Raw genomic sequence first — 57,671 nt, 5'->3', positions numbered from 1 at the left:
AACGCATCAAACGAAGCCAAAAGCTTTTTAATGTCGTGGAAATGCAAACCGGTTGTTGGTTCGTCAAATACGAATAACGCTTTTTCTTTGGTTACGCCTTTTACTAGGAATGAAGCCAGTTTGATACGTTGCGCTTCTCCGCCTGAAAGTGTAGAAGACGATTGTCCTAATTGTACATAACCCAAACCAACATCTTGTAACGGTTGTAGTTTTTGAGTGATTTTAGTCTGTTTGTTTTCCGAAAAAAACATAATCGCATCATCAATGGTCATTGTTAAAATGTCATCAATATTTTTGCCTTCAAAAGCGACTTCCAACACTTCTTTTTTAAAACGTTTTCCGCCACAAGTATCACAAGGCAAAGAAACATCTGCCATAAATACCATTTCTACATTGATAGAGCCTTCGCCTTTACAGGTTTCACATCTTCCGCCGTCAACATTGAAAGAAAAATGTTTGGCTTGATAACCGCGCACTTTTGATAGTTTTTCTTTGGCATACAAATCACGGATATCGTCGTAAGCTTTGATATAAGTCACCGGATTCGAACGCGAACTTCTACCGATAGGGTTTTGGTCAACGTATTCGATGTGTTTTATATGTGAAAAGCTTCCGGTCATTTCGGTAAATTGTCCGGCTTTATCTCCAATGCCTTCTAATTTCTTTTGCATCGCCGGAAACAATATTTTCTTCACTAACGTACTTTTTCCGCTGCCGGAAACTCCGGTGATTACCGTTAGGCTTTCTAAGGGGAAAGTGACGTCAACATTTTGCAAGTTGTTTTCTCTTGCGCCTTTGATTTCAATAAAGTTGTTCGATTTTCTGCGTTTTTTTGGTACTGAAATTTCCAATTGTCCATTTAAATATTTAGCTGTCAAAGAATCCGCTTGTAATATTTCATCAAATGTTCCTTCGGCAACCAATTCACCACCAAAAGTTCCGGCTTCCGGACCAATATCGATAATTCTGTCTGCAGCTTTCATAATATCTTCATCATGTTCGACAACGATTACGGTATTGCCTAAATCACGAAGATTTTTCAACACTTTGATTAATCTCTCAGTGTCTTTCGGGTGTAAACCAATACTGGGTTCATCCAAAATATACATAGAACCTACCAAACTACTCCCTAATGAAGTCGCAAGATTGATGCGTTGTGATTCACCGCCGGAAAGTGAAGCAGAGTTTCTGTTTAGCGTCAGGTAATCCAAACCAACATCGCTCAAGAAAGCCAATCGGTTATTGATTTCTATTAAAAGGCGTTTAGCGACTTTGGCATCATATTCTGAAAGATTTAATTCGTTAAAGAAAGGAATCAATCTTTTAATCGACATATCGACCAATTCTGATATGGTTTTGCCGCCAACAGTGATGTAATTAGCTTCTTTTCTTAATCTTTTTCCTTTACAAGTGTTGCACTTGGTTTTACCGCGGTAACGAGATAGCATCACACGGTTTTGGATTTTATAATTTTTCTCTTCGAGTTCTTTAAAGAAATCATCTAAACCCGTAAAGAGTTTGTTGCCTTTCCAAATCAAGTCTTTTTGTTCTTCTGTTAACTCGAAGTAAGGATTGTGGATCGGGAAATCAAATTTATAAGCATTGTTGACCAATTGATCGCGATACCAACTCATACTTTCGCCACGCCAAGGATAAACAGCATTTTCATAAACAGAAAGTGAGGTATTCGGAATCACCAATTCTTCATCTATTCCAATGATATTGCCGTAACCTTCACAAGTTGGGCAAGCGCCATAAGGATTGTTGAAACTGAATAAATGAATATTAGGCTCTAAAAAAGTAATGCCGTCTAATTCAAAATTGGCACTAAATTCCAATCGTTTTTTGGTGTCCAATTCTTGTAGGTAACAAATGCCTTTGCCTTCAAAGAAAGCGGTTTGTACAGCATCTGCCAAGCGATTGTAGAAGTCTTCATCTGCTGCAGTTTCGGAATTGAATACAATTCGGTCAATGATCAGTAAAATGTCTTTATTGTCTAGCGAATGTTGGTCGATTTCATCCAAACGCACCATTTCGTTATTGACTAAAATACGAGCAAAACCTTGTTGAAGTAAAACTTTTAATTTGTCTTCCAATTGTCTTCCTTCTTCTAAATGAATAGGGGAAAGAAGCAACCATTTGGTGTCTAAATCAAATTCTTTAACCGCGATAACGACATCAGAAACAGTATCTTTCTTTACTTCATTGCCTGAAATTGGGGAGAATGTCTTCCCGATTCGAGCAAAAAGTAATTTTAAGTAATCATAGATTTCAGTAGAAGTGCCAACGGTTGAACGTGCATTAGTTGTATTTACTTTTTGTTCAATAGCAATAGCCGGAGCAATGCCTTTGATATATTCAACTTTAGGTTTGTCTAAACGACCCAAAAATTGACGTGCGTAGGAAGATAAACTTTCTACATAGCGACGTTGTCCTTCGGCGTATAAGGTGTCAAAAGCCAAACTTGATTTTCCTGACCCGGAGAGTCCGGTGATGACGACCAATTCATTGCGCGGAATGACCACATCCAAATTCTTTAGATTATGGATTTGTGCGCCTTTAATCAGGATATTTTTCTTTGGTTCTAACGTAGCAATTTCTGTACTTTTCATGGCTAAAAAGGAATGTTTGCAAAGGTAATCATTTCTCATCTTGGAAATGATACCAATGGAATTACATTTTTTTGTTTTTTTATATTGATGAATTAAAAATGAAACGATATTTTTACCTATTCATAACAACCAAACTAAGTTTATGCGTTTTTTCCAATCGTTTTTTAATGCCATTTTAATTGTATTGTTGTTCATTTCACAACTTACAGCTCAAGAATTACCACCCATTGTAAAATATGGCTCAACGGTTTATGGTGCAGGAAATCAAAACTGGATGGTTACGCAGGATAATAATCAGTTTGTTTATTTTGCCAACAATGAAGGTTTGTTAGAATTCAATGGTTCAAACTGGTCGCTATATCCATCTCCTAACGAAACAATTATACGTTCTGTAAAAGTGGTTGGGGATAAAATTTACAGCGGTTGTTATATGGAGTTTGGTTTTTGGAAACGACAAGCTAACGGTACTTTAAAATACAATTCATTAAGTCAAAAAATTAAAAGTAAACTCATAGAAGATGAGCATTTTTGGAACATTATCAACTTAGATCATTGGGTTTTATTTCAATCTTTTAACCGTATTTATGTTTACAATTCAAAAGACGGTAGTTTTCAGTTTATAGACAATCATCCTTATATTTTCAGATGTTATAAAATCAATAATTCTATTTATTTTCAGGCTGTAGGAGAAGGTTTTTATGAGGTAGTCAATGGCAAAAGTGTCTTGGTTTGTGATGATGACAGAATTAAAACCAACAGGATTGTTGAAGTTTACAAGCATAAAGACGGATTGTTGTTTCAAACAGAAAGAGCAGGCGTTTTTAAATTGGAAGATAAGATTCTGACACCTTTTTACTTTGAATCTGAGAGCGAGTTAAAACCAAATTCTATTTTTTGTGCCAAAATGTTGTCTGATGGTGGTTTTGCTTTGGGGACGATTTCAAACGGAATTTTCATACTTGATAAGCAAGGAAAAACTCGCTATCACATCACGCAGAACAGTGGTTTGAGTAACAATACTATTTTATCGATTAATGAAGATGATGATAATAATTTATGGTTAGGATTAGACAATGGAATTGATTGTATCAACTTGCAATCTCCTATCAAAAGCTACAAAGACGACTCGGGATTCTTAGGAACTGTTTATGCTTCAATTAAATTTAAAGATAAAATTTATGTTGGAACCAATCAAGGGTTGTTTTCCAAAAGTGCTTTAACCAATGAAGGTTTCAGTCTAGTTAATGGAACTAAAGGTCAGGTTTGGACGCTATTTGAGTATGATAATCAATTGTTTTGCGGACATGATTTAGGAACATTCTTAATTGGTCAGACCGGTATAAGTTTAATTTACAAGCAATCAGGAACATGGAAATTCAATAGTTTACCCAATCGGCCAAATATAATGTTGCAAGGGAATTATAATGGGATTTCTGTTTTAGAGAAGAAAAACGGCAGTTGGGCTTTTCGCAATAAAATTGAAGGTTTTGATATTTCCTCACGCTATTTCGAAGTAGACAATAAAAACGAGATTTACGTTGGACACGAATATAAAGGCATCATAAAAGTTACCGCCAATGCAGATTTTTCAAAAGCCAAGAAATTTGAGGTGTTAAAATCACCGAGTAAAGGCAAGCACATCAGTTTGGCCAAATATAATGGGACTATATATTATGCAGGAAGAAGCGGTATTTTTAGACTTAACGCTAAAACCGGTTCCTTTGAAAAGGATCATAATTTGAGTAGTATCCTTAAGAATAACGAGTATATTTCCGGAAAGTTAAATGTTGATAAGTCTAACAAAATGTGGTTTTTTACTAAAAATTACATTTATTATTTCACTTCAGGAAATTTTGACAAAGGCTTAAAAAAGCATAAAATCTCTATTCCTTTTTCTATAACTAATCCGATGATTGGTTATGAAAACATCACTCAAATATCTGATAATGAATATTTTGTTGGTAAAACGGACGGTTATTTTATCATTAACCTTTCGGATTTCAGAGTCAAAACGCACAATATTATACTGACTGAGGTAAGTGTAAATAAATTGAGCCAACCTCTTGTAAACTTGTCCATTTCAGAAGTTGGTGAATTATCGCATGATGAAAACAACCTCATTTTTAATTACACTGTTCCGCAATACAACCGTTTTATTGATGTTGAATATCAATATATGTTAGAAGGACAGCAAGGACAATGGAGTGAATGGAGCGCCAAGTCTAGCATCAATTTTAAAAATTTAGAACCTGGAGATTATACTTTTAAAGTAAGGGCCAAGATAGCCAATTCTTTACCCGGAAATATCGTTGAATATAAGTTTACTATTTTAAAGCCTTGGTATGCGACCAATTTGGCTTGGTTAGTTTATTTATTACTGTTTATCACTATGGCATATTACATCAACAAAGCCTATAGAAATTACTACCGTAAACAAGAAGAAAAATTAATTGAGGAAAACAATTTATTGTTGGAAATAGCCGCTTTAGAAAATGAGCAACAGTTAATGAAACTCAGAAATGAGCAACTTTCACAGGATGTTGATGCTAAAAATAGGGAACTGGCTGTATCTACTATGAGTTTAATCAAGAAAAATGAGTTATTGAATATCATCAAAGAAGATTTGAAAAAATCATCAGAAGAAAATAGCGGCAGAAATATAAAGTCAGTGATATCAACGATTAACAGAAATATTACTGAGGATGATTCTTGGAATGTTTTCAAAGAAGCGTTTGATAATGCAGATAAAGACTTCCTTAAAAAGATAAAAGCCGCTCATCCGAGCTTGACACCTAGTGATTTGAAATTATGTGCTTATTTAAGGCTCAATTTATCCTCAAAAGAGATTGCGCCAATGTTAAATATTTCGATTCGAAGTGTCGAGATAAAACGATATCGTTTGCGTAAAAAACTCAATTTATTACATGACGATGGGTTGGCGAACTACATTTTAAGTGTATAACTATACAAGTTTTAGTTAAAACACCACAACATTACCTTTACAACAACCTTTTCGTAAACTACTTTCAATCTTTTTTTTGGAACTATTTTGTATAGTTACCTTTTTGTTTTATTCGGTTTTATTGACTGTTTTGTCAAATTCATAATTATGATTGCTTTAAATTTCATTATGTATATTTTTTGTTGTGGTTGATAATGCATATCGTATTTTTTAAATAAATAATTTAACAACATCTTAACAAGGCATAAAAAGTGTCTTAAAAAATTAACCAAAACCAATATAATATTAATCGCTTATGAATTTAAAGCTATTTTCTGAAAGAACTAGGAAAAATCTTTTCCTATTTTCTATGTTTTTTGTCTTTATTGTATCAGCCCAGGCTCAAAAAACAGTCACCGGAAGTGTTAATTCCGGAGGCTTCCCTTTACCGGGAGCCAATGTCGCAGCTAAAGGAACAACGGTAGAAACTTCTACAGATATTGATGGTAAATTTTCCATTAATGTCCCTGCTAATGTTACAAAACTAGTTGTGTCATTTATAGGCTATGCAACTAAAGAAGTTACCATAACTGATGGTGACATGAAAGTTGAACTTACCGAAGAAAGCAACAACTTAGATGAAGTTGTGATCAACGTTGGGTATGGTACACAAAAGAAAAGTGTTGTTACAGGCGCTATCTCCAAAGTAACAGCTAAAGATTTGGAAAAAGTACCTAATGGAAGGATTGAACAATCGCTTCAAGGAAGAACAGCCGGTGTAACTATTGCTATGAATGCAGGTCAACCAGGAGCAGGATCTACGGTTCGAGTTAGAGGTATTACTACTTTGAATGGAGGAAACAATCCTATTTGGGTAGTAGACGGTGTAATTGTTGATCCGGGAGCTTTAGGGGCAATCAATCAATCCGACATCGAGTCGATTGAGGTATTAAAAGATGCCGCTTCTGCTATTTATGGAGCCAGATCTGCAGCGGGAGTAATTTTGGTTACCACTAAAAAAGGAAAATCCGGAAAAATGACAGTATCTTATAATGGATTCGAAGGTATTTCTTCTCCTGAAAGAACTTTAAGTTTGTTAAATGCGACCCAATATGGCGCTATTATGAATGAGCGTTATTTAAATGGTGGCGGAACAGGAAATGTTCCTTACCCGGATTTAGGTTCGCTTGGGAAAGGAACTGATTGGCAAAAAGCTATTTTTAATGATAATGCGAGACGTTATTCACACGAGTTAAGTTTGAGTGGAGGCGGTGAAGTGTCAAATTATTACTTTTCTTTTGGAACTCAAAATCAGGAAGGAATTGTGATGCCGGAAATTTCTAGTTATCAAAAGAAAAACATCCGTTTAAATACTACTCATAAAGTTAAAGACTGGCTTACTGTTGGTCAGACTATTGCTTATACTCATCAAAAATCAGTTGGAATTGGAAATACGAATAGTGAATACGGAGGACCTTTGAGTTCAGCTATTCACTTAGATCCAACCACACCTATTATTGAAACAGATCCAATTTTAGCTAATGGAATAGCCTATACTAATCCATACGTAATCAGAGATGCAGATGGGAATCCTTATGGAATTTCACCTGTTGTTGGACAAGAAATGACTAATCCATTGGCTTATGCCAAAACCAGACAAGGTCAATACAACTGGTCAGACGATTTTATTGGAAATGTTTTCGCAGAAGTGAAACCAATGAAAGGATTAAAATTCAAAACGGCCATGGGAGCAAAGCTTGCTTATTGGGGTGGACAAGGATTTACACCATTATACTATTTGAGTCCAACAGTCAACAATACTACATTGAATAACATTTCAAGAGTGGAAAACAGAGCTTTCAATTGGAATATTGAAAATACAGTTATTTATGACAAAGTGATTGATAATCATACTTTCTCAGCATTATTGGGACAAGGGTTTTACAAGGACAATGAGTTTTACAAGGTAACAAGTGCTACTCATTTTGGTTTATCAACTAATAGTTTTAGTGAAGCATCTTTTAATGATGATACTGTAATACAAGATAACAAAATTGGTTATGCCTATGACGTCGCCCCAAAAATAACCTCTTCATTATTTGCCCGTTTAACTTACGATTATAAAGAAAAATATTTGTTTACAGGACTGATTAGAAGAGACGGTTCTTCTCAATTTGGTGCCAATAATAAGTACGGAATTTTCCCTTCTTTATCAGCAGGTTGGGTTCTTACTAAAGAAGATTTCTGGAAAGAAAACAAAATCTTGAACACTTTGAAGATAAGAGGTGGATATGGAGTTACCGGTAATGATGTGTTTGATAATTTTTCTTATTTAGCACTTATTGGAGGATCACGTAACTATACTTTCGGAAATTCTGGAGCGGTAACACCGGGTTCAAGTCCGGGAAGGATTTCAAACCCTGATTTAAAATGGGAGGAAACTACTTTGACAAACATTGGTTTTGATGCCAAAATTTTAAATGATTTCACTTTAACTGTTGAATGGTATAACAAGGAAACATCAGGAATTTTAAGAGACAACCAAATTCCAGGCTATATAGGTGCTGAAGCACCACCATTTGCAAATATTGCAGATATGGAAAATTCAGGTTTTGAATTCGAATTGGGATACAGAAAATCAATCAATGAATTCAATATTTCAGCCAATGCTAACTTTGCAACGGTAAGAAATGAAATCACAAATTTGGGGACAAATGTTGATTTCTATGCAGGTCCTGGATTCCAATCTATGGGAGCTGTGACCAGAACACAAGTTGGTCATGCCTATAATACTTTCTATGGATACCAAACTATGGGAATCTTTCAAAATCAAGAAGAAATCAATTCTTACACTAACTCATCGGGAGGTTTAATTCAGCCAGGTGCAGTTCCGGGTGATTTCAGATGGAAAGATGTTAATGGTGACGGAAGTATAACTGCGGATGATAAAAAATTCTTGGGAAGTCCATTACCAAAAGTAACTTTCGGATTTACTTTAAATTTGGATTATAAAGGTTTTGATTTTATGGTTTTTGCTCAAGGAGCAGCAGGAAACAAAATTTTCCAAGGTTTACGTCGTTTGGATGTAGCTAACGGAAACTACTCAACCGAAGCTTTGAGCAGATGGACAGGTGAAGGAACTTCAAACTCATATCCAAGATTATCAACCAGTGATGCGAATGGAAACTTCACAAATATGTCTGATTTTTATTTAGAGGATGGAGATTATTTAAGATTTAAAATCGTTCAGTTTGGTTATTCTTTACCTTCTACAATTGTTAGTAAAGCAGGTTTACAAAAGGTACGTTTATATGTAACAGCTGAAAACTTATTTACTTTGACAAAATACACAGGTTATGATCCTGAAATTGGAGGAGATGTTTTTGGATTAGACAGAGGATACTATCCGCAAGCACGTTCTATCATGTTTGGAGCTAACTTACAATTCTAAATATTAAAAAAATATGAAAAATAACATAAAAATTTTAGCAATAGCAACATTAGCATCCTTGACGTTTGCCTCTTGTAGTACAGAAGATTTAGAGGTTGATCCAAAGGGATTGGAAGTTGAAAGCAATTATTACCAAAACGAAGCAGAAGCTTTCAGTGGTTTGGTTTCAGTATATGATTTGATGAGGAAAAATTCCGGTGGTTTCGAAAATATGATAACCATGTTTAATGCAGGATCAGATGATCATTATGCTGGCGGTGGTAACTCATCAGATGGTGCCGGTATACAATCATTTTCAAATTATACAATCAATACCAATACTGTACCGGACAGTTATTTTAGTGATTATTACAGAGGAATTTACAGAGCCAATCTTTTGTTGGTAAAATTACCGAATGTACCAATGCCTGATGCTACTAAAGCAAGATATGCCGCTGAGGCCAGAGTATTAAGAGCATTCTATTACTTCAACTTGGTGAGAATGTTTAAAAATGTTCCTTTGATTTTGGAACCGCTTTCTGCATCTCAGTTTTATTCAGTTACCCAAGCAGCTCCGGCTGATGTTTACGCTCAGATTGAATTAGATATCACAGAATCTATCGCAAATTTGCCGGTAACCGTAAACGTTTCCAGTGATGGTGGCCGTTTAACCCAAGGTTCAGCACGTGCCATTCTCGGTAAAGTATATTTGTACCAAGGTAAGAATTCTCAGGCTGCTGCTGAGTTGGCTCAAGTTAACGGAACTCCGGGAGGAACAAGCCAATATGGTTATAGTTTAGTAGCTAATTTCAATGACTTGTGGAACTTTTCTAACAGATTCAATTCTGAGTCAGTATTAGAAGTTTCTCATTCTGCTCAAGGCTCTTCTTGGGGAACTTGGGGAGGAAATCAAGATGAAGGAAATACCGTAAATCAAATGGTAGGTCCAAGAAGTTATGTGAGATTAAATCCAGCATTCGCTCCTGATCTTCCATCAGGATGGAGTTTCAATGTTTTCACAGAAGACTTTTATACTTTCATGCAAGGCGATCCAAGATTTAATGCTACAATATTAGATTTGAAAGCACTAAAACAAGCTGGACATGCGGATTACATTGGTGCTTATCAAGATACAGGCTATTTCCTTAACAAGTTCATGCCTAAACAATCAGATGTTTATTCAGGTCCCGGTGATGCAGTTTTGAATTTCAAACAAAACACTTACGCAATCCGATTGGCGGATACTTATCTAATGGAAGCAGAAGCTTTAGGGGCGACTGGTGCAAGAGCTCAAGCTTTATTAGATGCAGTTAGAGGCAGAGTTGGTTTAGGATCAGTTCCGGTATCTTTAACGGCTATCAAAAACGAAAGAAGAAGAGAATTAGCAGGTGAAGGACACCGATGGTTTGATTTAGTACGTTGGGGTGATGCGCCAACTGTATTGGCTAGCAGAGGGTTTGTGGCAGGGAAAAATGAAATCCTACCCATTCCGGCAAGAGAATTAGAAGGTACTCAATTAGTTCAAAACCCTATTTATTAAAATATTATGAAAAAAATAATTTTAAGTTTTGCAATTTTCTCATTATTGGCAGTTACCAGTTGTAGCGTTCCAGATGGAATTGATTCGGATTTATCATCGTTAAATTCTGCCGGATCAGCTAATTTTGATAGAATATTTGATATAAGTGCTGATAATTCAGGACGCGTTAAAATTACTCCTTTAGGAGAAGGTGTTTCAAAATCAGTTGTTACACTAGGTCACGGAAGTTCGGGAGAAATTACTTTATATCCGGGACAAAGTACTACACACAGTTATCCGGAAGGAAGTTACACGGTTACTATAGTCTCTTTTGATATTGCCGGTAACCAAACCACCAATACCTATCCTTTACAGATGACTTATGTTGCACCAACGGATATTAATGCTACACAAAATTTTGCAGGAACAACATTGACATTAACGGCGACAGCTAATTTTGCCAATGGAATGTTAGTTACTTGGGGAGATGGAGGAGTAGGAGAAGCCCCAACGGTAATGTCAGGTACACTTGGTGGAACATTTACAGCTCCGGCACATACTTATGCTCCGGGTGTATACACTATGACAATTACAGCTTTAAGTGGTGGCGCTGCTACAACAACGGCAACTTATCCAATCACTGTTTTTGCACCCTTTACACTTCCAATCACTTATGATAGTCCAATACAAAATTATGGTATAGGCGGAACTTTTGGTGGTGTTGGAGTAGCTGTAGTGGCTAATCCATTTCCGGGAGGTTTAAATTCTAGTGCCAATGTTTGGAAATATACTAAACCAACAGGTGCCGCTTCTTGGAGTGGAACATGGACTCCATTGGCAACGCCTAATGGAACTCCAATAAACATCGACAACGGTAACAAAATTAAAGTTTTAGTGTATTCAACGGAAGTTGGAAAAATGTTAAATGTTGAAATCGAGCAAGGATCAAATGGAGTGCCTAATCAAATTTTAAAAGTAGCTTCTACAGTGGCCAACCAATGGGAAGAACTTGTATTTGATTTCGGACCTGCTGGAATTCCTGCCGGAACTACTTTTAACCAATTGGTTTTCCGTTACAACGATATCGCCGATGGTGTAGGTGAAGTTATTTATATAGATAATGTTAGACAATCAAATTAGAAATACTATGAAAAACAATTTTAAATATTTGTCAGTGGTTTTCCTTTGTGTTGCATCTCTTTTTACAGGATGTCAAAAGGACGACTATTCTTTAGGAGAATTAACTGCTCCTTCAGGTTTGGTTATTCAGACCGATATTGTAGGACAAAACGGAGCTAATCCTAATGGTGATGGTTCAGGAAAAGTTAACATAACCGTAACTGCAGATGATGCTATGTCATTCAAAATAGGATACAATGATGTTACCGATTTAACAAGTGCTGTTGAATATGTTAGTTTACCAAGTACAATTACAGGTGGTATGCCAACAGGTTCTACCACTAAAAAATTCACTTCTCTTGGTTTACATACGTACCGTATTACTGTAGTAGCTTATGGAAGAGGAGGAACTTCAACCACTGCAACGACAGAAGTAGAAGTGATTAGTACTTTTGCTCCGGAACCGTCAATTGTTACTTATTTGACTAATGATTCCTCTAAAACTTGGAAAGTTGATAAAAGCGTTCCGGGACATTTAGGTGTTGGACCATGGTTAGGAGAAGTTACTCCGGTATGGTGGACTGCCGCTATTGATGAGAAAGTGGTTTGTTGTAATTGTTTTTACACTTCTACTTTTACTTTTACAAAAGTGGTAGCTTCCAATTCATTTACCATTCAATCCTCAACACCTGATGGTGCCTTTACTAAAACGGGTTCTTTAGCCTCAATACCGGGAATTCCTGGCTCTGGCGATGAAGGTTGTTATAGTTATGGTGGTGGAACAACTCCGTTCTCATTCATTCCTGCAAGTACATCAATCCCTGCGGAAACACCTTCGACGCAAACAAGTATCATGTTATCCGGTAGCACAACATTTATCGGATATGGTGCTTTGCAAAAAGAATATGAGATAATGGTTATTACAGAAAACTATATGTATTTGAGAGTTCAAGGTACCGAAACAGGAAACGCTTGGTATCTTAAACTGATACCAGCACTTTAATTTATTAATAGCCAACAGGAGTTGTATTTGATTTAACTCCTGTTGGTTTATCAGTTGCATTTTTTTATTAATTTTTAAAAGTATCATTTTGAAGTATAATCTTGCGTTGAAAAGGACTGGTTTTTTATTTAGCCTTTTAGCTGTGTTTACATTGTTGTTTATCAGTTGTAGTAGTGGCGGAAGTGATGGTGAAGAAAATACATTGCCAACAAACTTAGTCGTTAATTCTGTGATAGTTGGAGCAAACGCCTCTAATCCAAATGGAGACGGAAGTGGTGTCGTCAATTTTACAGTTTCGGCTGATAATGCTACATCCTATAAAATTTTAATTGGTACCGATGTTATAAACACAACAACAGGTGTATTCAGTCATACATTCACCCAATCAGGAACTAATAGCTATACAATTTATGTTTCTGCTTATAATGGTGCTCAATTTATTTCAACCTCAGTAGTAATAACAGTTTTTGTTACAACTACATTGGCTTGGAGTGACGAGTTTAATACTGATGGTCCACCAGACAGTTCAAAATGGACTTTTGAAACCGGCGCCGGAGGTTGGGGTAATAATGAATTACAACATTATACCAACAGACCTGAGAATGTTACCGTTCAAAATGGTGTTTTAAAAATTAAGCTTATCAAAGAATCATACAACGGAAGTAATTATACTTCTGCCAGAATTGTTACCAAAAACAAATATGAATTTCAATATGGAAGAGTAGATATCAGAGCAAAACTTCCTGCAGGTGGTGGTACTTGGCCAGCCCTTTGGATGCTAGGTTCTGATATAAATACAAACCCTTGGCCGGGTTGTGGTGAAATTGATATTATGGAACATGTGGGTAATAATCTCAACAGAATCTATGGTACTTTACACCATCCGGGTCATTCAGGTGGAAATGCTGATGGCGGCAGTGTAGTCATTAGCGATGCAACTACTCAGTTTCATATTTATTCTTGTGAATGGTCTGCTACAAACATTAAGTTTTATGTGGATAACGTATTGTTTTACACCTTTAACAACAATAGCAATCTACCATTCAACAAGCCTTTTTTCTTTATTTTCAATTGTGCTATGGGTGGAAATTTTGGCGGCGCAGTCGATCCGAATTTCACTTCAGCCACACTTGAAGTTGACTATGTTCATGTTTATCATTAATATTTTGTTTAAGTTAGATTAGATGTCCATTCATAGCTTCTATTAGCTGTTTAATAGAAGCTGTATTGGACTATTTTACTTCAATCTTAAAACAACAATTTACAGTCTCAAAGTCTCAATTAGAAACCAATTGCCTCACAGTATAGTTTTTATTAAAACATACTTAACCCCAAAAAAACAAACTCTTACATAAAGTTAAAGGAGTAAAAAATTTCACCATAAATAATGATAAAATTTAATAAAATAAAGATTTTTTTCTTTGCCTCAATCCTAGGTTTTTTAACCAGTTGTGCTCAATCATCGGATGCTTCAAGTCCGGATCCCGATCCAACACCTATAACTAATGATGTCAGTTTTTGGCTTACCAAAGGCAACGGTACAGTTAAGTTAGAAAAGCAAACTGCAATACTCGGATTCAACAATAATAATAATGTTTATCCGAATATTGAAGTAAATGATACTCAAACTTTCCAAACTGTTGACGGCTTTGGCTATACTTTAACCGGCGGAAGCGTTCAGGTAATGAATCAATTGTCTGTTTCCAAAAGGCAAGAACTTTTACAAGAACTTTTTGGTTCTTCCATCAACTCCATTTCGGTAAATTATTTGAGAATTAGCATTGGTGCTTCTGATTTGAACAGCACGGTTTTCACTTATGATGATATGCCTGCCGGACAAACTGATGTAAATCTGACCAATTTCAGTCTTGCTCCGGATGCGCAATTAATCCAAATGCTTAAAGATATTCTGCAAATCAATCCCAATATCAAAATCATGGCTACACCATGGTCACCACCAGTTTGGATGAAAGACAATGGAAGTTCCATAGGCGGAAGTTTATTACCGCAATATTATGGTGTTTATGCTCAATATTTTGTAAAATATATACAAGCAATGCAAGCAGAAGGAATTCGCATAGATGCTGTAACGCCTCAAAATGAACCCTTACATCCCGGAAATAATCCAAGTTTATTGATGTTGGCCACAGAACAAGCCGCTTTTATAAAAAATAATTTAGGACCTGCATTTCAAGCTGCTGGAATTACCACTAAGATTGTTGCCTATGATCATAATTGTGACAATCCTCAATATCCAATGACTGTATTATCAGATTCTGGAGCCAATGCTTTTATTGATGGTTCTGCCTTTCATTTATATGCAGGAGATATTTCTGCTTTAACGACTGTTCGCAATGCATTTCCAGCAAAAAATTTATACTTCACAGAGCAATATACTGCCTCAACCGGAAGTTTTGACGGAGATTTGAAATGGCATTTGAAAAATGTGATTATTGGCTCAATGCGAAACTGGAGTAAAACCGCTCTTGAGTGGAATTTGGCCAACGACGCCACATTCGGACCTCATACAAATGGCGGTTGCACCACTTGTAAAGGTGCTATTACAGTAACGGGGAATTTTAGCTACGAGAGAAACGTAGGCTATTATATTATTGCCCATGCTTCAAAATTTGTACCGGCAGGTTCAGTTAGAATTGCCTCAACACAATCAGGAAGCTTATACAATGTTGCCTTTAAAACACCCGAAGGGAAAAAAGTCCTAATCGTTGAAAATGACGGAGCAACACCGGCAGTATTTAATATCAAGTACAATGCAAAATGGGTTGCAGTTTCGTTAGAAGCTGGTTCTGTTGGAACGTTTGTTTGGTAACAAATTCAAAAAAACTTAAGATGAAAAAAGTAATATTAGTAATGTTGATGCTTTCAGTTTCTGCTTTTGCACAAAAAAAGCCGAAATCAAAACCATTACCATTTTCAACAAAAAACAAAACTGTTACTGTATACACTACTGCAGACAGTACCAATTTAAAATTGACTCAAACGGATAATTTACAGTTTAAAGAGTTGAAACAACCCTTGGAAACGCAGATTTGTATCTTTGTAAATCCTGATAAAACGTATCAAACATTTGTTGGTATTGGCGGAGCAATTACCGATGCAAGTGCGGAAGTGTTTGCCAAATTATCTCCCGAAAAACAGCAAGAATTCTTAAACGCTTATTTCTCTAAAGAGAATGGAATTGGTTATACTTTGTTGAGAACCAATATGAACAGCTGCGATTTTAGTTCAGGTTCTTATACTTACATTCAGGACGGCGATAAAGAGTTAAAGACTTTTGACATTCAACCCGACAAAAAGTTCAAATTGCCAATGATCAAAAAAGCCATGGCAATGATTGGAAACAAAGCCTCATTTTATATCAGTCCGTGGTCGCCACCGGCTTTTATGAAGGATAACAAAGACATGTTACACGGTGGAAAATTATTACCTGAATACCGTCAGTCTTGGGCAAATTATTACGTGAAATATATCAATGCATTACAAAATGAAGGCATTCCGGTTTGGGGTTTAACCATTCAAAACGAACCGATGGCCAAACAAATTTGGGAGTCTTGTATTTTCTCTGCTGAGGATGAAAGAGATTTTCTTAAAAATTATTTGGGACCAACATTGCAAAAAGCAGGTTTAGGTGATAAAAAAATAACCGTTTGGGATCACAACAGAGATTTATTGTTGCAAAGAGCGACGGCAATTTTGGAAGATCCTGAAGCCAGTAAATATGTTTGGGGAATAGGTTTTCATTGGTACGAAAGTTGGAGCGGTGGTGAACAAATGTATGATAATGTTGGTAAGGTAAACGAACTTTATCCATCCAAAAAATTAATGTTTACCGAAGGTTGTGTAGAAAAATTTGATGCCAATAAGTACCAATTATGGCAAAATGGTCAACGTTACGGAAAATCAATGATCAACGATTTTAATAATGGAACGGTAGCTTGGACCGACTGGAATATTTTGCTTGACCAAAATGGTGGGCCAAATCACGTGAAAAATTTCTGTTTTGCACCCATACATGGTGATACCAATACCGGCGAATTGATTTATACCCCTAGCTACTATTTTATTGGTCACTTTTCAAAATTCATTGATAAAGGCGCTAAAAGAGTTAGCAGCGCGGCCAGTAGAAGTCAGTTATTGACCACTTCTTTTATCAATAATGACGGAAAGGTCGTAACGGTTGTGATGAACCAAAGTAATTTGAAAATCACTTATAATTTATGCATCGGCACTACTGCCAGTGAAGTGACTATTTTACCAAATGCTATTCAGACATTAGTTTACTAAATTCAAATTTCCTATTAAATCTTAACTACTAAAAAATGCTATTATTTAAGAAAATAAATGTTGTCTTTTTGTTGCTATCGGTGGCTACTTTCGGTCAAGGTTTTTTACACAGAGACGGACAAAAAATTGTCGATGGCAATGGTAAAAACGTGCTTTTGCGAGGATTAGGAATTGGCGGATTAATGGTGCAGGAAGGTTATATGTTAAAAACAGCCGATTTCGCCGGGCCGCAATACCAAATCAGACAAAAAATAACCGATTTAGTCGGAGAAAAAAATGCGGAAGAATTCTATCAAGTTTATAAAAAAAATGGACTAACCAAACGCGATGTAGATTCATTAGCCGCTTGGGGATTTAATTCTATCAGGTTACCAATGCACTACAATCTGTATACTTTACCTATCGAAAAAGAACCGATAGCCGGACAAAACACTTGGTTGGAAGAAGGATTTACCATGACCGATGATTTATTGAATTGGTGTGCAGCCAATAAAATGTATCTCATTTTAGACCTTCATGCCGCGCCGGGCGGACAAGGAATGGATGCCAATATTTCGGATTATGACACTTCAAAACCATCGCTTTGGGAAAGTACAGCCAATCAAGATAAAATGGTTGCTTTTTGGAGAAAATTAGCCGAGCGCTACAAAGACAATCCTTGGATTGGAGGTTACGACATTATCAATGAACCCAATTGGAATTTTTCCGGAACCAATAAAAACGGTTGTGACGAAACTAAAAACGAACCTTTGCGTGCGTTGCAAATGAGAATCACCAAAGCCATTCGTGAAGTCGATACCAATCATCTGATTATCATTGAAGGCAATTGTTGGGGTAATAATTACAAAGGAATGTTCCCGCTATGGGATGAGAATATCGCTTTGAGTTTTCATAAATATTGGAGCTATAACGATATGGCAACCATTCAGGAAATTGTAAATTACAGAAAAGAATACAATGTTCCGATTTGGCTAGGCGAAACCGGTGAAAACTCTAATGTTTGGTTCAAAGATGTTATCAGTTTAATTGAATCGAATAATATTGGTTGGGCTTTTTGGCCAATGAAAAAAATTGAGAATATCGCCGGAGTGACTTCTGTAAAAGGAACTGAAGGTTACGACAGACTTTTGCAATATTGGAAAGATGGAAAAAACAAACCGTCAGTAGAAGAAGCCCAAGCTATTTTGATGCAAATCGCTGAGAATTTCAAAATGGAAAATGTTATTGTAAAACCGGATGTTATAGATGCGATGTTCCGACAAATACAAACTACAGAAACAAAAATCTATAAAAAACATACTTTACCCGGAAAAGTATTCGCTTCAGAATATGATTTAGGCCAAATCAATCATGCTTATTTTGACAAAGATGTAGCCAATTATTGGGTTTCCAATGGTGGAAAACGAAGCGAATGGAACAGTGGTAACCAAATGAGAAACGACGGCGTTGACATTCAAAAATGTGATGATGTAGTTACCAATGGGTATGCCGTAAGTTATATAGAAGATGGCGAATGGTTGCAATATACTTTCGATTTGAATACGGATAAAACACTTGAAGTCAGCATAAGATTTTCAGCTGAAAAAGCAGGCGCGAAACTCCATTTAGCGGATGATAACGGCACCAAACTTTCAAAAGTAATTTCGCTTCCTGCTTCGGGTGGAAATTCTAAGTGGAAAACATTCTCTGTGGATACTATAAAACTAAAAAAAGGAATAAATAAAATTAGAGTTCACTTCGAAAATGGAGATTTTAATTTCAATTATTTGGAATTTAAATAGATAATTAATAAACCCAACCAAACCAACAGAATGAAAAATATCATTGCTACTTTCTTTTTAGCGACTTCACTGCTAGGATATTCCCAACAAAAAACCATAGACCAAAAGGTTGAAGAGTTGTTGAAAAAAATGACTTTGGAAGAAAAAATTGGTCAGTTGAATCAATACACGGGAGACAATACTGTGACCGGACCGTTGACTATTAATCCAAACAAGCAGCAAGAAATCAAAGAAGGCAAGATTGGTTCAATGCTGAATGTTATTGGTCATAAATACACGCGTCAATACCAAGAATTAGCCATGCAATCGCGTTTGAAAATTCCATTGATTTTTGGTTTGGATGTCATTCACGGACACAAAACAACATTTCCTTTGCCTCTTGCAGAAGCTGCTAGTTGGGATTTAAAAGCCATGGAACTTTCTGCCGGAATAGCCGCTACAGAAGCTGCTGCTTCGGGAATTCACTGGACATTTGCGCCAATGGTTGATGTTTCTCGTGACCCAAGATGGGGAAGAGTGATGGAAGGCGCAGGTGAAGATACTTACTTAGGTTCTCGAATTGCTTATGCTCGTGTAAAAGGTTTTCAAGGCAATCAATTAGGTGATTTAAATTCGGTTATGGCTTGTGCCAAACATTTTGCAGCTTATGGCGCAGCGGCTGGTGGAAGAGATTACAATTCAGTAGACATGAGCGACAGAATGTTGTGGGAAACTTATTTGCCACCATTTAAAGCGACGGTTGATGCCGGTGTGGCTACTTTTATGAATTCATTTAACGATATCAATGGCATTCCGGCCACTGCAAATAAATATATTCAGCGCGACATTTTAAAAGGCAAATGGAATTTCCAAGGATTTGTGGTGTCCGATTGGGGTTCTATCGGAGAAATGATTGCACACGGCTATTGTCAAGATGGCAAAGAAGCTGCTGAAAAAGCTGTTTTGGCCGGAAGTGACATGGATATGGAAAGTAATGCTTACCGCAATCATTTGGCACAATTAGTCAGTGAAAATAAAGTTCCCATGAGTGTTGTGGATGATGCCGTAAAACGTATTCTTCGCAAGAAATTCGAATTGGGTTTATTCGACGATCCTTTTAAATACTGTAATAAAGAACGACAAGAAGCTGCTTTAAACAATCCGGAACATACAAAAGCCGCGAGAGAAATGGCAACCAAAAGTATCGTTTTACTTAAAAACGAAAAAAGCATTTTACCACTTTCCAAAGACACTAAAACCATAGCTTTCATTGGTCCGATGGTGAAACCAAAGCGTATCAATCACGGCTTTTGGGCTGTGGATTTAAAAGATGTAGATTCGACTTATATCGTTTCTCAATGGGAAGGTTTGCAAAATAAAGTGGGCAAAAAGACCAAATTGCTTTACGCCAGAGGTTGTGGCGTTGAAGATACCAGCAAAGCCGGTTTTCAAGAAGCCATTGATGTGGCTAATCAAGCCGATGTAGTGATTTTAAGTATTGGTGAACGTTGGAATATGAGTGGTGAAGCCAAAAGCCGAAGTAATATTCATTTACCAGGAGTTCAAGAAGATTTAATCAAAGAATTGCAGAAGACAGGAAAACCAATCGTTATCCTAATCAATGCCGGCAGACCTTTGATTTTCAATTGGACAGCCGATAACATGCCAACGATTGTCTATACTTGGTGGTTAGGTTCTGAAGCCGGAAATGCTATCGCAGACGTCTTATTTGGGGATTATAATCCTTCGGCTAAGTTACCGATGACCTTTCCGAGAGAAGAAGGACAAATTCCGATTTACTATAATCATTTCAACACAGGACGACCATCAATTAATGAAGATAAAGTATACAAATCAGCTTATATAGATTTACCAAATTCGCCTAAATTCCCTTTTGGTTACGGACTAAGTTATACGACTTTTAAGTACGCTGACTTAAAGTTGTCAAAGCAAAAAATCAACAGCAATGAAACAATCGAAGTGACAATGACTATTAGCAATTCCGGAAAGTTTGCCGGAGAAGAAGTGGTTCAATTGTACCTTCAGGATAAATTTGGATCCGTTGTTCGTCCAATTATTGAATTAAAAGATTTCCAAAAGATTAAATTGGATGCCGGAGAAACCAAAACCTTAAAGTTTATCATCGACAATGAAAAATTATCATTTTACAATCAAGCCTTGGAATTCAAATCAGAACCGGGTGAATTTAATCTAATGATAGGTTCTTCTTCCACTGATATTCGTTTAAATAGTACCTTTGAATTAATTCCGTAATTTGTTGACATGAAAAAGTTATTGTTGTTAAATTTATTGTCTTTTAGTTTTTGCTTGGCGCAAAATGAGTCCCGAAAACTAGTTTGGGAAGAAAATTTCAACGGAAAGCAATTAGATGAAACCGTTTGGAATTTTGAATTAGGTAATGGTTGTCCAAACAATTGCGGTTGGGGAAACAATGAAAAGCAACTTTACACGAATAGAAATCATTCGCTTCAGGAGGGCAATTTGGTTATTAAGATTGAGAAAGAAGCCACGCATTATACTTCAACGAGAATTACCACAGCAGGCAAGAAAGAATTCCAGTATGGTAGAATGGAAGCCAGAGCCAAAATCCCAATCGGTAAAGGCATTTGGCCTGCTTTCTGGATGTTAGGTTCCAATATTGGTAAAGTGGGTTGGCCGCAATGTGGCGAAATTGATATTTTGGAATATGTAGGTAGAGAACCGGATATGGTTTACACATCATTACACACCCAAGACAGTCACGGCAATACCATTAATTCCAAAAAAACGGCTTTTCCCAACATAGAAGAAGGTTTTCATGTATATGCTATCGAATGGACAAAAGACAAGATTGAGTTTTTTGTTGATAACCAATTGGTTTACACCTTTGCACCCGAAGTAAAAGATGGAAACACTTGGCCGTTTGACCAACCGTTTTTTTTCATAGTGAATGTGGCTGTTGGAGGTAATTTTGGAGGTAATGACGTTGATAATAGTATCTTTCCGCAAGAATATTTAATAGATTACATAAGAGTTTACCAATAATTTGGTGAGTTCATCGTTTTTTTAAGTTTTTTTCAGATTTTATTTGTTTTTTAAATAAATTTTATGTTAAATTTGGCTTATAATTAACTCTTAAACTCGATTTGCCTATACACGACCATTACTTTTTAGATTAAAAATTCTTTTTTTAACCCTTACTAAAAGGTAATGTTATGGCTAAATCTCAACTTCCGGATGCTATATTAGTTGATAAATACGTTGCAGGCGATGAAAACTCGTTGGCAATTCTTATCGAAAGGCACCAATCAAAAATTTATGGGTATATCTATTCCAAAGTTTCGGATAGAGATGTGACTGAAGATATTTTTCAGGAAACATTCTTCAAAGTAATCCATACACTCAAATCAAGAAAATACTATAACGAAGAAGGTAAGTTTTTATCTTGGGTTTTGCGTATAGCCAGTAATCTGATTATCGACAAATTCCGTAACGATAAAAAAATGCCATTGAATCGCGATACCGATGAGTTATTAATTTTCTCCAGAATCACTGATGACTCCCTAAACATTGAGCGCCGATTGATTAAAAATCAAGTAGAAATTGATATCAAATCCATCATTGAAAAGTTACCTCATGACCAAAAAGAAGTGATTATGATGCGCTATTTTTTAGATATGAGTTTTAAAGAAATAGCTGATTTTACTGGTGTTAGCGTAAATACCACTTTGGGAAGAATGCGTTATGCTATCACAAATCTGAGAAAGGTGATTGAAAAAAATAAAATTTATTTGCCTTCTTAGACAATAAAAAGTATTTTTTTGCGTTTTTATATAAACCTCTCAAACCAATAGATTTTTATATATGGCAAAACTTTACTCTAAAAGAAAATTAGCACCAAAAAAAATGTTACCTAAAAAAGAAACTATACGTTTAATACTTCAATATTCTTGTGCATTGAATATTATAAAAGTGGGCAACATGAACTTCGAATCAATTGCTAATTAAAAAACATCCCGGTAAAACTATCGGGATGTTTTTTTATAGTATTCTTCCAAAACGTCTTTTCTACCAATGGTTTTGGTAATGATATCTTTTTCTAAATCCCAACCACGCGCAGGCGAATATTGGCGACCATACCAAATGATTTGCAAGTGTAATTCGTTCCACAATTCTCGTGGAAAAATGGCTTTTGCATCTTTTTCTGTTTGCTGAACGTTTTTACCGCTAGTCAAATTCCAACGATACATCAAACGATGAATATGAGTGTCAACCGGAAAAGCCGGAACACCAAAAGCTTGTGACATCACTACACTAGCGGTTTTATGGCCTACTGCCGGTAATCTTTCCAAAGCTTCAAAACTTTGTGGTACTTCACCTTGGTGTTCTTCAATTAAGATTTTAGACAATCCGTAAATTCCTTTTGATTTCATAGGAGATAATCCACAGGGACGAATAATATCCTTGATTTCTTCGACAGAAAGTTTGACCATGTCATAAGGATTATCAGCTTTAGCAAATAGAATAGGAGTAATTTGGTTTACTCGAACATCGGTGCATTGTGCCGAAAGCAAAACTGCAATCAACAAAGTGTAAGCATCTTTATGATCAAGCGGAACAGGGATTTCGGGATAGTATTCTTTTAACGTATTTATAACGAATGTTGCACGCTCTTTTTTGGTCATTTTAACTAAATTTGAGACGTAAAAATACTAAATAAAACCCAGCAACTTTAAAAAATGACAACACTACAAAAAGGCGACAAAGCACCCCATTTCTCCGGAAGTGACCAAGATGGAAACGTTCATACTTTAGCCGATTACAAAGGCAAAAAATTAGTAGTTTTCTTTTATCCAAAAGCCGATACACCGGGTTGTACCGCGGAAGCTTGTGATTTGAGAGACAATTTTGAACGCTTTAAAGCCAACAATTATGCATTACTTGGCGTTAGTGCCGATAGTGTTAAAGCCCAAAGTAAGTTCAAAACAAAACATGAATTTCCTTTTCCTTTATTGGCTGACGAAGATAAATCGGTGATTGAAGCCTTCGGCGTTTGGGGACCAAAAAAGTTTATGGGAAGAGAATACGACGGCATTCACAGAACGACTTTTGTTATCAATGAAGAAGGTATCATTGACGAAGTGATTTCAGCAGTTAAAACCAAAGAGCATGCAGCGCAAATTTTAAAATAATTTATACAAAAATTGATTCCTAGAATAAAATGCTTGGAATCAATTTTTTGTATTGTCTATTGGAATAGTATTCTTTTGCTACTTCAATTTATGCGTTTGCCAATGAGTCTCTCATCAATTTAACTTTGTCATGGTCTGCTTTTAGTATTGAGTGTTGTGATCTGATCATGATTTGTTGTTCTGATGTCAAATGTTCCAAATCATCTTTTAATACTTTTTCATAAGTGCCTTTTGCTGCGTCTTCACCAAATTCGCATGAGTTTAGAATTGTTTTGCGGTCTTTGCCGGTGAGTGCTGCTTTTACATCCATCCAAACCCGAAAGAATTTTCCTGAAATCATAGTGCCTTCAGCGACCTCGCCTCCAAGTCGGATTACTTCGCTTATCAACTCCCGTTTGCATTGTTGGCTAGTGGAAGTAAATTGTGAAAACAATGCTTTTAAATCTTGTTCTTCTGTCTCTTTTGTTGCTGTTTCATAACCTTCTATTCTATCGTTGTTAATAGTGATAAGTTTGTTTAATACATCAATTGTTTTTTCAGTTTCCATCGTATTTGTTTTTAATTAGAAAAATTGCTTTAAAATTTATTGGATAATCTTTCTCACGAGTTGGTTTTAATTTTGATTTACTATTTCTTCTTGATTTAAGATTTTCCTAATGCAAAGTTGACTTTCTTAATTTAGTTATAGGTTGTAGAATCTTTTCCAATGATTATATGATTCACACATATAAAAATTGTGATTGTATGAATAAAAAACTCCGAACTGTTTTCACAATTCGGAGTTATATGAGTGTTTCCGATAATTCGGAATTAATTATTCTACTTTTTGCAATATTCGATTCGGGTCATAACCGAATAGTTGGTGCTGTTTGATAATATCTGAAATTCCTTGTGGTAAAAGATTTTCCCAACCCGGAGTTCCGCTACTGATCATTTTCAATACTTCACGAGAGAAGATTTTTAAATGGTCTTTGTCGAAATCGGTGATGTCAACTACTTTTCCGTTGTAAGCAAAGAATTTATACAACTCTTTCATACGAGGATGTACTTTCAAGTTTTGAGAGTTTACGATTTCTCCGTTTTCGTCTTCCATTGGATACAAGAATACTTTTAAATCGCGATAGAATAATTTACCGAAAGCTTCCAAAATTCCACCACTTAAATGGCGATAATATTTTTCGTCAAAAATATCTACTAAGTTGTTTACGCCCATCGCTAATCCCATACGGGCTTTGGTATAACTAGAGAAATATTCCACTACTTTATAGTATTCTTGGAAGTTGGATATCATTACCGTTTGGCCTAACGAACAAAGCAATTCGGCCCTGTCCATAAAATCTCTTTCGTCAATTTCACCTTCTGAACGTAGGTTAGAGAGTGTAATCTCAAAAATAACCAACGTATTCTCTTTATCAACTTTACTTTCTTCAAGGAACATATTCAATGATTTCTCATACATGTCCATATTTACTTGGGTTACAGGGCGGAAACTGCCTCTCAAAGCCAAAATATTTTTCTTGTAAAGAATTGATGCCGGCAAGATGTTTTTTCCGTCCGGACCAAACATTACCGCATCGGTCATGCCATTTTTAACCAATTGCAAACTCATCAAGCGATTGTCAACATTGGCGAAACGTGGACCAGAGAAATTAATAGTGTCAATTTCCAATTGGTCTTTGTCTAAATGGTCATATAAATAACGCAATAATTTTTTTGGGTCGTTGTATTTGTAATAAGCGCCATAAATTAAGTTTACACCCAAAATCCCCAAAGTTTCTTGCTGTAATTTGGCATCAGTTTCTTTAAAACGAATGTGAAGTGTTATTTCGTTGTAATCTTCATCAGGTTCAACTTGGTATTTTATTCCAACCCAACCATGACCTTTAAACTGTTTGGCAAAGTCAATAGTCGCTACAGTGTTGGCATAACTAAAGAAAATTTTATTCGGATGCTTGTCTCTTTTTAAGCGTTGTTCTATCAGTTCCACTTCGTGAGAAAGCATTTTTTTTAAACGGCTTTCCGTTACGTAACGACCATCATCTTCAATTCCGTAAATAGCATCACTAAAATCTTTATCATAAGCAGACATTGCCTTTGCAATAGTGCCAGATGAACCACCGGCTCTAAAAAAATGTCGCACCGTTTCCTGACCCGCACCAATCTCTGCAAATGTTCCGTAAATATTATCATTTAGGTTAATTCGCAAAGCTTTATCTTTGATTGCAGGAATCTGTTCAATGGCTTTATCGCCTTTCAGTTTTATAATAGAAACAATATTGTCCATAGTAGCGTAAGTATTCTTTGCAAAGTTAGTAAAATAGCTATTTTATTAAAAGATAATTAAGTCTATTTTTGTAATTAATTACGTTTTAAAGTCGAACTTCAAAATTATTCCACAAAAACCATGCTATGATGCAAGTTTATTTTCTCGGAACCGGAACATCTCAAGGAATTCCTGTTATTGGAAGTAGTCATTCTGTTTGCAAAAGCGAAGATTTTAAAGACAAGCGTTTGCGGGTTTCGGTCTGGGTTACTTTTGACGAAGTTTCATTGGTGATTGATTGCGGTCCCGATTTTAGACAGCAAATGTTAACTTCAGGTTGTGAAAAGTTGGATGCCATCTTATTTACCCATGAACATGCTGACCATACTGCAGGCTTAGATGATATTCGCCCGTTTTTTTTCAAACAAAAGAAAGACATTCCAATTTATGCACATCAAAGGGTTTTAGAAAATTTTAAAAAACGTTTTGACTATATTTTTGAAACAGAAAATAAATATCCTGGAGCTCCGGGTGTTCAAACTTTTGAAGTTAAAAACGATGCAGATTTTGAAATTGGCAAAGCCAAAATAACGCCCATTAATGCAAATCATGCAAATCTTCAAGTTTTTGGTTATCGAATTCAAGATTTTGTATATTTAACGGATGTTAAAACTATTGATGATTCTGAAATCGAAAAGCTAAAAGGGGTAAAAGTGTTGGTTGTGAATGCCTTGAGAGAAGAACCACATCATTCCCATTTTAGCTTGCAGGAAGCGCTGGATTTTATATATTTGGTACAACCGGAAAGAGCCTATTTAACACATATCAGTCATCTATTAGGTTTTCATGAAGAAGTTCAGAAACGATTGCCTGCGAATGTGTTTTTGGCCTATGACAATTTAAAAATTACAGTTTAATATTATGAAAAAATCATTGTTTTTGTACTTATTTATTATTGCGGTTTTGATGAATATTTTTACCTATAAATATTTCACCTCAAAAGAATCCGCAGAAAAAAAGCCGGTAGTCGCTAAAGATTCCAAAAAGTTGAATGATAGTATAAACCTATTAACAGACCAACTCTATGATGCCAATTATTTTTCTTTGGAAGCTAATGACAGAGCGCAAAACTATTTAAACCAAAGCGATATTAACGCTTTTGCAGAAAAAGTTACGCAAGCACTTTTAGCTTATAATGATTCCCCGGAAGGAAATCAATATACTGATCAAGTCAAAATGGGCGAACAAAAGTTCATTATCTCCAAAGTAAAGTTATTAAACCACCGCTGGATAATCGCAAGTTACAGTAACGGTAAACTTTGGGGTGAAGTAATGCTAAAATATTTTATCAATGATGACCAAACTGTTTCGTTTGAAATCATGAATTCCTATCTATATCCTGAACAATTAAACTAGAATTTTAAGGCATGAAAAAAATATCTCTCCTCTTAATCACTTCAATTGTCTTGTTTTCGTGTAAGTTAACGGATCAAAACGAAACAGAATCAGAAGAAGAAAAAGTTCCTTTGGCAGTTAAAGATTCTACTGTTGTCAATGACAAAGACGAACACGGATGTTTGGCTACCGCGGGTTATATTTGGTCAAAAATGAATAAGGAATGTGTTAAAGGGTATACGGGTATTCCATTAAATCCAAATGACAAGCCTGAAAATGAAGATGAAACTTTGAGTGCCTTCGTGCTTTTTAGCGAAGATTTAGACAAGGCAGAAGTTTTTTTACCGAATGAAGTTAATTCTATTGTGTTAACTCGATTGGCAGAAGGCAAGCCATGGGTTTTTGAAGATTGGCAATTAGTGCCTTGGAAAGGATATGTATTGAAAAAAGGATCTGAAATAAAATACGCGGGCGACGGACAAATAGGTAAAAAAATAACCGGTAGCGATACGCAAGAATAAACAAAAAGTCCCGAGTAATCGGGACTTTTTTTATTTAGATAACCAATGTTTAAAATCAAAGAAGTTTTGTGGCGCTACGCCGTGTCCAACCATATATTCTTTAAAAACAATGTCAATCCCTAAAACTTGTAGCATCGGAATTGATTTTCGCGCCCATTCTACAGGAATGACTTGGTCAACCGTTCCGTGTGAGGCAAATATTCTTAATTTACTTAAATCATTTTCGGTATAATCATCTACTGCAATTTCCGGATTGAAATAGCCGCTCATGGCTACAACGCGTTGCACTTTTTCTGGATAAGACAAAGCAACAGCATAACTTAAAATGCAACCTTGACTAAAGCCGATAAGTGTAACGTTATCTGCATCAATTGGATATTCTGTGACTAATTCATCAATAAAGTTCGCGATAATATCTCTCGAAGCTCGAGCTTGACCAATATCGGAAAACTTATTCTCATCTGCATCAAAATTAATCGCATACCAAGCATAGCTTCCATACATCATATCAAAAGGTGCGCGTGCGGAAACGACAAAGTATTCTTCTGGTAATTCACCAGCGAAGGAAAACAAATCTTCTTCATTACTGCCATAGCCGTGTAGCAATAGGAGTAAAGGGTTCTTGTCTTTTTTGTCTTTTGGTTCTCTGATTAAATGGTGAAGTGTTAAACTCATTATAAATTTTTAAATAAGGTTTGAAAAAATCCACCAACTACAGGTATTTCTCTTTTTTGACCTTGAGCCGCACCTAAAAAACCATAAATCCAAAGGATAAAATAGAACAGATAAAAGGCAGAAGTCGCTGTCCAACTATTGGCATAACCTACAAAATAACCCAACAAAAAGAAAGAGATAAACAATCCCAACGCTTGTCGGATGTGAAAAGAAGCAAACTCTGATTTGTTTTCTTCCTGATTCATAAAAATGGCAATTACAGTTCCAATGATTGTTAGGTAAGCTACAATTGCAGTGTTCTTTGCTTTTTCAATATTTTCCATAATAATTTAGGCTAAAACCAATTTTCCTTGATTGTAAATTCCAATCGCCTTTCCTTTCATGACTTGTCCAAGGAAAGCAGAATTTTTTGATTTTGATAGAATGTGTTCTTTCGTAAAAGTCCAATCAGAATCGGTTTGAAACAAACTTAAATTAGCTTTATTTTCTTTTTTAATTATTTGACTTTCAAAGTTTAAAATTGACTTACCGAAAGTTAATTTTTTTATTATTTTTTCCAAAGGTAATACCGTTAATAAAGCACCAAAAGCACTTTCTAAACCAATGGTTCCGTTTTTAGCCAAATCAAATTCCATCTTTTTATGCTCGATATCCATTGGATTGTGGTCTGAAGTAATACAGTCAATCGTATTGTCTAAAACGCCTGCTATTAAAGCTTTTCTGTCGGCTTCCGTTCGCAATGGTGGTGAAACTTTATAACGTGTATCAAAACCGTCCAGTTTTTCATCAGTCAATACTAAATGATGCACGGCAACGCTACAAGTCACGCTCAAACCTTTCGCTTTCGCTTCCTTAATTAATGCTACTGATTTTGCGGTAGAAATCGTCGGGATGTGCAATTTTCCACCGGTATATTCCAGTAAAAATAAGTTTCTGGCAACCATGAGTTCTTCGGCTAAGTTGGGAATTCCCTTTAAGCCTAATCTAGTAGAAACAATGCCTTCATTGGCAACGCCATTACCTTTGATGTTGTCATCTTGGCAATACGCCATTACCAAACCATCAAAATCCTGAGTGTATTGCAATCCTATTTTTAGCAGATTGGCATTCGCCAAATTTTTCCCATAATCTCCGAAAGCAACAGCTCCGGCGTTTTTCATGTCGTAGAGTTCGGCTAAATCTTTGCCTTCACTGTTTTTAGTTAAAGCGCCAATCGGAAACAATTCGGTTGCTGAGTTCGCCGCTTTTTGTTTGACAAAATGAACTTGTGATTGGTTGTCAATGATTGGATTTGAATTGGGTTGCAAAGCGATTCCGGTAAAGCCACTTTTCGCAGCGACATTCAATCCGTTGGTGATGGTTTCTCTGTCTTCAAATCCGGGTTCGCCTAAGGAAACACTCATTTCAAACCAACCTTGCGAAAGATGCAACCCTTCGTGTTGGAATTCCTGATGCGTGTCAATATTGAGAATAGAAGTGCCTATTTCTTCGATTATGCCTTGTGTAATTTTCACATCAACGATTTGATCGTGAAATGGACTTTGCGGGTCAACAATTTTGGCTTTTCGGATGATTAGGTTCATTTTACAAATTTTTGAATGAGTAGTTCTAATACTAAAAAGAGTAGTGTAAGCAGTACAAACCATTTCCAGATTTGTGTATCAGTTCTATCGGTTTGTATGGTATTAAAAACCGTTTCTATATCGTCAATTTCCTTGTAATTAGCCGCAATATCCGTATTGGCTAAACTCAGGTTGCTTTCTGTTCGCGTGTAATTAAAGCTGATATTTTGCACCAAATTGGTTCCGTTAAAGATACCAAAATTTCCGGCTTCGATTGGATTATCACCAAAAGTTATTTTGACTTTGGTATTCAACAATTGTTGCATCGGAATAAAACTTTCAGGCGTATTTTTTACGGTTAGAATTTCATCTTTGGATAATAAAGCATCCACCACAAAAGGTTGGTCTTCACCAATGATAATCGCATTCACGCCGGTTTTTTGACTGTTTTGCGCCATGTTGTAAAACGTTGGCACAATCAACGGCGAATTTTGAAAATTACTATTTGTTTTGTTGATTGGTGCCGCAAAAACATACACTGATGACAACGGATTTGAAATCGAAGTTAAGAAAGCACTTTGGTCTTCATAACTTAAAATCGCTGGCGTTGTACTATTGATCCCAAAGGCAGTTTTGGTCGACGGATATTGGAAATTGTCGATTTTCTTCTCAAATACATTGCTAAACAACGGATGATTGAAATTGATTTTGGTCACTTTTTTATCGCTGCTTGCAATGGCTTTTAGTTGAATTGCGCCAAAGTTGGCTAAGAAACTATTCATCGCGTTCACATTGCTTTCCTGCGCCGGAATAATGACAACGTTTCCACCTTTGTTTACAAATGATTTCAAGGTGGTTTGCAACGCTTGCGGAACGTCTTTTAACTCATTCAATACAATCGCATCTTGCTTTTCCAATAAGTTATAATCCAAATTGGCTATTGGGAAATTGGTATAAGCAAACTCATCATTGGTATAAATTCTTGACAAGAAATTGCTTTTGTCCGTGTCGCCAATACTTATTACATTGGTTTTGCTTGGTTTTGAAATACTGAAATAATAAGTGTTGTCGTAGGCCAAACCTTTATCGGTAATCGAAACATAGCCGTGGAAATCTTCTTTCGGAATGGTGAATTTAATCGTTTCAGTAGTATTTTTGAAATCTATTAAAGTTTTTGCTGTTAATTTGTTTTGGTTGTATAACGCAATCGGAACTGTGGTAATATCTTCTCCATTGGCGGATAATTTAACCCCAATTTCATAAAAGTTATCCAAAGTTTGTTCGATATAAACGCTGTCGATGGAAACATTATTTTTTTGTTCGGCTTCGGGAATAATAAAATAGACATTGTCTTCCTTTTTAAAACTTTTCGCCTGATTGGTTTCCAAACCAACACCATCGGTAATCACAATGATGTCTTTGTTGAACGCAGATTTTCGCGCATTGACTTTCGCAATCAAATTGTCTAAACGAAAAGGTGTTGCACTATATTTTAAATCCTGTAAATCCTTTTGAATCGATTTGATATCGGTGTTCCAAAACGTTTCCGAGTTGGTAATCAAAGAAAAATTCTGTGCTTCCGGAGTATGTTCTAATAAATCTTGAACGGCACGTTTGAGCAATTCCCCTTTTTTGCCTTTGGCTTGCATGCTATAGGAATTGTCCAAGATGATGTACATTTCGTTAGTTGCTTTTAGACTTTCTTTTGCGGTGAAAAAAGGTTGAGCGAAAGCCAAAATCAAACAGGCGAGAAGCAATAAACGTGTGAAAAGCAACAACCATTTTTTGATGGTCGAACTTTTTCGGGTTTGGACAGAAAGTTCTTTTAGGAATTGTACGTTGGTGAAGTATTCTTTCTTAAAACGTCGCAATTGAAATAAATGCACTAAAATTGGAATCACCAATAAAAAAAGAAAATATAGAATTTCCGGGTGTTTGAACTGCATTCATCTAAAGTTTGTCAAAAATAGCACTTTTTATCATTTGGCGAAGCCGTTTTAAGAATTTTAAATGATAAAAAAATCGATTCTAATGGTATTCGGTTATTTTTGTGTTTCGATAAAATCATTACGATGACAAAATTTTTAGTGCTCGTTGCCACCATATTCTTCTGTATTTCCAATCAAGCGCAAGGAAATAAAACCAATTTATTCATTGGAACCTATACCAAAAGCTGCGACAGTATGGGTATTTATCTGTATGAATTTGACACTGTAACCGGTGAAACCAAAGTAAAGACAGCAACTGAAAACGTTGTCAATCCAAGTTTTTTAACGCTTTCAAAAGAAGGAAAATTTGTTTATGCGACTAATGAAGATGGCGACAATAGTGCGGTAAGTGCTTTTCGATTTGATTCGAATACAAATCAATTCACCTTTTTGAATTCCCAAAAGTCAGAAGGTAATGATCCTTGTCATATCATCAATGATGATCAAAATGTTATTGTAGCGAATTATAGCGGTGGGAATATTACGGTTTTTGGCAAAAATATGGACGGAAGCATTGGAAAACACAAGCAAATAATGAAGCACGAAGTGCAAACGGTCAGTGAAGCGAAACCGGAGAATTCACACATGCACATGTTGCAACTATCACCCGATAAAAAATACCTCATCGCCAGTGATTTAGGAAAAGATTATCTCTATGTTTATCGTTATAATCCCGAAGCTAAAAGCGCTGTTTTAGAGTTTAGCTCTTTTGTTAGAGTGAAGCATGGCGCCGGACCAAGGCATTTTACTTTTAGTCAGGACGGAAAATATGTCTACTTAATTAATGAGTTGGATGGTACGTTATTGGTTTTTAAATACCTTGAAGGTAAGTTGCAATTTATTCAGGAAACGACTGTTGTAGCTAGAGATTTCAAAGGAAAAACCAGCGCTGCAGATATTCACATTTCAGCTGATGGGAAGTTTCTTTACGCAACAAATCGTGGTGATGCCAACACAATATCGTGTTTCGAAATCAAAAAGAATGGCAAGTTAAAGTGGAAACAAACGACCAGTACTTTAGGCAAAGGACCGCGAAACTTTAGCCTTGATCCAACAGGAAATTTTCTTTTAGTTGCACACCAATACACGAATGATGTAGTGATTTTTAAAATCGATAAAATTACAGGAGAATTAACAGATAGCGGAAAGCGAATTGAGTTGTGTTCACCGGTTTGTCTAGTATTTCAATAGAACTGAACACTCACAACTGAACACTGAACACTATTTCTTCTTACGCTTCGCCGCTCTGGTCTTCAAAATATTTCTATTCACAGAAGTTCCGGTTTTCTTTTTAGTTTTCGATGGTCCGCCCAGATTGACTTTAGTGTTCTTCTTGGCTTTTTCGTGAAAAGACGCGCCACCTTCTAGTTTGTTGGTTTTCAGAATGACTTTCATTTTCTTTCTGTCCTTTTCAAACTCAAGTAAACGTTCCGCAATCACAACTGTTACAGGCAAAGGCAAAAAAGTAAGTTCTTTTTCCATCAACATTTCGGCCTCGATCATGATTTCTTCTTCTCGCGGACTGATTAAACTAATCGCAATACCCGATTTATCGGCACGACCGGTTCTACCGATACGGTGAATGTATTGTTCCTGAATTTCGGGAAACTCAACGTTGATAACGTGCGTGATATCCGAAATATCTAAACCTCTAGCCATTACGTCAGTAGTTACAATTCCACGGATTTCTCCAGCTTGGAAAGTAGCCATCGTCTGCAAACGATAGTTCTGAGATTTATTAGAGTGAATGGTTCCGAATTGCTCCGGATACACTTCTTCTAATTTTTCCGCCAATAAATCGGCTGTTTTTTTATTGTTGACAAAAAGCAATACGCGTTCGTAAGCATCGTCTTTTAGTAATTCTATAATCAAATTGACTTTCGTCAAAAAGTTAGGTGTTTTGTAACCCAATTGTTCAATTTGTTCCAATGGCGTTCCGCTTGGTGCCAGCGACACTTCTTCGGGAAATTCAAAATATTCTTCCAGCATGCCATCAACTTCATCCGTCATTGTTGCTGAAAACAAAATGTTCTGGCGTTTGGTTTTAATCATCGTTAGGATAGAAGTCACTTGAGAACGAAAACCTAAGTTTAGGATTTCGTCAAATTCATCGATAACCAATTTTTGCAAACTGTCAAAACGAATCACATTGTCCAAAGCCAAATCCATGATTCTTCCCGGCGTTCCAACTAAGACATCAATTCCTTGATATACGGCTTTCTTTTGCGTATTAATATTTACACCACCATAAACGCCTAAAGTTCGCACCGACATAAATTGAGTCAGTTTTTCAACTTCGGCAGCAATTTGAACTACCAATTCACGCGTTGGAACCAATATGACAACTCGTGGTGTATCAGTTGCAACAAATTTCCATTGTTTGAGTATTGGTAGTAAGTAAGCGAAAGTTTTTCCGGTACCGGTTTGTGCAATTCCCATCATATCGCGTCCAGACATAATCACCGAAAATGATTTTTCCTGAATTGGCGTTGGTGTAGTCAAACCTAATTCGTCAACGGCTTTTTGTAGTGATTTTGGAAGATTGAATTGCTCAAAAGTGTTCATTGTATCTGTAATTTGGCGCAAAGGTAAGGAATTCTATTTTGGCAATGTTTTAGCCGATTGGATTTTGCTAATCACCAAATAGTCAAACTTTTAATATGAACTTTCTTGCTATTGAATTATTTTATTATATTTATAAAAAAAAATCCTGCTTTTGATATAAGATTTCCCAACCTACCGAATTCGATTTGTTAAATCACCAGTTAAGTAAAGCCATAAGTGACTAAATTTATTTTCCTTTTATAGTTGGTCTAAGACAAGCTTTCAGACTAAATTCAAAAACGACAAAGGATTATCTTTAAATGATTATTTGTAAACCAATGTAAAATCAGAATTGCTACTCAAGCCATAAAATAATACCATGAAAAAGATAGTCATCATCGTTTTACTATTTAGTTTTAAAATAGTATCGGCACAAAAAAACAATTACAGCGAACTTATTGCCAAAAAAGCCACTCAGATTGAACAAAAAGTTATTGATTGGCGCCACGATATTCACCAAAATCCTGAACTCGGAAATAGAGAAACTCGAACAGCAGCTTTAATTACCAAACATTTGCAATCACTTGGCATCGAAGTTAAAACCGGTGTTGCAGTAACCGGCGTGGTTGGAATTTTAAAAGGTGACAAACCCGGTCCGGTAATAGCTTTGAGAGCCGATATGGATGCTTTACCGGTAATAGAAAACAACAATTTACCTTTTGCTTCAAAAGTAAAAACTACTTATAACGGAAAAGAAACAGGAGTAATGCATGCTTGCGGTCATGACGGACACGTAGCCATATTGATGGGCGTAGCCGAAATTCTTTCCGGGATGAAGAAAGAGTTGCAAGGAACGGTTAAATTTATATTCCAACCGGCTGAAGAAGGTGCGCCTGTAGGTGAAGAAGGTGGTGCTGAATTGATGGTAAAAGAAGGTGTTTTGCAAAACCCCAAAGTAGATGTGATTTTCGGGTTGCACTTGAGCTCCGGAACAGAAGTGGGCAAAATTAATTATCATCCCGGTGGAACTATGGCTTCTTCTGCTGATGTAAAAATTATAGTAAAAGGCAAACCGGCTCACGGTGCTTATCCATGGCAATCTGTTGACCCAATAGTGGTTTCGGCACAAATTATCAATAGTTTACAGACTATAGTCAGTAGAAATGTGCAACTCACTCACAATCCTGCGGTGGTAACAATTGGTTCAATTCACGGCGGTAATCGGCATAATATTATTTCGGAAGAAGTCGAAATGTTGGGAACCATTCGAACCTTTAGCAAATCTGACGAAGAACTGATATTTGAGCGTATTAGGCAAATTGCCACCAAAACAGCAGAAGCTGCCGGAGCAACTGCTGAGGTAAAATTACCTTATTCCTCTTACAATCCCGTGACTTTTAATGATGTTGATTTGACCGAAGCCATGCTGCCATCCTTGCAAAAAACGGCCGGAAAGGAAAATGTAAATTTGGTGCCTGCAGTTACCGGAGCAGAAGACTTCTCCTTTTATCAAGAAAAAGTACCCGGTTTGTATTTCTTTGTGGGTGGCATGAAAAAAGGTCAAGATCCAAATACGGCAGGGCCACATCATACTCCTCAATTCATTATTGAAGACAGCGCTTTTAAAACCGGAATTAATGCGTTATGTAATTTGGTTTTTGATTATATAGAAGTGAATAAAAAATAAATCAATCACATAGCAACATGGCAAAGTTTTTTGGTAAAATAGTTTTTAACCTAAAACCCTTCAAAAACACCCAAGCCAAACAGCGCAAAATCATATTTTACCGGATCGTTTTTATCCAGTTTTCGCAATTCGGTGTCTAGTTCTAATAAAGCTTTAGCGTCGTTTTGTTTTCGGGTGAGCAATCCGAGTTTTCGAGCAACATTTCCGGAATGAACATCTAACGGACAAGATAAAGCAGTAGCCGAAATGTTTTTCCAAAGCCCAAAATCAACGCCATTGTTGTCTTGACGAACCATCCAACGCAAGTACATGTTAATGCGCTTTGCAGCGGAACCTTGCATTGGATCTGAAATATGTTTGGTTGTTCGTTGCAGATGATCTACTTCAAAGAAATATTTCTTAAAGGCCGAAATCGCCGGTTGCATGGACAAATCTTCTTGTTTATTGGTAAAGAAGGTTTCCAAGCCACCATGATTTTGATACAAATTTTGCAAAGCTTTGATGAAAGTTTTAAAGTCGTTACCATTGAACGTTCTGTGAACAAATGTTTCTAAATTTTCCAAGTGATAATCCTTGTGATTCATCACAAAATCATAAGGCGAGTTGCCCATTAAATCCATCATTCTTTTAGAGTTGTTGATAATCATCTTGCGGTTTCCCCAAGCAATAGTCGCCGTTAGAAAACCTGCAATTTCTATGTCTTCTTTTAGTGAAAAGCCATGCGGAATCTGAATTGGGTCGCTTTCGATAAAGTTAGGATTGTTATAAAGGGCAGCCTTTTCGTCCAGAAATTCCTTAAGTTCAGTTTTAATCATTGGTTTTTAGTTTTTTGGCGTAAAAACCTTCCTTTAAAGTTTTCCCACGCAATTGCGGAATGACATTGAAATTGGTTTCAAAATAATCCAATTGCTCTTTGTTTGCACAAGGCAAATGACCGTTGCCGGATATCCAAAAAATCGGAGTTTCGGTAGGCGAGTAGTAGTCTAAATTGCCTTTAGTAATTTTGATGTAATTGAGGTTATCTCGAGTGTTGGGTTTTGGATGAATAACATTCTCCAGTTGAAACGTACTGTTTTTAGCTAATAACTTGTTTTGAGTTAAAGCACTGAATGACATTGGCACAAAGAGCAAAACACCGATTGCTAATAAACTGAAACTAAGTAATCCCAAGATGATTTTCTTATTGGTGAACATGACGGAAAGGAATACAAGTCCGAAGAAAATTGTGAAATAAACAAAGAAACGATATTGTGGCGAGCTGAAAACTAATAAAATTAATGCTAAGACAAATACAAAGTAAACATCACGAATTCTTTGTTTTGGGTAATATTTTGAAATTATAAATGGTGAAATCAAGAGTAAAAATACAGTCGCTAAACCAATGATACTGTCAATTCCACTGTGCAAAAAATATTGTTTAACCAAGATAAAAAAAGTAGCATTTTCAAAAACACTAAAAGGAATATAAAAAGAATGCATCATGTCTCGACTAAAGAAAAAATCCATAATTTCCATTGGTACCAAGTAATCAGCATTTGAATTAGGGAACACAGTTAACGGATAAAAAGGATAACCGGTCAACATAATATTTTTGATAACAAAAAGAAACAAAACCAATCCACCTAAGAACCGAAACGGAATGAGCTGGCTTCTTACTACAGCTATATGTTTTATAAAAAGCAAAAGCGGGAAAGCTAACAACACTAATGCGGTTATTTTGATATAAATCGCAAAAAGAACGAATATAGTTATGAGGTTAAATTTCTCAAGTACATTATCCTTGTGTATTTCCAAATACATTGAAAGCACTATAAAACTGATAAGGTAAACCGGTAAATCAGGTGATGGCGCGCTGATGAATTGGAATAGGAAAACATAAGTCAAAGGCAGTAAGCCAAAAACCAAATCCAATCGATTGGCATTGGTAAAATAGGAGTGAAGCTTTTGAAATGCCCAATAATTAAAGAGTAAAAACAAATAACCATTCAAGTCATTGAAGCTGTCATAAAGAAATGAAAACGAATAAACGCTCTGTGTGATGTGCCAACCGCTCGTTTGTCCTAAAAACAAGTGCAAATTTGCCAAACCGGGAACAAATCCGTATTCGTTCAACCATTTGATAGTTTGGATGTAATAGGTTTCATTGTCAACAATAAAAGGCAAAGTAGCACTTTGTAACAAAATTAAAATGCTACTGATACTAAAAAGTGCTTTTAATGCTAGTGAGAAGGAATTTAGTTGCGTTAGAATACTTTGGGTAATATCTTTTAAATCGCTTTTCAAATAAAATCCAAGAGTGATTGATGTTATTATCAAAAAAGCATGAAATTCTATATTTATCCGACCAAATATCGCCCATGAGCTCGCCAACAATGTAATTCCAAATAATCCGAGAATACCGGCAAAAACAACAGTCAAAGATTGAATTCGAAAAAGCTTTGAAAACCCTATTCCTAAAATAATGGAAGTGAGAAAAAGATACAGCCAACTAAGTAGAATAAGCACCATATTATCATACGATTAAGCCATCTTTCATGACTAATTTTCTATCAGCCATGTTGGCTAATTCCTCGTTGTGCGTAACAATGACAAAGGTTTGTCCAAATTCTTCTCTCAATTTAAAAAATAACTGGTGTAAATTTTCCGCCGAAGTCGTATCTAAATTTCCCGAAGGTTCATCGGCAAAAATCACAGCCGGTTTGTTTATCAGAGCGCGCGCTACAGCAACGCGTTGTTGTTCCCCTCCGGAAAGTTCGTTAGGCTTGTGATGACTTCTTTCGGCTAAACCTAAATAATCGAGTAAACGTTTGGCTTCAATTTCGGTTTCCTTTTTTTCTTTTCCGGCAATGTATGCCGGAATACAAACGTTTTCCAAAGCGGTAAATTCCGGCAATAATTGGTGGAATTGGAAGATAAAGCCCAAATGCAGATTCCTGAACTTAGATAATGTTTTATCGTTCATTTTCAATATGTTTTCACTATTTATCTCAAGTGAAGTATTATTTGATTTTGCGGCATTGTCAAGTGTTCCGAGTATTTGCAACAAGGTAGTTTTTCCCGCACCGGAAGCACCAACAATAGATACAATTTCTCCTCTTTTTATATGTAAATCTACACCTTTTAAAACGTGCAAACTATCGTAGTATTTGTGAATGTCTTTGGCAATAATCATCAATCGAATTTTTCACAAAGTAACAAAGTATTTTCTTTTAATAGATGATATCAATTTTTTTTATGAGTGAATAAATTATAAAATTGTGTTAAGTATAATTTTTTGTTTAATTATTTATTACATTTGTTGAACAAAAAAATAATTAATTCTTATGAACACACCCATTGAAAAAGAATTATTTGAATTGATAGGTGACAATCATCAAATGACTTCTGCGGAGACGCCTTTGCGTCCTGACGCCTTTATCAAGACAGATAAACAAAAGATGGACAACATCGAAAAGCATTTCCATAGCATTATGGAAGAAATGGGTTTAGATATGACCGATGACAGCTTGAAAGGAACGCCACATCGTGTTGCAAAAATGTTTATTCAAGAAATATTTTCCGGTTTAAATCCTGCGAATAAACCAAAGATTTCGGTTTTTGACAATTCGTATCAATATGATAAAATGTTGGTTGAAGCGGATATTAGTTTTAATTCTACTTGTGAACATCACTTTCTGCCTATTATAGGCAAAACTCACATTGGCTATGTTTCCAGCGGAAAAGTGATTGGTTTATCAAAGCTTAACAGAATTGTAGACTATTATTCGCGGAGACCGCAAGTTCAAGAGCGTCTCATTATGCAGATTTTTAATGAATTGAAAAAAGTTTTAGAAACGGATAGCGTTATGGTAGTAATGGAAGCCAAACATCTTTGTGTGTCAAGTAGAGGAATTCAGGATGAAAGCAGTTATACTTCAACCATTCAGTACGGAGGAATATTTAAAGATAAAGAAAACAGAAATGATTTTTTCAATTTGATCAAAAAAGACAAATAGAATTTTAGTAAATTTAAGTTGAGTATTTTGGTGAAAAGTCCTGGGTATTAATTTACTCGGGATTTTTTTTATTGGGAAATAAAAAGCCCAATCCCATACTTTTCAACATCTTCTTTTCAAAGGCCCAAAAAAAAGTAAACTGCCCAAAAATAAACCCGAAACTAACCAACAAAACCTGATAAATGGGGAAGATGAGGATGAGGTATAACGGATAGTAAAGCCAATTGGAAACGTCTCCTTTTACAATACCGAATAATTCTAAAACAGGCTTGGAAAGTAAGGCTGAACTTGAACCCGTAACGGCAAATACCACAAGAATGACAAAGACTTGCCAATTTGATTTGATATTCCAGCGTTCTTTAAAACTTGCCATAAACTAATTTTCTACAAATATAACAGTTTATGGAAAAGGAACAATACCGCCCAATCGCTGATTGTAGGTGACTTGAAAATAAACAAAATAGTTAAAAATTAAATAATTCACTTCATAGCCATAACGGATAGATGGATCGTAGTCAATTCTCGTGTCGTATAAATTATTATAACGTTGTGGTTGTAAAGCTCTGGAGTTCCATTCGTTAACATATACTTGATTTTTATTTTCTAGATAACTCTCAGAATAATAACCTCTAGGTCTGGCTCTACTTGCAATCCAAGAACTAAAACCGGGATCAATGATGATGACTTCATATTCAAGTTCTTCATTGGCAATTTTAACCGTATCGGAAACTTTTGATGTTGTATCCGAGGCAACCACTGCGTTTTTGGAACTGTGGCACCCAACAATAATCAACAAAATAAGCAAAAGTGATACTAAAGTTTTCATCGCTCAAATTTTTAATAAATTTACGTAAAATCGCTTGAATTCAGTCTTTTCAATATGTTAAAAAACCTTGTCACAGCTTAGACTGCAACAAGGTTTCTTACTAACCCAAATATTAAACAATTAATTAAAAACCTAAACCTAGTGCCATCGCTGTAGCTTGTATGTTAAAATCTGCTCCTTTTGTGGCTGCTCCGGTTGTTAAATTGATTGCGTACACTGAAGTTACACCATTTACTTTTAAAAGTGCAAAAGCAGTATTGCTACTTCCTCCAATGTCAAATCCGTTTTCTGCTTCAACATTAAAACCTAAAGCGCCAACAGCAACTAATGTTCCGTTATTTGGCGGATTTTGAAGATATAACATATCAGTAGAAGCGTCAATAACAAATAAGGAAGTAGTGGTAGATCCTCCAAAACTGTTGGTGTAAGCCGCTGCATTTACAGAAGGAGTTCCCGGATTTAGACTGCCATCTGTAAAAACAACTGTTCCTAAATCTGGATGTAATCTAAGGTTTTGTCCTGTATTGCTAACCAATCTGATTCGGTCAACTGTAGGATTGAAATCAAATCCAAACGAAGTTCCCGAAAGCGAAGGCGCTAAGGTAGAACCAACTTGTGTCAACTGACCATTAGCGGTATTAACAGTCATAAGTCTACTCTGACTGGTAACAGCATATAGTGTTCCTGTAGCAGGTCTGAAATCTAATCCAATTACAGTTTCTCCACCGGAAAGTCCGGCAAATGCTACCGAATTCATTGTTGGATTCGTTGGGTTAAATCGGTAAAGCATATTGTCTGAACTGGCTGCAAAAGCAACTGGATTGGTTTTGAAAGCCAAACTGATAACCGGCAAACCAAAGGTTCCAACATCAACCGCTTTTCCTGTGGTTAAATCGATAGTGTATAATTTTGATACACTATTGTTGTTGGTCACAGCCAAAGCTTGTGAATTGTCTGCAAGGATATCAAAATCGCCTTGTCCTTCAAAATCAATAGTTAAATCGCCTACAAGCTGTAAACCTCCATCGTTTGGCGGACTTTGGATATACAATTTATCTTCTCCAAAGTCAACATCATACAAAGTCGTTGTACTGGCTCCAGCCATACTATTGGTATAAGCAACAGCACCAATTCTTGTATTGGCATTGCCGGCAATAGAAATGTCAGTAGCGGCAACTGTACCAAGTTCGGGATGTAAACGTAAATTTTGTCCTGATTCTGTGACCAATCTGATTCTGTCCACTGTTGGATTAAAATCTAATGAAGCATTAGCACCGGAAACAGCTGGTGTAAATGAAGCATTGCCTAAAGCCGTAGCTGCACCGGATTCTTCATTGATAAAATACAGTCTGCTTGACGAACCCAATGCATACAATTGTCCGGTTGCCGGTCTGTAGTCAATGCTTACGATTTGTTCACTACCAGCTAATCCTGTGATTGGCGTAGTGGAAATAGGAGAGGTTAAATTTCTGGCATTGTACTTAACAATAACATTGTTATTTGTCAATACAGTAAAATTAACATTTGGAGCTTCTACAGTTGTATTATTGTTGTCATCATCATCACTACAAGATACGGTAGTTACAGCCAAAGAAGTCATTAATAAAAATGCCGCGATTCTAAATTTGATTTTGTAATTTTTCATAATAAAAATGTTTTTTGTTTTCCTCATTTACGAGAACAAATTAATCTTGGTTTTTATTATGACATTTTTTTAAGGATATACAAAAAAGCCACACTTTTCAGTGTGGCTCAAAATATATTTTCACGTCTTAAACTTTCTCCGATTTCAACAAACTGATAATTTGTTCTGCTAATTCAGTCCCGATTCGGTCTTGTGCTTCTAAAGTCGCAGCACCAATATGTGGTGTCAACGAAATTTTCGTGTGCATCAGGATTTGAATTTCCGGAGTTGGTTCATTTTCAAAAACGTCTAATCCGGCAAACAATACTTTATCCGAATCCAAAGCATCTACCAAAGCTACTTCGTCAATTACACCACCTCGAGCACAATTTACAATACCTACGCCATCTTTCATCAATTCAAATTCGGCTTTGCCAATGACATAACCGTCTTGCGCCGGAACGTGAAGCGTAATAAAATCGGAATGTTTGATCACATCTTCTAAAGGTTCGGTTTCAAATTCTACATTGATAAACTGACCATTGTAAAAATCTACTTTTACTTCCGCTTTGTCAACATATTTATCGGCAGCAATGACTTTCATGCCTAAACCAAGCGCCATTTTGGCGACAGCCTGACCAATTCTTCCAAAACCAATAATCCCTAAAGTTTTGCCACGCAATTCAATTCCGTTAGCATACGCTTTTTTCAAACCGTCAAAGTTGGTATCACCTTCTAAAGGCATGTTTCTGTTCGAATCATGTAAAAATCTCACGCCCGTAAACAAATGCGCAAACACCAATTCGGCCACACTTTCCGAAGAAGAAGCCGGCGTGTTGATTACATGAACACCTTTGCTGCGAGCATAATCTACATCAATATTGTCCATACCAACACCGCCGCGACCAATGATTTTCAATCCCGGACAAGCATCAATAATATCCTTTCTAACTTTCGTAGCACTGCGCACCAAAACCACCGAAATGTTATTGGCGTTGACATAATTGGCTACTTGCTCTTGCGCTACTTTGGTTGTGATCACTTCAAAACCACCTTTTTCTAAAGCTTGAATGCCGCTTTTTGAAATTCCGTCGTTGGCTAATACTTTCATTGTTTATAATTTGTAATTTGTAATTTTTTAGGAGCTCGTGTCCCGCTTTTCGCAGTATCTTTTTTTTTGTCACCTCGAGCGCAGTCGAGAGGCTTTCCCTCAAAAAAAAAGGATACTTGCTGCAATCGGGGCTATTTTTCTGCTAATTGCGACTGATTGCTGTAAACCGTTTCCAATTCCTTCATCACATCAACTAAAACTTGAACGCTTTCTAACGGTAACGCATTGTACATAGAAGCGCGGTAGCCGCCAACAGAACGATGTCCCGGTAAACCTGAGATTCCGGCTGCTTTCCACATTTTGTCAAACGTTTCTTGATGTTCAGGATTGACCAAAAGGAAAGTCGCATTCATAAAACTTCTGTCCGCTGGATTTGCAGTTCCAATGAACAACGGATTTCTGTCGATTTCTGTGTAGAGTAAATTGGCTTTCGCTTCATTAATTTTTTCAATCGCTGCAATACCGCCTTGTTTTTTTAGCCATTGTAAAGTCAACAGACAAGTGTAAACCGCAAAAACGGCAGGCGTATTGTACATGCTTTCGGCTTTAATATGTTTCTCATAATCCAAAATACTCGGGATCGTTCTGCCTGATTTACCCAAGATTTCTTCTTTTACCACAACCAATGTTGCACCGGCTGCGCCCATATTTTTCTGAGCACCGGCATAAATTAGGTCAAACTGTGTGAAATCTAAAGTGCGTGAAAAAATATCCGAACTCATATCACAAACCACCGGAATATCGGTTTTTGGGAATGACTTCATTTGTGTCCCAAAAATGGTATTGTTACTCGTGCAATGGAAATAACTCGAATCGGCAGGAATGGTATAATCGGTTGGAATATGATTGTAATTGTCTTCTTTGGATGAACCAACGACAACCGTTTCCCCAAATAGTTTGGCTTCTTTAATCGCATTGTTCGCCCAAGTTCCGGTATCTAAATAAGCGGCTTTGCCGTCAATCTTCATTAAATTATATGGAACCATTAGAAATTCCAAACTCGCGCCACCTTGCAAAAACAAAGCTTGATAGCCTTTGCCTTCCAAACCTAAAAGTTCTAAAACCAAAGCCCTTACTTCGTCCATGACAACAACGAAATCTTTACTTCTGTGCGACATTTCCAACAAGGACAAGCCCGAGTTGTTGAAATTCAAAACTGCTTGAGCAGATTTTTCAAAAACTTCCTGTGGAAGAATACACGGTCCGGCGCTGTAATTGTGTTTTTTCATGATGGATTTTCAAAAAAATTATAGTGCAAATTACGGAAATAGGGCTAAAATATGCCGTTAGAATTCCGCAATAATAAGTCTATGTTATTAACGAAAACGTTTTAGTTTATAACAATTATTGACAATAATTTAAAATAGCAGTTTAAATCTTTACAATTCTTTTACAAGTGTAAGAACCGTTGGCCATAGTTACTTTTAAAAGATATACTCCATTTTGGAATTCTTTGAAAGAAATTGGACTTTGCAAATAATTAATTGTTTTCATCAGCTTTCCATCTAACTGATAAATACCTATAGTACTTATGTTTTCCGCTAAATTGCTAGTCAAATGAACTAGGTGGGAAGTTGGATTAGGGTATGCTTTTAAGTCATTCAATGTGTTTTCGTTAATTCCTAAAGTTACATCAAAAGTGTAAGCACGTCCACTAAAAGCCGAAGGCAATTGCTCTGTAGGAGCACCAATTACTACAATATCATCCGTAATAGCAATTTGAGTACCAAAAGCATCTTCTTGTTCAAATGGGCCTTCTCCATAAATTAGTTCTTGGAAAGTCCAGTTGTCATTTATTTTTCTATACACTGACACAGGAGTTTTGGAAGTATAGAGCAACGCATGGAAATTAAGACTAACAAACATAATATCATTTTTAACCTTAAAATTTGTGGCCATTTTTTCATTGTAATTTAATGGCGTGATTGTAGTGTTTAAACTCCAGTTGTTCGCAATATCGTCGTAGACATATATACTGGAAGCCATAGCGTTGAATGGTAAAATAAAAAGCTGATTGTTATCCAAATCAAAATCACTTATAGATTCGTTGATTGGATTGACTGGAGTAATTGAGGATGAAAAGTTCCAAGTGTTTGCATTGTAGTGATACGTATGCAAATAGGCTGTCCCAAAACTTGAAGCTGAAGCCACTACAAGTTTACTGTCAGAAACTCTCATTTTAATTCCAAATTGATAACTCCCACTAATTGTTATTTTTTGTGAATAAATCCAGCTGGCACCATCGAAATGATATACGTATACAGCACCACTATTGGTAGAAGTTGGTTGTCCGATAGGTTCATTATTAATTGCACTTACAAAAAGTTGGTTTCCAATAACTTTAACATCAGAACCAAAGTAATCATCCGCCACACCATCAAAGGCAGTTATCTTTTGAAAAAACGTCCAATCGCCATCCACTTTTCTATACATATAAACAGCTCCGGCATTCGATGCTACTTGATCATTTAATCTCGAGCTGGCTGCAATGAAGTCATTGTTTATGGATATATTATCACCAAAACTGTCATAAGGAGCGACGTCATAAGGAGTGAAGAAAGTCTCTTGGCTAATTATGTTGCCATTTTTTTCAAAGACAAAAACCCTTCTTTGAGAAATGTCTAATGGGTAGTTAGCAGAAACTACTATTTCATTACCAAAAGCATCAAGAGAACTTGTGAAGCTACTTGAAGGAATATCCGCTGTGAAAGGAGTTAAAACTATCTGAGCAAAAATTACTTGGACCAATAATAGCGAAAAGCAAAAGATAATTTTTTTCATAACCTACAAGTTTAGATAGTAAATGTAGGAATTAAATTGTCGATAAAAAAGTTAAAGTATCGATATTGTCAGCATAATCCCAAAGTTCCGGTTGTTGGGTTTTACCAAACGGAATCGAATTGGGAATCAGATTATTAGAAACAACACATTGAATTTGATCCGCATCGTTTTCCAATTGCTTTTTAATGTCTTCCAAGTTTTCATAGTATTCATAAAACACTGAGGAAATAGGCGAGGCGTAACTGGTATCTTCTTTTAAAGTTAAGAATTCATTGTCCAATAACTTAAAGTTACTCATTAAGAAAACGGCTTTGTTGTAGTCGTAATTGTTAGAATATTTTTCATAAAATATTACGTCTTTGTATTCATAAATAGCCTGAAAAAAAGGTTGGAAGTCGTATTCTTTTGGGACAAATAATTTGGACACATTTCTGCATCCTAAACCAAAGTAGCGGAAAATATCTTCTCCTAAATTCATTAAATCTTCTTGGGTTTCATTTCCGGTTAGAAGTGCGACTGAGTTTCTGTTTTTACGAATAATACTCGGCTTATCTTTGAAGTAAAATTCAAAATAACGAGCGGTGTTGTTACTTCCGGTAGCGATTACGGCATCAAAGTTTTCCAACTTGCCATCGGTAAATGTGATGTAATTTTCTATTTCAGCATTGACTGCGACAAGATATTTAGCTAAAAACTTGATTAAATGTTGGTCATTGGAAGAAGTTTTCACTAAAACTTTATGACCCGAAATTAATACGGAAAGAAAATCGTGAAATCCAACCAGCGGAATATTTCCGGCTAGAATTAATCCAACAGTTTTTGGCTGTACTTTCGAGAAATCGTATTTAGACAACCATTGTTTTAAATTGTCTTCTTGCAAAGCTTTAGCCCATGATTGAACTGAATGATAAACTTGTTCCGGGGTAAACCAACCATTGTGTGATTGCGACAACTGGATCAAATCTACAAAGCTATCGAAGAATAAATCGTTATGAAGAACCGCTTCATTTTTATGGTTTTGTTCCAAAGAGAATTGGCTTAAAAACTTCCCTAATTCAATAAAACATTTTTTTTTCTCGATTTGTAACATCAGTAGCTTGTTTATGAATGGTTTTGATTGTAATTTTGCGCAAAAATAAGGTTTTTTGGCTTTAAGCAATACGCTTTAAGCATTAAGCACTTAATAATACTTTAATTAATAAAAGCTTATAGCATTTTGCTTACAGCATAAAGCATATAAAATATGGCTATCATAATAACTGACGAATGTATCAACTGTGGTGCATGTGAACCGGAATGTCCTAATACTGCTATTTACGAAGGTGCTGATGATTGGCGTTATAAAGACGGAACCAAATTAAAAGGTAAAGTAATTTTGCCTGATGGAACCGAAGTTGACTCTGATGCAGCGCAAACTCCAATTTCTGACGATATCTATTATATAGTGCCTGGAAAATGTACCGAATGTAAAGGTTTCCACGAAGAACCACAATGTGCGGCAGTTTGTCCGGTGGATTGTTGCATTCCTGATGACAATCATGTGGAAAGTGAAGAAACGTTGCTCAACCGACAATCTTTTTTACACAACGAATAATAAAAAAAAACCTCAAGTTATTGAGGTTTTTTTATTCCGTGAAATCTCAAAAAAAAGCCCAAGCATTTAGCCCGGGCTTCCCTAACAAAACATGAATTATATTAAGGCTTCACAACAATATATTTTTCAAGAACTACTGTGTCTGTTTTTTCGTCGTAGGTTTCTACCACTAGGTTTCCTTCGGTATCGAAATAACCAACAGAGAGTTTGTCCTTGTTTTTAAAAATATAATTGTTATTGGAAGTTCTTCTTAAAATCGTTTTTTCATTGACATCAGGCAACGTCATTGTATAGCCACTATTGTCAATGGCAACCTGATATTTTTGTCCGTTGTAAGTGTAATACGCTGAACGGTCAACATCAACAAATTTAGTCACACCATCGACGGAAACTTGTGTTTTAGTAGTAACATCAACTTGGCTCGGTTTCGTTGGAATATTTAAGGTGTTGTTTTTTTCTTGTTCTAATTTAATTTTCTGTGTTTCTTTAGTTTCTTCAGTTTTTACAATTTTTTTCACACCATCAGAATCTTTTACAGTTGTGGTGGTGGTTTTAACTTCGGATTTTTTATTTGTGTTTTGCGCTTGGCTATTAATAGATAATAACAAAGCTAGCATACTTATTACTATAGCTTTCATAATCATTTGTTTTATTGGTTTGTACATTACAAATTTAATTCTTAACGAGTTCTTTTGTGTTACATAATTCTTTCTAAATGTTATAGGATAATCATAAAATCAGTGTTGAAAATTATAATCTGTTTTTTTATCAGATTAAAGTGGTTTATCGGATACAATGTGATTACGTCAAACTTTTTTAACAATCTCAATAAATTTATTTTTAATTATTTAACCATCACGATGGTGTATTATCAATTTAAAATGAAATTTTACTAAATTTGTTCAAACCTAGTCTAAGGATGAAGCAACTTTACCTGCTGTTTTTATTAGCTTTTAGTGTTTCAATATACGCTCAATCTGTTGAGAAGACATTGATATTGAAAGACGCTTTAACCAATCTTCCTATTGAGGACGTTACGGTTTACATTATAAAAACCAAACAGACTTTATTGAGTAATGCTGAAGGAAAGGTGGCTTTTGTTCTAAATGGTTCCTCAAATATTCAGGTTACGCATTCTTCTTATGCAAAAGTAACAGTGCGTTCATCGGCTTTACTGAAGACTGATAATACGATTTACTTGAAAAGCAATGTCAATGATTTGGATGAAATTATTGTCACCAAACAACATCCGCAAAAAATATTGAAAAGCATAGTCGCAAATTCAGTCAAAAAACTAACGGTTCCGGCGCGATTAAAAGTCTATTCCAGAGAGTTTTTCAAAATGGATGGCAATTATGCCTATTACAATGATGGTTTGATGAATTTCCAATTATTCGGCAAAGAAAAAAACTTTAAAAGCAATATTTTAGTAGAACAAAACAGGTCATATGGTTTGGTGTTTGACCAAATTAACTCTGATGTCTTAGGTTACAATCTCAACGACATCATGCAGAATTATTACAATTTCAAATATTTGAATCCAATATTGGATGCTGTCGCCAAAAAGAAATTTGACTTTATCATCAAAGGCTATTCTGCCAATCAAGATTACAATGTGATGTTAGTAACGCCATTGGATAATAATGACGATTTACGCGATGACTTTAGAATCATTTACGACTGGAAAAAGAAAATTATTATTGAAGTAAGCACCGTTATCTCTCCAACAACTATTGCAAATGTTAAAGAGAGAAAAGCGGTTGGTTCCAAGAATATTTACAAATCTTTATTTAAAACGATTTACAGATTAGATGGTGAAAATTATTATTTAATTAGTTCTAAAGAAGAGATTGGTTTTGAGCGAATTGACAAAAATAAAACTACTGATATTGAAGTCAGAAATTACTTTGTAACCACCAATTTCAGCAACCAAAATTACAGCTTCAAAGAAAGCGAAGTCTTTAAAGACAAAACACTTTACAACAAGAAAAATACCATTCTTTCCACTTATTGGGATATCTCCGGATTGACAGCCACCGAAGAAGAGCAAGCCATCATCAACCAATTACAAGACAGAGCAAATTAACTTCAAATTTTTGCTTTTTCTTCCACTTTGTTACTTGGTTTTATTACGCTATATTTGCACACTTTTTATAATAAAACATTGATATGAAAGCAGGAATTGTAGGATTGCCAAACGTAGGGAAATCAACTTTATTTAATTGTTTATCAAATGCCAAAGCACAAAGCGCGAATTTTCCGTTTTGTACTATTGAGCCAAACATAGGCGTTGTAAACGTTCCTGATCCAAGAATCAACAAATTAGAAGAATTGGTAAAACCGGAACGAGTTCAAATGGCTACCGTTGATATTGTTGACATCGCCGGATTGGTAAAAGGAGCAAGTAAAGGCGAAGGTTTGGGAAATCAATTTTTGGCCAACATCAGAGAATGTAACGCTATCATACACGTTTTGCGTTGTTTTGACAATGATAATATTATCCACGTTGATGGCAATGTGAATCCTATTCGCGACAAAGAAACCATCGATATCGAATTGCAGTTAAAAGACTTAGAAACTGTTGAAAAACGTTTGGAAAAAGTCAACCGCGCTGCCAAAACCGGAAACAAAGAAGCCCAAGTTGAAAAAGCGTTCTTAGACAGAATCCGCGAAGCTTTATTGCAAGCCAAATCAGCAAGAACAGTAATTCCTCAAAATGCCGACGAAGAAGCGTTGATGGAAGATTTCCAATTAATCACCACAAAACCGGTTCTTTATGTTTGTAATGTTGACGAAGAATCAGCGGCTACAGGCAATAAATATGTTGATTTAGTTCGTGAATTGGTAAAAGACGAAAACGCGGAAGTAATCGTTTTAGCCGTTGGAACAGAAGCTGATATCACCGAATTAGAGACGTATGAAGAACGTCAAATGTTCTTGGAAGATTTAGGTTTAAAGGAACCGGGTTCAGCGGTTTTAATTCGTGCTGCTTATAAATTATTGAAACAACAAACCTATTTCACTGCCGGCGTTAAAGAAGTTCGTGCTTGGACAATCAACATAGGCGATACGGCACCAAAAGCAGCCGGAGTAATTCACACCGATTTTGAAAAAGGGTTTATTCGTGCGGAAGTGATTTCGTATGACGATTATGTACTTTATGGTTCAGAAGCCAAGGCCAAAGAAGCCGGAAAATTCAAAGTAGAAGGCAAAGAATACATTGTAAAAGATGGTGATGTGATGCATTTCCGTTTTAACGTGTAAGTTTAGAATTCAGAAATCAGAATTTAGAATATATCCTAAAACTGTTGAAGAAATTCAGCAGTTTTTTTATTCCCAAATACCAAAAACTGCGACTGTGACTGAAAACTAAAAAACTATTCAATAAGTTCTCTTTCTAAAAAATAATTTACAATGGCTTCTTTCATTAAAACCGATTGTTCTCCGGCTTTTAGCGACGGTAATTCTTCTTTTACTTTGTAGTGTGGCCATCCTTCGGCATCAAAAAAATCGAATTCATAAAAACCGTATGGTTCTAATAATCGGCAAATGGCGATATGCATAAGGTTTAATTTTTCGTCTTTTTTGAATTCGCGGTGTACTTTTCCGAGTTCCTGAACTCCAATTAGGTAAATTATGGCATCTAAATCTAAGTCTTCGCCTTGCGAAAATTGATTAGATAGTATATCGACGAGCTTTTCCCATCGCTCTTTTAGTTGTGTATCTCTGGACATTTTTATTTGTGGATTTTAGATTTTAGATTTCAGATTGAAGAACGATTTAAAGATTATTTAAACTTAATTTCTACTATCACAGCTCTAAAATTATTATTGCAAAGATAGGAAGTTCAAATCCAAAGACCTAAAATTAAAGATTTCTCATACATTATTAAATAAATCACTCATTGATTAAGCGGTTTGAACGGATTATCACTTATTTTTTTCTCTACTATTAACCCTTCCTGATCTTTACTTAAAAGCCTTAGTCTAAATCTGCCAACTGATTTTACTCTGTGTCAACCTTCTAAAATCCGTATAATGCGTGGGCTAAAAAACCTTTGAACCTTTGCAACTCTGAATCTTTAAACCTAAAAAAAGACCTATATTTGCGCCTCAATAAAACACAGAAAATATGAGTTTTTTAGACATGCTTTTTGGAGCACTCTTGGCTTTTAGTTTATACAAAGGAATTAAAAACGGGCTTTTTGTAGAGATCGCTTCTTTTATTTCTTTATTGTTGGGAATTTATATTGCGATTAAATTCTCTTCGTTTATGAAGGAACTGATTATGAAACACGTTTCATGGAATCCGAACACGATACAGGTTACGGCTTTTATCCTGACTTTTATTCTGGTGGTTATTGGTGTTTATTTCCTGGCTAAAATCCTGACGGGAATTGCTGATTTTGCTTTTCTGGGATGGGCCAACAAACTAGGCGGAGGTTTTTTCAGAGTTTTAAAAACGATCCTGATTCTGAGTATTTTTATTGCGCTTTTTGAGAAAATAAACTTCAACGAAACGTTTGCCAAAAAAGAAACGCTCGATAAATCTATTTTTTATAATCCTGTAAAAAAAGTAGCTGCTTTTGTTTACCCTTCTATCGAAAAATGGTACGAAGAATTTAAAGATAATCATGCTAAAGATTCTGAAGCAAAACAGGAAACGATTAAAGAAGAATAAGTCCCAAAAGGGAGAAAATATTTTGTTTTGCGAGGATTTTATATGTCGCTCCGCTGGAGCTTTATATTGTAAATGTTTATGCTATAAATATTTCGCTTCTCCGAAGCTTTTCCTTAAAAACAAACCAAACAATTATTTGTAAAAAGTAAACCCGACAGGTTTTAAAAACCTGTCGGGTTTATTATTTATTATTTCAAAAGAAATTTAAGTCCCGGAGGGACGAAATATTTATAGAAATTTAGCGTATCGATGTTTAAGAGCACCAGAGGGGTGAAATATTTCGTTTCCCGAGGAATTTTATATGTCGCTCCGCTGGAGCTTTATATTATAAATAACTATGCTATAAATATTTCACTTCTACGAAGCTTTTCCTTAAAAACAAAACGATTATTTATAAAAAGCAAACCCGACAGGTTTTAAAAACCTGTCGGGTTTGACAAAGATTGCGTTTATAATTATTCTACCACTTTACTTCCAGATTCTCTTCTTTTTTCAAAACAATTTCTTGCTTTTTATCACCGTTTATTAAGGTTGTTTTCCCTCCTGTTTTCGAAGAAATTATCAATTTCTTTACAATCTTGTTTTCCCAATTCATTTCGATTTCAAATCCGCCACGGGCGCAAATTCCTTTTACGGATCCGGTTTCCCAGGCGTCTGGTAAGGCAGGAAGTAATCTGATTTCGTTTTCGTTTGACTGAACCAGCATTTCGGCAACGGCTGCGGCTCCTCCAAAATTTCCGTCGATTTGAAATGGCGGATGCGCATCGAATAAATTCGGATAGGTTCCTCCTCCTCTTCTTGGCTTATCGGTTTTCTTTCCGTCCGGATCTACATATCTTAGTAATTCGCGAAACATTTTATAAGCGCGGTTTCCGTCCCAAAGTCTTGCCCAAAGGTTGATTCTCCAGCCTTTTGACCAGCCTGTTGTTTCATCTCCTTTTATTTCTAAAGTCTTTTTTGATGCTGAGGCAAGATCTGGTGTTTTTTCGGGTGTGATATGATCTCCCGGAAAAAGTCCGAACAATTGCGATTGATGACGGTGTTTGGGATCTTTATCTTCCCAATCGAAATACCATTCTTGCAGATTTCCTTTTTTACCAATTTGATAGGGATGCAATTTTGCAAGTGCATTTTCTAATTTTGATCTAAAAGCAGCATCGGTATTTAGAACTTTAGATGCTTTTATCGTTTTGTCAAAACATTCTCTAATCATGGCCAAATCTGCCGTTCCGCCATACATTGTTGCTCCAACAAAACCATCGGGCGTTAGATATTGGTTTTCTGGCGAAGTAGATGGCGATGTTATCAGATTTCCGTTTTTATCGATGATCATCCATCCTAAAAGAAATTCGGCTGCGCCTTTCATTAAAGGATATCCTTCTGTTTTTAGATAGGTTTTGTCTTGTGTAAAAGTATAATGTTCCCAAATGTGCGTACTTAACCAGGCGCCGGCAAGTGGCCAACATGCCCACATTGGATCTTCTTTACCAAATTGCCCCACCGGATTGGTCATTGCCCAAATATCTGAATTGTGCGCCGCAGCCCAACCCTGATTTACGCCATAAAAAGTTTTTGCCGTTACTTTTCCGGTTACCGAAAGATTTTTGATGAAGCTTAAAAGCGGCAAATGCATTTCGGACAGATTGGTGTTTTCGGCCAGCCAGTAATTTTCTTCCAGGTTGATGTTCATGGTATAATTACTGCTCCATGGCGGGTTTAAATGCGGATTCCAGATTCCTTGTAAATTGGCAGGAACGCCTAAAGTTCTGGAACTGCTTATTAATAAATAACGTCCGTAATTGAAATATAGAATTTCTAAGTTTTTATCTTCTTTTCCGTCTGCGTAGCGTAATAAGCGTTCGTTTGTTGGCAAGTCGGGAGCGGTTGCTTTACCTAAATCTAATGTTACTCTGCTGTAATATTTTTGGTAATCGGCGATGTGGGCTTCTTTTAGTTTATCGAATGATTTTGCAAATGATTTGTTCAGGTTTTGCAATGCAATCGATACATCATCTACACCTTCTGTCGCGGGATTTTTGTCGAAACCGTTAAAACTTGTCGCAACAGATACATATACATAAGCTTCGGTTGCATCTTTTAAACTTAGTGCATCTCTGGAACTTGTAATTTTTCCGTCGGTTTTTTTAATTTGGATTAAAGTGGTAAATCTTGTTCCTCTTTCTTTTACTTGAAGGTATTTTGGTAAAACGGTATATCCTGCATTTTCATGAATGGGTGCCGAACCTGTCATTACCAATATATTGTTTCTTACTTCGACATTAGATTTTAGTAAGCTCTTTAGATTGATGTCAAAATTTAAACCTCCTTTTATACTACTTGTCAATTTAATCACCATGATTTGGTCTGGGGCAGAAACAAAATATTCACGGGTAAATTTTATTCCGTTCATTTCGTAACTGATTTTTGATACGGCATTCGAAATATCGAGTTCACGATAGTAATTAACGGCTTTTCCTTTTTCGGAATTATTAATTTCTAATGTTCCAAGCGGGGCAAATGATTCGGAGTTTTTTCCCTGAACTTTTTTATTGAGTTCTTCGGCTAGTTTGTAGTTTTCGTTTTTGAGTGCTTCGCGAATTGCGGGAATATTTTTGTAAGCTTCGGGACTCATATTGGCGTTTACGGGTTCGCCTGACCAGAGCGTGGCGTCGTTTAAATATATTTTATCTGAATTTGCTCCGCCAAAAACGGTTGCGCCGAGTTTTCCGTTTCCTAAAACTAAACTTTCTTCAAAAAATTCTGCGGGTTGATTGTACCATAAAACATGACTGGATTGTGCAGACATCTTGGTGCAGAAAGTGAATAATAAAATGAGAAGTGTGTTTTTGAGATTTGAATTCATTTTTTTGATGCGTTTTAATGTTACCCTTCAAATGTTCCTACGGAACATTATTACAGGTGTTTAATATCTTATCATCAACGGATTTCATCCGTTGCTACCAACCAATTGTTCCTGACGGAACAACTTTGGGATATTCATTTACGATGAATTGTTTCTGACGAAACATTTTTAACCTTATTTTATCTTAACCGGTTTTTCAACCTATTATGTATTCTAATTTTTTAATTGCTTTGACAAATATACCTAACCCGTTTTGGAGAACCTATTAGGATACGTAACCGCAATTTGTGCGCGTGAGGGATAGGAGCTGGCTACCGAAGTAGCGTGGATAGCCCGACCGTATTTGCGAAAGGCGCACATAAGCGATTTGTTAGATAGCGCCTTTTGCAAATACGGTCACGCCCTAATGATCACCGCTACTATTTTGATTCTAAATATAATTATTTAGATCTTAATTTGTCGCTTTATAAACAAAATTTCTAAACGTAACCTGACCTTCGCCAACTGCTGAAAGCCCTAAACGAAGACTCATGAAACCGCTTAATACATTGTGATTGAATGATGTTACTTCGGCAGAATTTTCAATTTTTAACCATGTTTTGCCATCGATGCTGTAAAACATATTTACAAGTTGTTCTTTCTTTTCGAGACGAAGGAATAAATGAGTTTTATTTACGCCTTTCAGGGTTGGAAATTGCCATGATCGCAATATTGCCAAAATATTCTCTTTGTCGGAAGCAATTCCTGTATACAATTTAGTATCGTAAAACAGAATCAATCCTGCGGTGGCGTTGCCTTCTATTTCTACTTCGACTTGTGCAGTGTAAGAGTGATCTGAAGGGGTACATAAAAGCGGAGAACTTTCGCCAATGCTTTTTCCATTTGCTTTTATCTGAATTCCGTTTTGGGTGAGTCTAAATCGTTCAGCGTCATAATGATCGAAAAATTGCCATTGTGGCTGAAGTTCAGTTCCTGAAAAAGTATCTGAAAGTGTGAAATTACTTTTTACAATTTTTCCTGCCGGTTTTTTTATGGGTTCTTCTGTTTTGATGTTTTCCGGACTTTTGAACCAGCCATCGTTTGTCCATTCTACAGGTTGTAAGAGCGTTTGACGCCCCATGTTATAATAGCCGTTTTCGTAACTGTGAAGAACCATCCACCATTTTCCGCTGACATCGTCGATTAATGTGGCGTGTCCTTTTGACCACCATTTTTCTGAACTATCGTTGGTTCTTAGAATTGGATTGTATGGCGAGTTTTCCCAAGGTCCTAAAGGTGATTTTGATCTTGCTGATATTACCATGTGACTCGTTGCCGGACCGGCTGTTCCGCCTTCGGCAACGGTTAGGTAATAATAATTTCCGTGTTTTAGCACTTTTGGTCCTTCCATACAAAAACATTCTATCGACCATTCTGAGGGAATTTTCCAACCGTCGTAAGCATGTTTGCCTGCTCCGGAAACTGAAAGTCCGTCTTTGGACAATGGCACATAATCGCCATTGCTAAAATATAAATAGCGATTTCCTTTTTCGTCTGTAAAATGTCCGGGATCGATATTGCCAATTTTTAAATCGATTGGATCGCTCCAGGGTCCGTTGATATTATCTGCTGAAACGACATAATTGGTTTCGTTTGCAGGGAAATAGATGTAAAATTTGTTGTTATATTTCACCAAATCTGG

Annotated in this window: 46 protein-coding genes (1 of these 46 running past the window's edge); 23 read left to right on the top strand and 23 right to left on the bottom strand. The window is 36.0% G+C overall.

The genetic code is table 11. The features are described from left to right. Window positions 1–2,612 carry the 5' portion of an excinuclease ABC subunit UvrA gene (gene uvrA, locus B3C16_RS00230; protein ID WP_291127369.1) on the bottom strand. 190 nt of this gene lie to the left of the window's left edge, so only the first 2,612 of its 2,802 coding nucleotides appear in the window; its start codon is at window positions 2,610–2,612; its stop codon lies off the left edge, out of view. A gap of 142 nt (window positions 2,613–2,754) precedes the next feature. Between uvrA and B3C16_RS00225 the strand changes: the two genes are divergently transcribed. From B3C16_RS00225 to B3C16_RS00170, 12 genes are all read left to right on the top strand, one after another. Beyond that, a complete protein-coding gene (locus B3C16_RS00225) occupies window positions 2,755–5,574 on the top strand; it encodes a triple tyrosine motif-containing protein (RefSeq protein ID WP_291127366.1) in 2,820 nt (939 codons plus the stop codon). A 295-nt stretch (window positions 5,575–5,869) separates the two neighbouring features. Next, window positions 5,870–9,004 (top strand): SusC/RagA family TonB-linked outer membrane protein, encoded by a 3,135-nt coding sequence (locus tag B3C16_RS00220; protein WP_291127364.1) that lies wholly within the window; start codon window positions 5,870–5,872, stop codon window positions 9,002–9,004. Window positions 9,005–9,017: 13 nt separating this feature from the next. Beyond that, window positions 9,018–10,523 (top strand): RagB/SusD family nutrient uptake outer membrane protein, encoded by a 1,506-nt coding sequence (locus B3C16_RS00215; RefSeq protein ID WP_291127362.1) that lies wholly within the window; start codon window positions 9,018–9,020, stop codon window positions 10,521–10,523. 6 nt (window positions 10,524–10,529) lie between these two features. Continuing rightward, complete coding sequence (locus tag B3C16_RS00210) at window positions 10,530–11,642, top strand: hypothetical protein (protein WP_121313825.1); 1,113 nt, start codon at window positions 10,530–10,532, stop codon at window positions 11,640–11,642. A gap of 7 nt (window positions 11,643–11,649) precedes the next feature. Further along, window positions 11,650–12,624, top strand: a complete 975-nt coding sequence (locus B3C16_RS00205) for a hypothetical protein (RefSeq protein ID WP_147406844.1) — start codon at window positions 11,650–11,652, stop codon at window positions 12,622–12,624. 88 nt (window positions 12,625–12,712) lie between these two features. Then, window positions 12,713–13,786 carry a glycoside hydrolase family 16 protein gene (locus B3C16_RS00200; RefSeq protein WP_233549785.1) on the top strand — a complete coding sequence of 358 codons (1,074 nt, stop codon included), beginning with the start codon at window positions 12,713–12,715 and terminating at the stop codon, window positions 13,784–13,786. A gap of 225 nt (window positions 13,787–14,011) precedes the next feature. Continuing rightward, complete coding sequence (locus B3C16_RS00195; protein WP_121313822.1) at window positions 14,012–15,454, top strand: glycoside hydrolase family 30 protein; 1,443 nt, start codon at window positions 14,012–14,014, stop codon at window positions 15,452–15,454. Between the two features lie 20 nt (window positions 15,455–15,474). Next, window positions 15,475–16,929 (top strand): glycoside hydrolase family 30 protein, encoded by a 1,455-nt coding sequence (locus B3C16_RS00190; protein ID WP_121313821.1) that lies wholly within the window; start codon window positions 15,475–15,477, stop codon window positions 16,927–16,929. A 35-nt stretch (window positions 16,930–16,964) separates the two neighbouring features. Further along, window positions 16,965–18,710, top strand: coding sequence for a cellulase family glycosylhydrolase (locus B3C16_RS00185; protein ID WP_291127352.1), 1,746 nt, complete (start codon window positions 16,965–16,967; stop codon window positions 18,708–18,710). 30 nt (window positions 18,711–18,740) lie between these two features. Then, a complete protein-coding gene (locus B3C16_RS00180; protein WP_291127349.1) occupies window positions 18,741–20,963 on the top strand; it encodes a glycoside hydrolase family 3 N-terminal domain-containing protein in 2,223 nt (740 codons plus the stop codon). 9 nt (window positions 20,964–20,972) lie between these two features. Further along, window positions 20,973–21,734, top strand: coding sequence for a glycoside hydrolase family 16 protein (locus tag B3C16_RS00175; protein WP_291127347.1), 762 nt, complete (start codon window positions 20,973–20,975; stop codon window positions 21,732–21,734). A gap of 170 nt (window positions 21,735–21,904) precedes the next feature. Further along, window positions 21,905–22,492, top strand: coding sequence for an RNA polymerase sigma factor (locus B3C16_RS00170; RefSeq protein WP_121313817.1), 588 nt, complete (start codon window positions 21,905–21,907; stop codon window positions 22,490–22,492). A 222-nt stretch (window positions 22,493–22,714) separates the two neighbouring features. On the opposite strand, the gene B3C16_RS00165 is transcribed toward B3C16_RS00170, so the two are convergent. Then, complete coding sequence (locus B3C16_RS00165) at window positions 22,715–23,374, bottom strand: endonuclease III domain-containing protein (RefSeq protein ID WP_291127342.1); 660 nt, start codon at window positions 23,372–23,374, stop codon at window positions 22,715–22,717. Window positions 23,375–23,428: 54 nt separating this feature from the next. Here B3C16_RS00165 and bcp point away from each other — a divergent pair, with 54 nt between their 5' ends. Next, on the top strand, window positions 23,429–23,881 hold the full coding sequence (gene bcp, locus B3C16_RS00160; RefSeq protein WP_291127339.1) for a thioredoxin-dependent thiol peroxidase: 453 nt from the start codon (window positions 23,429–23,431) through the stop codon (window positions 23,879–23,881). 88 nt (window positions 23,882–23,969) lie between these two features. On the opposite strand, the gene B3C16_RS00155 is transcribed toward bcp, so the two are convergent. Together B3C16_RS00155 and B3C16_RS00150 are read right to left on the bottom strand one after the other, a co-directional pair. After that, window positions 23,970–24,428, bottom strand: a complete 459-nt coding sequence (locus tag B3C16_RS00155; RefSeq protein ID WP_291127336.1) for a ferritin-like domain-containing protein — start codon at window positions 24,426–24,428, stop codon at window positions 23,970–23,972. Window positions 24,429–24,695: 267 nt separating this feature from the next. Further along, on the bottom strand, window positions 24,696–26,165 hold the full coding sequence (locus tag B3C16_RS00150) for a TonB-dependent receptor (RefSeq protein WP_414655243.1): 1,470 nt from the start codon (window positions 26,163–26,165) through the stop codon (window positions 24,696–24,698). A gap of 128 nt (window positions 26,166–26,293) precedes the next feature. On the opposite strand from B3C16_RS00150, the gene B3C16_RS00145 reads away from it, so the two are divergent. Genes B3C16_RS00145 through B3C16_RS00135 form a run of 3 tightly spaced genes read left to right on the top strand, consistent with a single transcriptional unit; the run spans window position 26,294 to window position 28,060 of the window. Continuing rightward, entirely contained in the window at window positions 26,294–27,061 is a 768-nt protein-coding gene (locus B3C16_RS00145) for an MBL fold metallo-hydrolase (protein WP_291127419.1), read from the top strand. 4 nt (window positions 27,062–27,065) lie between these two features. Continuing rightward, window positions 27,066–27,560, top strand: a complete 495-nt coding sequence (locus B3C16_RS00140) for a hypothetical protein (RefSeq protein ID WP_121313812.1) — start codon at window positions 27,066–27,068, stop codon at window positions 27,558–27,560. An 11-nt stretch (window positions 27,561–27,571) separates the two neighbouring features. Then, on the top strand, window positions 27,572–28,060 hold the full coding sequence (locus B3C16_RS00135; protein WP_121313811.1) for a hypothetical protein: 489 nt from the start codon (window positions 27,572–27,574) through the stop codon (window positions 28,058–28,060). A 30-nt stretch (window positions 28,061–28,090) separates the two neighbouring features. Here B3C16_RS00135 and B3C16_RS00130 read toward each other — a convergent pair whose 3' ends face one another. The 4 genes from B3C16_RS00130 to B3C16_RS00115 are packed head-to-tail and all read right to left on the bottom strand — an operon-like array spanning window position 28,091 to window position 32,243. Then, entirely contained in the window at window positions 28,091–28,735 is a 645-nt protein-coding gene (locus B3C16_RS00130) for an alpha/beta hydrolase (RefSeq protein WP_291127332.1), read from the bottom strand. After that, window positions 28,735–29,058 (bottom strand): DUF4870 domain-containing protein, encoded by a 324-nt coding sequence (locus tag B3C16_RS00125; RefSeq protein WP_121313809.1) that lies wholly within the window; start codon window positions 29,056–29,058, stop codon window positions 28,735–28,737. Before B3C16_RS00125 ends, B3C16_RS00130 begins: the two co-directional genes overlap by 1 nt. 6 nt (window positions 29,059–29,064) lie before the next feature. Continuing rightward, window positions 29,065–30,318 (bottom strand): dihydroorotase, encoded by a 1,254-nt coding sequence (locus tag B3C16_RS00120; RefSeq protein ID WP_291127328.1) that lies wholly within the window; start codon window positions 30,316–30,318, stop codon window positions 29,065–29,067. Continuing rightward, window positions 30,315–32,243, bottom strand: a complete 1,929-nt coding sequence (locus B3C16_RS00115; RefSeq protein WP_291127325.1) for a vWA domain-containing protein — start codon at window positions 32,241–32,243, stop codon at window positions 30,315–30,317. The genes B3C16_RS00120 and B3C16_RS00115 overlap by 4 nt, the downstream gene beginning before the upstream one ends. A 126-nt stretch (window positions 32,244–32,369) precedes the next feature. Here B3C16_RS00115 and B3C16_RS00110 point away from each other — a divergent pair, with 126 nt between their 5' ends. Continuing rightward, the gene (locus B3C16_RS00110; RefSeq protein WP_291127322.1) at window positions 32,370–33,476 is read left to right on the top strand and encodes a lactonase family protein; all 1,107 of its coding nucleotides are present in this window, start codon (window positions 32,370–32,372) and stop codon (window positions 33,474–33,476) included. A gap of 30 nt (window positions 33,477–33,506) precedes the next feature. Here the strand turns inward: B3C16_RS00110 and B3C16_RS00105 are convergent, their stop codons facing one another. Continuing rightward, window positions 33,507–34,850, bottom strand: a complete 1,344-nt coding sequence (locus B3C16_RS00105) for a DEAD/DEAH box helicase (RefSeq protein ID WP_291127320.1) — start codon at window positions 34,848–34,850, stop codon at window positions 33,507–33,509. 358 nt (window positions 34,851–35,208) lie between these two features. On the opposite strand from B3C16_RS00105, the gene B3C16_RS00100 reads away from it, so the two are divergent. Beyond that, window positions 35,209–36,516 carry an amidohydrolase gene (locus tag B3C16_RS00100; protein ID WP_121313804.1) on the top strand — a complete coding sequence of 436 codons (1,308 nt, stop codon included), beginning with the start codon at window positions 35,209–35,211 and terminating at the stop codon, window positions 36,514–36,516. A gap of 50 nt (window positions 36,517–36,566) precedes the next feature. On the opposite strand, the gene B3C16_RS00095 is transcribed toward B3C16_RS00100, so the two are convergent. Genes B3C16_RS00095 through B3C16_RS00085 form a run of 3 tightly spaced genes read right to left on the bottom strand, consistent with a single transcriptional unit; the run spans window position 36,567 to window position 39,688 of the window. Then, window positions 36,567–37,331, bottom strand: a complete 765-nt coding sequence (locus B3C16_RS00095; RefSeq protein ID WP_291127314.1) for a TIGR02757 family protein — start codon at window positions 37,329–37,331, stop codon at window positions 36,567–36,569. Next, window positions 37,324–39,024, bottom strand: coding sequence for an LIC_10190 family membrane protein (locus B3C16_RS00090; RefSeq protein ID WP_414655242.1), 1,701 nt, complete (start codon window positions 39,022–39,024; stop codon window positions 37,324–37,326). The genes B3C16_RS00095 and B3C16_RS00090 overlap by 8 nt, the downstream gene beginning before the upstream one ends. 4 nt (window positions 39,025–39,028) lie before the next feature. Continuing rightward, window positions 39,029–39,688, bottom strand: coding sequence for an ABC transporter ATP-binding protein (locus B3C16_RS00085; protein WP_291127308.1), 660 nt, complete (start codon window positions 39,686–39,688; stop codon window positions 39,029–39,031). A gap of 151 nt (window positions 39,689–39,839) precedes the next feature. On the opposite strand from B3C16_RS00085, the gene folE reads away from it, so the two are divergent. Further along, entirely contained in the window at window positions 39,840–40,511 is a 672-nt protein-coding gene (folE, locus tag B3C16_RS00080) for a GTP cyclohydrolase I FolE (protein ID WP_121313800.1), read from the top strand. Window positions 40,512–40,563: 52 nt separating this feature from the next. Here the strand turns inward: folE and B3C16_RS00075 are convergent, their stop codons facing one another. From B3C16_RS00075 to B3C16_RS00045, 7 genes are all read right to left on the bottom strand, one after another. Beyond that, on the bottom strand, window positions 40,564–40,884 hold the full coding sequence (locus B3C16_RS00075) for a DUF6787 family protein (protein ID WP_121313799.1): 321 nt from the start codon (window positions 40,882–40,884) through the stop codon (window positions 40,564–40,566). Between the two features lie 27 nt (window positions 40,885–40,911). Beyond that, window positions 40,912–41,337: a DUF6146 family protein gene (locus B3C16_RS00070; protein WP_121313798.1), complete on the bottom strand. Its 426-nt coding sequence runs from the start codon at window positions 41,335–41,337 to the stop codon at window positions 40,912–40,914. Between the two features lie 124 nt (window positions 41,338–41,461). Then, window positions 41,462–42,982, bottom strand: a complete 1,521-nt coding sequence (locus tag B3C16_RS00065) for a DUF4394 domain-containing protein (protein WP_291127302.1) — start codon at window positions 42,980–42,982, stop codon at window positions 41,462–41,464. A 127-nt stretch (window positions 42,983–43,109) separates the two neighbouring features. Beyond that, window positions 43,110–44,072, bottom strand: coding sequence for a D-2-hydroxyacid dehydrogenase (locus B3C16_RS00060; protein WP_291127299.1), 963 nt, complete (start codon window positions 44,070–44,072; stop codon window positions 43,110–43,112). 131 nt (window positions 44,073–44,203) lie between these two features. After that, window positions 44,204–45,301, bottom strand: a complete 1,098-nt coding sequence (serC, locus tag B3C16_RS00055; protein ID WP_291127296.1) for a 3-phosphoserine/phosphohydroxythreonine transaminase — start codon at window positions 45,299–45,301, stop codon at window positions 44,204–44,206. Between the two features lie 142 nt (window positions 45,302–45,443). After that, window positions 45,444–46,853 carry a T9SS type A sorting domain-containing protein gene (locus tag B3C16_RS00050; protein WP_291127293.1) on the bottom strand — a complete coding sequence of 470 codons (1,410 nt, stop codon included), beginning with the start codon at window positions 46,851–46,853 and terminating at the stop codon, window positions 45,444–45,446. 31 nt (window positions 46,854–46,884) lie between these two features. After that, entirely contained in the window at window positions 46,885–47,943 is a 1,059-nt protein-coding gene (locus tag B3C16_RS00045) for an acyl-CoA reductase (RefSeq protein WP_291127290.1), read from the bottom strand. Window positions 47,944–48,096: 153 nt separating this feature from the next. On the opposite strand from B3C16_RS00045, the gene B3C16_RS00040 reads away from it, so the two are divergent. After that, a complete protein-coding gene (locus B3C16_RS00040; RefSeq protein WP_121313792.1) occupies window positions 48,097–48,447 on the top strand; it encodes a 4Fe-4S dicluster domain-containing protein in 351 nt (116 codons plus the stop codon). A gap of 101 nt (window positions 48,448–48,548) precedes the next feature. Here B3C16_RS00040 and B3C16_RS00035 read toward each other — a convergent pair whose 3' ends face one another. Continuing rightward, window positions 48,549–49,085: a hypothetical protein gene (locus tag B3C16_RS00035; RefSeq protein ID WP_291127286.1), complete on the bottom strand. Its 537-nt coding sequence runs from the start codon at window positions 49,083–49,085 to the stop codon at window positions 48,549–48,551. Between the two features lie 281 nt (window positions 49,086–49,366). Between B3C16_RS00035 and B3C16_RS00030 the strand changes: the two genes are divergently transcribed. Together B3C16_RS00030 and ychF are read left to right on the top strand one after the other, a co-directional pair. After that, entirely contained in the window at window positions 49,367–50,533 is a 1,167-nt protein-coding gene (locus tag B3C16_RS00030; protein ID WP_291127283.1) for a hypothetical protein, read from the top strand. Window positions 50,534–50,616: 83 nt separating this feature from the next. Next, window positions 50,617–51,711, top strand: coding sequence for a redox-regulated ATPase YchF (ychF, locus tag B3C16_RS00025; protein WP_291127279.1), 1,095 nt, complete (start codon window positions 50,617–50,619; stop codon window positions 51,709–51,711). 113 nt (window positions 51,712–51,824) lie between these two features. On the opposite strand, the gene B3C16_RS00020 is transcribed toward ychF, so the two are convergent. Then, window positions 51,825–52,181 carry a hypothetical protein gene (locus B3C16_RS00020; RefSeq protein WP_173968613.1) on the bottom strand — a complete coding sequence of 119 codons (357 nt, stop codon included), beginning with the start codon at window positions 52,179–52,181 and terminating at the stop codon, window positions 51,825–51,827. Between the two features lie 397 nt (window positions 52,182–52,578). Here B3C16_RS00020 and B3C16_RS00015 point away from each other — a divergent pair, with 397 nt between their 5' ends. Then, entirely contained in the window at window positions 52,579–53,127 is a 549-nt protein-coding gene (locus tag B3C16_RS00015) for a CvpA family protein (RefSeq protein ID WP_173968611.1), read from the top strand. Between the two features lie 460 nt (window positions 53,128–53,587). Here the strand turns inward: B3C16_RS00015 and B3C16_RS00010 are convergent, their stop codons facing one another. Together B3C16_RS00010 and B3C16_RS00005 are read right to left on the bottom strand one after the other, a co-directional pair. Beyond that, complete coding sequence (locus B3C16_RS00010; protein WP_291127271.1) at window positions 53,588–55,990, bottom strand: glycoside hydrolase family 95 protein; 2,403 nt, start codon at window positions 55,988–55,990, stop codon at window positions 53,588–53,590. A 451-nt stretch (window positions 55,991–56,441) separates the two neighbouring features. Then, on the bottom strand, window positions 56,442–57,671 hold a 1,230-nt coding region (locus B3C16_RS00005; RefSeq protein ID WP_291127268.1), incomplete at its 5' end, for a family 43 glycosylhydrolase.

The organism is Flavobacterium sp. UBA7682 (assembly GCF_002482945.1).
Lineage (GTDB): Bacteria > Bacteroidota > Bacteroidia > Flavobacteriales > Flavobacteriaceae > Flavobacterium.
The sequence above is the reverse complement of the archived record's forward strand: the minus strand, read 5'-3'. Positions and strand labels throughout refer to the sequence as shown.

Excerpts from the sequence above, each read along its gene's own strand:
- B3C16_RS00225 (WP_291127366.1), top strand. The coding sequence starts at position 2,755 with ATGCGTTTTTTCCAATCGTTTTTTAATGCCATTTTAATTGTATTGTTG.
- B3C16_RS00155 (WP_291127336.1), bottom strand. The coding sequence starts at position 24,428 with ATGGAAACTGAAAAAACAATTGATGTATTAAACAAACTTATCACTATT.
- B3C16_RS00045 (WP_291127290.1), bottom strand. The coding sequence starts at position 47,943 with ATGTTACAAATCGAGAAAAAAAAATGTTTTATTGAATTAGGGAAGTTT.
- B3C16_RS00210 (WP_121313825.1), top strand. The coding sequence starts at position 10,530 with ATGAAAAAAATAATTTTAAGTTTTGCAATTTTCTCATTATTGGCAGTT.
- serC (WP_291127296.1), bottom strand. The coding sequence starts at position 45,301 with ATGAAAAAACACAATTACAGCGCCGGACCGTGTATTCTTCCACAGGAA.
- B3C16_RS00145 (WP_291127419.1), top strand. The coding sequence starts at position 26,294 with ATGCAAGTTTATTTTCTCGGAACCGGAACATCTCAAGGAATTCCTGTT.
- B3C16_RS00075 (WP_121313799.1), bottom strand. The coding sequence starts at position 40,884 with ATGGCAAGTTTTAAAGAACGCTGGAATATCAAATCAAATTGGCAAGTC.
- B3C16_RS00190 (WP_121313821.1), top strand. The coding sequence starts at position 15,475 with ATGAAAAAAGTAATATTAGTAATGTTGATGCTTTCAGTTTCTGCTTTT.
- B3C16_RS00115 (WP_291127325.1), bottom strand. The coding sequence starts at position 32,243 with ATGCAGTTCAAACACCCGGAAATTCTATATTTTCTTTTTTTATTGGTG.
- B3C16_RS00175 (WP_291127347.1), top strand. The coding sequence starts at position 20,973 with ATGAAAAAGTTATTGTTGTTAAATTTATTGTCTTTTAGTTTTTGCTTG.
- B3C16_RS00070 (WP_121313798.1), bottom strand. The coding sequence starts at position 41,337 with ATGAAAACTTTAGTATCACTTTTGCTTATTTTGTTGATTATTGTTGGG.
- B3C16_RS00030 (WP_291127283.1), top strand. The coding sequence starts at position 49,367 with ATGAAGCAACTTTACCTGCTGTTTTTATTAGCTTTTAGTGTTTCAATA.
- B3C16_RS00120 (WP_291127328.1), bottom strand. The coding sequence starts at position 30,318 with ATGAACCTAATCATCCGAAAAGCCAAAATTGTTGACCCGCAAAGTCCA.
- B3C16_RS00015 (WP_173968611.1), top strand. The coding sequence starts at position 52,579 with ATGAGTTTTTTAGACATGCTTTTTGGAGCACTCTTGGCTTTTAGTTTA.
- B3C16_RS00170 (WP_121313817.1), top strand. The coding sequence starts at position 21,905 with ATGGCTAAATCTCAACTTCCGGATGCTATATTAGTTGATAAATACGTT.
- B3C16_RS00135 (WP_121313811.1), top strand. The coding sequence starts at position 27,572 with ATGAAAAAAATATCTCTCCTCTTAATCACTTCAATTGTCTTGTTTTCG.
- B3C16_RS00165 (WP_291127342.1), bottom strand. The coding sequence starts at position 23,374 with ATGACCAAAAAAGAGCGTGCAACATTCGTTATAAATACGTTAAAAGAA.
- B3C16_RS00090 (WP_414655242.1), bottom strand. The coding sequence starts at position 39,024 with ATGGTGCTTATTCTACTTAGTTGGCTGTATCTTTTTCTCACTTCCATT.
- B3C16_RS00180 (WP_291127349.1), top strand. The coding sequence starts at position 18,741 with ATGAAAAATATCATTGCTACTTTCTTTTTAGCGACTTCACTGCTAGGA.
- B3C16_RS00095 (WP_291127314.1), bottom strand. The coding sequence starts at position 37,331 with ATGATTAAAACTGAACTTAAGGAATTTCTGGACGAAAAGGCTGCCCTT.
- B3C16_RS00140 (WP_121313812.1), top strand. The coding sequence starts at position 27,066 with ATGAAAAAATCATTGTTTTTGTACTTATTTATTATTGCGGTTTTGATG.
- B3C16_RS00110 (WP_291127322.1), top strand. The coding sequence starts at position 32,370 with ATGACAAAATTTTTAGTGCTCGTTGCCACCATATTCTTCTGTATTTCC.
- B3C16_RS00205 (WP_147406844.1), top strand. The coding sequence starts at position 11,650 with ATGAAAAACAATTTTAAATATTTGTCAGTGGTTTTCCTTTGTGTTGCA.
- B3C16_RS00065 (WP_291127302.1), bottom strand. The coding sequence starts at position 42,982 with ATGAAAAATTACAAAATCAAATTTAGAATCGCGGCATTTTTATTAATG.
- B3C16_RS00010 (WP_291127271.1), bottom strand. The coding sequence starts at position 55,990 with ATGAATTCAAATCTCAAAAACACACTTCTCATTTTATTATTCACTTTC.
- B3C16_RS00100 (WP_121313804.1), top strand. The coding sequence starts at position 35,209 with ATGAAAAAGATAGTCATCATCGTTTTACTATTTAGTTTTAAAATAGTA.
- B3C16_RS00085 (WP_291127308.1), bottom strand. The coding sequence starts at position 39,688 with ATGATTATTGCCAAAGACATTCACAAATACTACGATAGTTTGCACGTT.
- B3C16_RS00220 (WP_291127364.1), top strand. The coding sequence starts at position 5,870 with ATGAATTTAAAGCTATTTTCTGAAAGAACTAGGAAAAATCTTTTCCTA.
- B3C16_RS00195 (WP_121313822.1), top strand. The coding sequence starts at position 14,012 with ATGATAAAATTTAATAAAATAAAGATTTTTTTCTTTGCCTCAATCCTA.
- bcp (WP_291127339.1), top strand. The coding sequence starts at position 23,429 with ATGACAACACTACAAAAAGGCGACAAAGCACCCCATTTCTCCGGAAGT.
- ychF (WP_291127279.1), top strand. The coding sequence starts at position 50,617 with ATGAAAGCAGGAATTGTAGGATTGCCAAACGTAGGGAAATCAACTTTA.
- B3C16_RS00050 (WP_291127293.1), bottom strand. The coding sequence starts at position 46,853 with ATGAAAAAAATTATCTTTTGCTTTTCGCTATTATTGGTCCAAGTAATT.
- B3C16_RS00105 (WP_291127320.1), bottom strand. The coding sequence starts at position 34,850 with ATGAACACTTTTGAGCAATTCAATCTTCCAAAATCACTACAAAAAGCC.
- B3C16_RS00035 (WP_291127286.1), bottom strand. The coding sequence starts at position 49,085 with ATGAAAGCTATAGTAATAAGTATGCTAGCTTTGTTATTATCTATTAAT.
- B3C16_RS00150 (WP_414655243.1), bottom strand. The coding sequence starts at position 26,165 with ATGGACAATATTGTTTCTATTATAAAACTGAAAGGCGATAAAGCCATT.
- B3C16_RS00185 (WP_291127352.1), top strand. The coding sequence starts at position 16,965 with ATGCTATTATTTAAGAAAATAAATGTTGTCTTTTTGTTGCTATCGGTG.
- B3C16_RS00125 (WP_121313809.1), bottom strand. The coding sequence starts at position 29,058 with ATGGAAAATATTGAAAAAGCAAAGAACACTGCAATTGTAGCTTACCTA.
- B3C16_RS00215 (WP_291127362.1), top strand. The coding sequence starts at position 9,018 with ATGAAAAATAACATAAAAATTTTAGCAATAGCAACATTAGCATCCTTG.
- folE (WP_121313800.1), top strand. The coding sequence starts at position 39,840 with ATGAACACACCCATTGAAAAAGAATTATTTGAATTGATAGGTGACAAT.
- B3C16_RS00040 (WP_121313792.1), top strand. The coding sequence starts at position 48,097 with ATGGCTATCATAATAACTGACGAATGTATCAACTGTGGTGCATGTGAA.
- B3C16_RS00060 (WP_291127299.1), bottom strand. The coding sequence starts at position 44,072 with ATGAAAGTATTAGCCAACGACGGAATTTCAAAAAGCGGCATTCAAGCT.
- B3C16_RS00130 (WP_291127332.1), bottom strand. The coding sequence starts at position 28,735 with ATGAGTTTAACACTTCACCATTTAATCAGAGAACCAAAAGACAAAAAA.
- B3C16_RS00020 (WP_173968613.1), bottom strand. The coding sequence starts at position 52,181 with ATGTCCAGAGATACACAACTAAAAGAGCGATGGGAAAAGCTCGTCGAT.